General features: G+C 69.2%; 52 protein-coding genes and 6 tRNA genes (2 of these 58 running past the window's edge). 24 read left to right on the top strand and 34 right to left on the bottom strand.

Annotated features, from left to right (window positions below):
* From secF to CA951_RS05620, 7 genes are all read right to left on the bottom strand, one after another.
* Window positions 1–582 carry the 5' portion of a protein translocase subunit SecF gene (gene secF / locus CA951_RS05650; RefSeq protein ID WP_087555894.1) on the bottom strand. 645 nt of this gene lie to the left of the window's left edge, so 582 of the gene's 1227 nt are visible here — the first part of the coding sequence; its start codon is at window positions 580–582; its stop codon lies off the left edge, out of view.
* Window positions 579–2249, bottom strand: coding sequence for a protein translocase subunit SecD (gene secD / locus CA951_RS05645; protein WP_087555893.1), 1671 nt, complete (start codon window positions 2247–2249; stop codon window positions 579–581). The genes secF and secD overlap by 4 nt, the downstream gene beginning before the upstream one ends.
* Window positions 2250–2380: 131 nt before the next feature.
* Window positions 2381–2773: a preprotein translocase subunit YajC gene (gene yajC / locus CA951_RS05640; protein ID WP_087555892.1), complete on the bottom strand. Its 393-nt coding sequence runs from the start codon at window positions 2771–2773 to the stop codon at window positions 2381–2383.
* A 136-nt stretch (window positions 2774–2909) separates the two neighbouring features.
* Complete coding sequence (ruvB, locus tag CA951_RS05635; protein WP_087555891.1) at window positions 2910–4001, bottom strand: Holliday junction branch migration DNA helicase RuvB; 1092 nt, start codon at window positions 3999–4001, stop codon at window positions 2910–2912.
* A complete protein-coding gene (ruvA, locus tag CA951_RS05630) occupies window positions 3998–4600 on the bottom strand; it encodes a Holliday junction branch migration protein RuvA (RefSeq protein ID WP_087555890.1) in 603 nt (200 codons plus the stop codon). The genes ruvB and ruvA overlap by 4 nt, the downstream gene beginning before the upstream one ends.
* The gene (gene ruvC, locus CA951_RS05625; RefSeq protein WP_087555889.1) at window positions 4597–5166 is read right to left on the bottom strand and encodes a crossover junction endodeoxyribonuclease RuvC; all 570 of its coding nucleotides are present in this window, start codon (window positions 5164–5166) and stop codon (window positions 4597–4599) included. The genes ruvA and ruvC overlap by 4 nt, the downstream gene beginning before the upstream one ends.
* Before the next feature lie 134 nt (window positions 5167–5300).
* Complete coding sequence (locus CA951_RS05620) at window positions 5301–6053, bottom strand: YebC/PmpR family DNA-binding transcriptional regulator (RefSeq protein ID WP_015890547.1); 753 nt, start codon at window positions 6051–6053, stop codon at window positions 5301–5303.
* A gap of 144 nt (window positions 6054–6197) precedes the next feature.
* Here CA951_RS05620 and CA951_RS05615 point away from each other — a divergent pair, with 144 nt between their 5' ends.
* Complete coding sequence (locus CA951_RS05615) at window positions 6198–6554, top strand: GntR family transcriptional regulator (protein WP_087555888.1); 357 nt, start codon at window positions 6198–6200, stop codon at window positions 6552–6554.
* Window positions 6551–7471 (top strand): hypothetical protein, encoded by a 921-nt coding sequence (locus CA951_RS05610; RefSeq protein ID WP_087555887.1) that lies wholly within the window; start codon window positions 6551–6553, stop codon window positions 7469–7471. Before CA951_RS05615 ends, CA951_RS05610 begins: the two co-directional genes overlap by 4 nt.
* Here the strand turns inward: CA951_RS05610 and pdxT are convergent.
* On the bottom strand, window positions 7468–8076 hold the full coding sequence (pdxT, locus tag CA951_RS05605) for a pyridoxal 5'-phosphate synthase glutaminase subunit PdxT (protein WP_087555886.1): 609 nt from the start codon (window positions 8074–8076) through the stop codon (window positions 7468–7470). The genes CA951_RS05610 and pdxT overlap by 4 nt on opposite strands.
* Entirely contained in the window at window positions 8073–8927 is an 855-nt protein-coding gene (locus tag CA951_RS05600; RefSeq protein ID WP_087555885.1) for an acyl-CoA thioesterase II, read from the bottom strand. The genes pdxT and CA951_RS05600 overlap by 4 nt, the downstream gene beginning before the upstream one ends.
* A gap of 56 nt (window positions 8928–8983) precedes the next feature.
* Between CA951_RS05600 and CA951_RS05595 the strand changes: the two genes are divergently transcribed.
* Window positions 8984–9607: a hypothetical protein gene (locus CA951_RS05595; protein WP_087555884.1), complete on the top strand. Its 624-nt coding sequence runs from the start codon at window positions 8984–8986 to the stop codon at window positions 9605–9607.
* Window positions 9608–9613: 6 nt separating this feature from the next.
* Here CA951_RS05595 and CA951_RS05590 read toward each other — a convergent pair whose 3' ends face one another.
* The 11 genes from CA951_RS05590 to CA951_RS05540 form a co-directional block, all read right to left on the bottom strand.
* Window positions 9614–10435: an acyl-CoA thioesterase II gene (locus CA951_RS05590; protein WP_087555883.1), complete on the bottom strand. Its 822-nt coding sequence runs from the start codon at window positions 10433–10435 to the stop codon at window positions 9614–9616.
* Window positions 10436–10580: 145 nt separating this feature from the next.
* Window positions 10581–11483 carry a pyridoxal 5'-phosphate synthase lyase subunit PdxS gene (gene pdxS, locus CA951_RS05585; RefSeq protein WP_073360607.1) on the bottom strand — a complete coding sequence of 301 codons (903 nt, stop codon included), beginning with the start codon at window positions 11481–11483 and terminating at the stop codon, window positions 10581–10583.
* A gap of 151 nt (window positions 11484–11634) precedes the next feature.
* A complete protein-coding gene (locus CA951_RS05580) occupies window positions 11635–12657 on the bottom strand; it encodes an NUDIX domain-containing protein (RefSeq protein WP_087555882.1) in 1023 nt (340 codons plus the stop codon).
* A complete protein-coding gene (locus tag CA951_RS05575) occupies window positions 12654–13781 on the bottom strand; it encodes a glycosyltransferase family 4 protein (RefSeq protein WP_087555881.1) in 1128 nt (375 codons plus the stop codon). The genes CA951_RS05580 and CA951_RS05575 overlap by 4 nt, the downstream gene beginning before the upstream one ends.
* Window positions 13778–14683 carry a phosphatidylinositol mannoside acyltransferase gene (locus CA951_RS05570; protein WP_087555880.1) on the bottom strand — a complete coding sequence of 302 codons (906 nt, stop codon included), beginning with the start codon at window positions 14681–14683 and terminating at the stop codon, window positions 13778–13780. The genes CA951_RS05575 and CA951_RS05570 overlap by 4 nt, the downstream gene beginning before the upstream one ends.
* Window positions 14680–15345 carry a phosphatidylinositol phosphate synthase gene (pgsA, locus tag CA951_RS05565; protein WP_087555879.1) on the bottom strand — a complete coding sequence of 222 codons (666 nt, stop codon included), beginning with the start codon at window positions 15343–15345 and terminating at the stop codon, window positions 14680–14682. The genes CA951_RS05570 and pgsA overlap by 4 nt, the downstream gene beginning before the upstream one ends.
* 79 nt (window positions 15346–15424) lie before the next feature.
* Window positions 15425–16000 (bottom strand): HIT domain-containing protein, encoded by a 576-nt coding sequence (locus CA951_RS05560; RefSeq protein WP_087555878.1) that lies wholly within the window; start codon window positions 15998–16000, stop codon window positions 15425–15427.
* A gap of 5 nt (window positions 16001–16005) precedes the next feature.
* Window positions 16006–18063: a threonine--tRNA ligase gene (gene thrS, locus CA951_RS05555; protein WP_087555877.1), complete on the bottom strand. Its 2058-nt coding sequence runs from the start codon at window positions 18061–18063 to the stop codon at window positions 16006–16008.
* Window positions 18064–18158: 95 nt separating this feature from the next.
* Entirely contained in the window at window positions 18159–18584 is a 426-nt protein-coding gene (locus CA951_RS05550) for a TIGR02611 family protein (RefSeq protein ID WP_087555876.1), read from the bottom strand.
* A 77-nt stretch (window positions 18585–18661) separates the two neighbouring features.
* On the bottom strand, window positions 18662–19864 hold the full coding sequence (locus CA951_RS05545) for an RtcB family protein (protein WP_087555875.1): 1203 nt from the start codon (window positions 19862–19864) through the stop codon (window positions 18662–18664).
* 157 nt (window positions 19865–20021) lie between these two features.
* A tRNA-Val gene (locus CA951_RS05540) sits at window positions 20022–20093 on the bottom strand.
* 252 nt (window positions 20094–20345) lie between these two features.
* Here CA951_RS05540 and CA951_RS05535 point away from each other — a divergent pair.
* From CA951_RS05535 to CA951_RS05515, 5 genes are all read left to right on the top strand, one after another.
* Window positions 20346–20418: transfer RNA gene (locus tag CA951_RS05535), tRNA-Gly, on the top strand.
* Between the two features lie 24 nt (window positions 20419–20442).
* Window positions 20443–20513: transfer RNA gene (locus CA951_RS05530), tRNA-Cys, on the top strand.
* Between the two features lies 1 nt (window position 20514).
* A tRNA-Val gene (locus CA951_RS05525) sits at window positions 20515–20586 on the top strand.
* A gap of 79 nt (window positions 20587–20665) precedes the next feature.
* Window positions 20666–20738, top strand: a tRNA-Gly gene (locus tag CA951_RS05520).
* 16 nt (window positions 20739–20754) lie between these two features.
* Window positions 20755–20829, top strand: a tRNA-Val gene (locus CA951_RS05515).
* A 70-nt stretch (window positions 20830–20899) separates the two neighbouring features.
* Here CA951_RS05515 and CA951_RS05510 read toward each other — a convergent pair.
* Window positions 20900–21388, bottom strand: coding sequence for a 2-isopropylmalate synthase (locus CA951_RS05510; protein WP_087555874.1), 489 nt, complete (start codon window positions 21386–21388; stop codon window positions 20900–20902).
* Between the two features lie 936 nt (window positions 21389–22324).
* Here CA951_RS05510 and CA951_RS44040 point away from each other — a divergent pair.
* Genes CA951_RS44040 through CA951_RS05495 form a run of 3 tightly spaced genes read left to right on the top strand, consistent with a single transcriptional unit; the run spans window position 22325 to window position 23578 of the window.
* Complete coding sequence (locus tag CA951_RS44040; RefSeq protein WP_256973347.1) at window positions 22325–22687, top strand: hypothetical protein; 363 nt, start codon at window positions 22325–22327, stop codon at window positions 22685–22687.
* Between the two features lie 22 nt (window positions 22688–22709).
* The gene (locus tag CA951_RS05500) at window positions 22710–23051 is read left to right on the top strand and encodes a hypothetical protein (RefSeq protein WP_087555873.1); all 342 of its coding nucleotides are present in this window, start codon (window positions 22710–22712) and stop codon (window positions 23049–23051) included.
* On the top strand, window positions 23048–23578 hold the full coding sequence (locus CA951_RS05495; protein WP_087555872.1) for a GNAT family N-acetyltransferase: 531 nt from the start codon (window positions 23048–23050) through the stop codon (window positions 23576–23578). The genes CA951_RS05500 and CA951_RS05495 overlap by 4 nt, the downstream gene beginning before the upstream one ends.
* 9 nt (window positions 23579–23587) lie before the next feature.
* Here CA951_RS05495 and zapE read toward each other — a convergent pair whose 3' ends face one another.
* The gene (gene zapE, locus CA951_RS05490; RefSeq protein WP_087555871.1) at window positions 23588–24604 is read right to left on the bottom strand and encodes a cell division protein ZapE; all 1017 of its coding nucleotides are present in this window, start codon (window positions 24602–24604) and stop codon (window positions 23588–23590) included.
* A gap of 34 nt (window positions 24605–24638) precedes the next feature.
* On the opposite strand from zapE, the gene CA951_RS05485 reads away from it, so the two are divergent.
* The 4 genes from CA951_RS05485 to msrB are packed head-to-tail and all read left to right on the top strand — an operon-like array spanning window position 24639 to window position 28872.
* Window positions 24639–25427: a pyrimidine reductase family protein gene (locus CA951_RS05485; protein WP_087556001.1), complete on the top strand. Its 789-nt coding sequence runs from the start codon at window positions 24639–24641 to the stop codon at window positions 25425–25427.
* A 23-nt stretch (window positions 25428–25450) separates the two neighbouring features.
* Window positions 25451–27007, top strand: a complete 1557-nt coding sequence (locus CA951_RS05480; RefSeq protein ID WP_256973345.1) for an alpha/beta hydrolase — start codon at window positions 25451–25453, stop codon at window positions 27005–27007.
* 34 nt (window positions 27008–27041) lie between these two features.
* Complete coding sequence (locus CA951_RS05475) at window positions 27042–28376, top strand: glycosyltransferase family 87 protein (RefSeq protein ID WP_087555869.1); 1335 nt, start codon at window positions 27042–27044, stop codon at window positions 28374–28376.
* Window positions 28377–28434: 58 nt separating this feature from the next.
* Entirely contained in the window at window positions 28435–28872 is a 438-nt protein-coding gene (gene msrB, locus CA951_RS05470) for a peptide-methionine (R)-S-oxide reductase MsrB (RefSeq protein ID WP_087555868.1), read from the top strand.
* Here the strand turns inward: msrB and CA951_RS05465 are convergent.
* The 4 genes from CA951_RS05465 to hemE are packed head-to-tail and all read right to left on the bottom strand — an operon-like array spanning window position 28832 to window position 34321.
* Window positions 28832–31180, bottom strand: a complete 2349-nt coding sequence (locus tag CA951_RS05465) for a molybdopterin-dependent oxidoreductase (RefSeq protein ID WP_087555867.1) — start codon at window positions 31178–31180, stop codon at window positions 28832–28834. The two genes, msrB and CA951_RS05465, sit on opposite strands and share 41 nt — an antisense overlap.
* Window positions 31181–31195: 15 nt before the next feature.
* Window positions 31196–31891 (bottom strand): hydrogen peroxide-dependent heme synthase, encoded by a 696-nt coding sequence (hemQ, locus tag CA951_RS05460; RefSeq protein WP_087555866.1) that lies wholly within the window; start codon window positions 31889–31891, stop codon window positions 31196–31198.
* A gap of 4 nt (window positions 31892–31895) precedes the next feature.
* On the bottom strand, window positions 31896–33257 hold the full coding sequence (locus CA951_RS05455) for a protoporphyrinogen oxidase (protein ID WP_087555865.1): 1362 nt from the start codon (window positions 33255–33257) through the stop codon (window positions 31896–31898).
* Window positions 33254–34321: a uroporphyrinogen decarboxylase gene (gene hemE / locus CA951_RS05450; RefSeq protein ID WP_179220118.1), complete on the bottom strand. Its 1068-nt coding sequence runs from the start codon at window positions 34319–34321 to the stop codon at window positions 33254–33256. The genes CA951_RS05455 and hemE overlap by 4 nt, the downstream gene beginning before the upstream one ends.
* 161 nt (window positions 34322–34482) lie before the next feature.
* Here hemE and CA951_RS05445 point away from each other — a divergent pair, with 161 nt between their 5' ends.
* A complete protein-coding gene (locus tag CA951_RS05445; protein ID WP_072942294.1) occupies window positions 34483–35076 on the top strand; it encodes a DUF3000 domain-containing protein in 594 nt (197 codons plus the stop codon).
* Here the strand turns inward: CA951_RS05445 and CA951_RS05440 are convergent, their stop codons facing one another.
* Entirely contained in the window at window positions 35077–36327 is a 1251-nt protein-coding gene (locus CA951_RS05440) for an alpha/beta hydrolase (protein ID WP_087555863.1), read from the bottom strand.
* 168 nt (window positions 36328–36495) lie between these two features.
* Here CA951_RS05440 and CA951_RS05435 point away from each other — a divergent pair, with 168 nt between their 5' ends.
* The 4 genes from CA951_RS05435 (at window position 36496) to CA951_RS05420 (ending at window position 42691) form a co-directional block, all read left to right on the top strand.
* Window positions 36496–37890, top strand: a complete 1395-nt coding sequence (locus CA951_RS05435) for a wax ester/triacylglycerol synthase family O-acyltransferase (RefSeq protein WP_087555862.1) — start codon at window positions 36496–36498, stop codon at window positions 37888–37890.
* 49 nt (window positions 37891–37939) lie between these two features.
* Window positions 37940–39226, top strand: coding sequence for a ribonuclease D (locus tag CA951_RS05430; protein WP_087555861.1), 1287 nt, complete (start codon window positions 37940–37942; stop codon window positions 39224–39226).
* 147 nt (window positions 39227–39373) lie between these two features.
* Window positions 39374–40582, top strand: a complete 1209-nt coding sequence (locus tag CA951_RS05425; protein WP_087555860.1) for a thiolase family protein — start codon at window positions 39374–39376, stop codon at window positions 40580–40582.
* The gene (locus CA951_RS05420) at window positions 40583–42691 is read left to right on the top strand and encodes a 3-hydroxyacyl-CoA dehydrogenase NAD-binding domain-containing protein (protein ID WP_087555859.1); all 2109 of its coding nucleotides are present in this window, start codon (window positions 40583–40585) and stop codon (window positions 42689–42691) included. It begins immediately after the preceding gene.
* A 51-nt stretch (window positions 42692–42742) separates the two neighbouring features.
* Here the strand turns inward: CA951_RS05420 and CA951_RS05415 are convergent, their stop codons facing one another.
* The 6 genes from CA951_RS05415 to CA951_RS05390 are packed head-to-tail and all read right to left on the bottom strand — an operon-like array spanning window position 42743 to window position 49522.
* Window positions 42743–45442 (bottom strand): fumarate reductase/succinate dehydrogenase flavoprotein subunit, encoded by a 2700-nt coding sequence (locus CA951_RS05415; protein WP_087555858.1) that lies wholly within the window; start codon window positions 45440–45442, stop codon window positions 42743–42745.
* Window positions 45442–46221 carry an ABC transporter ATP-binding protein gene (locus CA951_RS05410; protein ID WP_087555857.1) on the bottom strand — a complete coding sequence of 260 codons (780 nt, stop codon included), beginning with the start codon at window positions 46219–46221 and terminating at the stop codon, window positions 45442–45444. Before CA951_RS05410 ends, CA951_RS05415 begins: the two co-directional genes overlap by 1 nt.
* Window positions 46218–47075: an ABC transporter permease gene (locus CA951_RS05405; RefSeq protein WP_087555856.1), complete on the bottom strand. Its 858-nt coding sequence runs from the start codon at window positions 47073–47075 to the stop codon at window positions 46218–46220. The genes CA951_RS05410 and CA951_RS05405 overlap by 4 nt, the downstream gene beginning before the upstream one ends.
* Window positions 47072–48502, bottom strand: a complete 1431-nt coding sequence (locus CA951_RS05400; protein WP_087555855.1) for an ABC transporter substrate-binding protein — start codon at window positions 48500–48502, stop codon at window positions 47072–47074. The genes CA951_RS05405 and CA951_RS05400 overlap by 4 nt, the downstream gene beginning before the upstream one ends.
* Before the next feature lie 16 nt (window positions 48503–48518).
* Window positions 48519–48746 (bottom strand): ferredoxin family protein, encoded by a 228-nt coding sequence (locus tag CA951_RS05395; protein ID WP_005240903.1) that lies wholly within the window; start codon window positions 48744–48746, stop codon window positions 48519–48521.
* Window positions 48743–49522 carry a GntR family transcriptional regulator gene (locus CA951_RS05390; protein WP_087555854.1) on the bottom strand — a complete coding sequence of 260 codons (780 nt, stop codon included), beginning with the start codon at window positions 49520–49522 and terminating at the stop codon, window positions 48743–48745. Before CA951_RS05390 ends, CA951_RS05395 begins: the two co-directional genes overlap by 4 nt.
* 294 nt (window positions 49523–49816) lie before the next feature.
* Here CA951_RS05390 and CA951_RS05385 point away from each other — a divergent pair, with 294 nt between their 5' ends.
* Both CA951_RS05385 and CA951_RS05380 read left to right on the top strand, forming a co-directional pair.
* On the top strand, window positions 49817–50833 hold the full coding sequence (locus CA951_RS05385) for an iron-siderophore ABC transporter substrate-binding protein (RefSeq protein WP_087555853.1): 1017 nt from the start codon (window positions 49817–49819) through the stop codon (window positions 50831–50833).
* A 96-nt stretch (window positions 50834–50929) separates the two neighbouring features.
* The gene (locus CA951_RS05380; RefSeq protein ID WP_087555852.1) at window positions 50930–52327 is read left to right on the top strand and encodes a sugar porter family MFS transporter; all 1398 of its coding nucleotides are present in this window, start codon (window positions 50930–50932) and stop codon (window positions 52325–52327) included.
* Window positions 52328–52408: 81 nt separating this feature from the next.
* Here CA951_RS05380 and dxs read toward each other — a convergent pair whose 3' ends face one another.
* The gene (dxs, locus tag CA951_RS05375) at window positions 52409–54358 is read right to left on the bottom strand and encodes a 1-deoxy-D-xylulose-5-phosphate synthase (protein ID WP_087556000.1); all 1950 of its coding nucleotides are present in this window, start codon (window positions 54356–54358) and stop codon (window positions 52409–52411) included.
* A gap of 251 nt (window positions 54359–54609) precedes the next feature.
* On the opposite strand from dxs, the gene glsA reads away from it, so the two are divergent.
* Both glsA and CA951_RS05365 read left to right on the top strand, forming a co-directional pair.
* Entirely contained in the window at window positions 54610–56430 is a 1821-nt protein-coding gene (glsA, locus tag CA951_RS05370; protein WP_087555851.1) for a glutaminase A, read from the top strand.
* 106 nt (window positions 56431–56536) lie between these two features.
* Window positions 56537–57347, top strand: the 5' portion of a protein-coding gene (locus tag CA951_RS05365; protein ID WP_087555850.1) for an ATP-binding cassette domain-containing protein. Its footprint extends 149 nt past the window's final position; 811 of the gene's 960 nt are visible here — the first part of the coding sequence; it begins with the start codon at window positions 56537–56539; the stop codon falls past the right edge of the window.

Here is a 57347-nt window from a genome sequence, read left to right as displayed (position 1 = left end):
GTAGATGCTGACGATCACGAGGAACACAAGCAGCGCGATCAGCGCCTTCTGGGTGATCTGCCCGCCCCACGTCTCGCTGACGTCGGCGACGCTGATCACGTTCTCGTTGACGGTGCCGTCACTGTCCTTCGGCTGGAACTCGTCGTACAACGCGTCCTGCAGCTTCACCACCTGGGCCGCGTCGAGTGCCTCCGAGCGGATCTGCACGGTCGCACTCGAACCCGAGCCCACCGTCTGCACCGAGACGGGGTCCATTCCCAGCGCCTCGGAGTAGACGTTCTCCACCTGCGCGGTGTCCACGCCGTTGCCCGCGGGGAACTGGATCCGCGACCCACCCTCGAAGTCGATACCGAGGGTGAATCCGCGCACGAGGATACTCAGCAGCGAGATCAGCACGATCGTGCCGGTCAGGATGAAGTAGAAGCGGCGGCGGCCGACCACCTCGAAGGCGCCGGTTCCGGTGTACAGCCGGGACAGCCAGCTGTGGTGGGGCATCGACGTCTGGTTGACGCCCGAATCCGACAGCGAAGACTCGGGGTCCGTCTGCGACGCAGACTTGTGCGACGTGGTCGATTCGCTCATACTCGTGACTCCTTCGCCGACGCTGCGGCAGCCTTGCGTTCCTTGGCGATCTGCTGCACGGCACCCAGTCCATTGACGCCCGGCTTGGACCAGAACGGCGACTTCGAGGCGAGGTGGACCAGCGGCCACGTCACCAGGAACACGACGACGACGTCGAGAATGGTGGTCAGGCCGAGGGTGAACGCGAAGCCGCGCACCTGGCCGATCGCGAGGATGTACAGCACCGCGGCGGCGATGAAGCTGACCGCGTTACCGGACAGGATGGTGCGGCGTGCACGGGCCCAGCCGCGTGGAACGGCGGACCGGAAGCTGCGGCCCTCTCTCATCTCGTCCTTGATTCTCTCGAAGAACACGACGAACGAGTCGGCCGTCATGCCGATACCGATGATCAGACCGGCGATGCCGGCGAGGTCGAGGGTGAAGTTGATGTACCGGCCGAGCAGCACCATGATCGCGTACACCATCACACCGGACAGGACCAGGGACAGCGCCGTGAGCACTCCGAGCATGCGGTAGTAGATCAGGCAGTAGATCAGAACCAGGACCAGACCCACCAGACCGGCGATGAGACCGGCCTGCAGCGAGGCGAGCCCCAGGGTCGCGGACACCGTCTCGGCCTCCGACGCCGCGAACGACAGCGGCAGCGAGCCGTATTTCAGGGTGTTCGCGAGTTCCTTCGCACTGTCCGCGGTGAACGAACCGGTGATCGACGTCGAACTGCCTGCGGGTGTCGCGCCCTGCACGACCGGCGCGCTCACCACCTTGGAGTCGAGCGTGAACGCGGCCTGCTTGCCGATGTTCTGCGACGTGAACGTGGCCCAGGTGTTGCTGCCCTCGGTCTTGAACGTCAGGCTCACCTCGTGCCGCGACTGCTGGGAGTTGTACCCGGACGTCGCGTCGGCGATCTCCTGACCGTCGATGATCGCCGGTTCGAGCAGGTACACGGCCTGACCGTCGGTGGAGCACGCGACCAGCGGCAGGGCCGGGTCGTCGTTGCCGCGCAACGGGTCGGGCACGCTGCAGTCGAGCGTCGCCATGGCCTGCTGCTGCACGGCTGGGTCGGTGCTCTGGCGCGTGGCCCGGGCGGCCGCGATCTCGTCGGCGGCCTGGGCGGTCTCGGTCCCGGACTCGTCGGTGGGCGCCGGTTCCGCCGTGGGGGCGGGCGCGGGTGACGTGGACGGATCCTGCGCCGGGAACGGCCGGTTCTGCGGCGCGGGGGTCTCGGTTCCGGCGGGCGCCTGGGCCGGCGTCTCACCGGCGGCGGGTGCCTGCGTGCCTGGAGCGGCCGCGGCCTGCGACGTCTGGACGGGGCGGACGTACAACCGCGCCGTCTGGCCGAGCGACCGCGCCTGGGCGCTGTCGTCGCCGGGAACGGTGATGACCAGGTTGTCGCCGTCGATGACGACCTCGGAGCCGGACACGCCGAGGCCGTTCACACGGGTCTCGATGATCTCCTGCGCCTGCCGCAGGCTGTCCGGCGTCGGCTTGCTGCCGTCCGGGGTGCGTGCGGTGAGGGTGACTCGGGTCCCACCTTGCAGGTCGATGCCCAGCTTGGGTGTCGCGGACTTGTCGCCGGTGAAGAACACCAGGGCATACAGAACCGCCACGAGCACCGCGAAAACGGTGAGGTAGCGGACGGGATGCACCGATCCTGTGGAAGGTGCCACGATCTCTATGTCTCCTCAGTACGTGCAGTTCGGGTGGGAACGCTCACAGCACACCGGACCGGCCGACGCAGGGCTGTGCCCCGGTCGCCGCGCCCGGGGCGCCTGCGACGGCTGCGCCGCGGAAGCGCCGGTCAATCCTTGTTCAGCCGCGGCGTGGTGTCGCCGCCGTTCTCACGATCCTCGCGCACGATGTCGGTGGCGGGGGCCTCGGTGCTGATCGATTCGGTGTCGATCGACTCGTGGTCGATGGCACCGTCACCCTGCAGCGGGGCGTCGACGATCTGCTCGCGGACCACGAGACGCGACCACGTGGTGACCACGCCGGGAGCGATCTCGAGGTCGATCGTGTCGTCGCCGAGTGCGACGACGGTGCCGTGCAGACCGGCAGTCGTGAGGATGCGGTCGCCCACCGAGAGCGAGTCCTGCAGAACAGTCACCTTGGCCGCCTCCTTCTTCTGCCGGCGGATCCCCAGGAACATCGGGACGAGCAGCGCCAGAATCAGGAGCGGGAAGAGAAAATCCATCTGTAAGTCAACCTCGAGGTATGTCGCACGGTCCGAAGCACTGGTCCCGGTTGGACCGATGCAATACACCAGTGTGCCATCACCGGCCCGGACACCGGTTCGGTCGGCACGGGGCGGGCGTTTCTCCCGGCGCCGATCAGGGGTCTTCGGGATCGAACAGGGAGGCCTGCGGTTCGTTGACGCGGACCTCGATTCCGCCGGTCACGGCGTCCGGCGGCGGGGTCAGGCCCAGTTGCATCCACGCGGCCGCGGTGGCGACCCGGCCGCGGGGTGTGCGGGCGATCATTCCGGCGCGGACGAGGAACGGCTCACACACCTCTTCGACGGTGGCAGGCTCCTCACCCACCGCGACGGCCAGGGTGGACACGCCGACCGGTCCGCCGCCGAAGCTGCGCACCAGGGCGCTGAGGACGGAGCGGTCGAGACGGTCGAGTCCCAGCTGGTCGACGTCGTACACGGCGAGGGCGGCGTGCGCGATCTCGCGGGTGACGACGCCGTCCGCGCGGACCTCGGCGTAGTCGCGGACGCGGCGGAGCAGGCGGTTCGCGATGCGGGGCGTGCCCCGGGACCGGCTCGCGATCTCGGCGCCGGCCTCCTCGCCGAGTTGCACCCCGAGGATGCCCGCCGACCGCATGAGGATCTGCTGCAGCTCCGCCGGTTCGTAGAAGTCCATGTGGGCGGTGAACCCGAACCGGTCGCGCAGCGGCCCGGTGAGCGCCCCCGAACGGGTGGTGGCCCCGACCAGGGTGAACGGCGCAACCTCCAGGGGAATGGACGTGGCTCCGGGGCCCTTGCCGACCACGACGTCGACCCGGAAGTCCTCCATCGCGAGGTAGAGCATCTCCTCCGCCGGGCGGGCGATGCGGTGGATCTCGTCGATGAACAGCACGTCGCCCTCGACGAGGTTGCTCAACATGGCGGCCAGGTCGCCGGCGCGCTCGAGCGCCGGACCCGACGTCAGCCTCAGTGAGGAACCCAGTTCGGCGGCGATGATCATCGCCATGCTGGTCTTACCCAGCCCGGGCGGGCCGGACAGGAGGATGTGGTCGGGGGTGCCGCCGCGCATCTTGGCGCCGGTCAGGACGAGTTGCAACTGCTCCCGGACCCGCGGTTGCCCGATGAAATCGTGCAGGTTCTTCGGCCGCAGGCTGGCCTCGATGTCGCCGTCGCCGGCAACGAGGTCGGCCGAGACCGGGGACTCGTCGTCGCCGCCGGTTTCGGGATTCATCTGGTCTTCCCGAGCAGGGAGAGGGCGGAGCGCAGCGCGGACGAGGTGGTCGACTCGGGTGCCTCGGCGAGGACGGAATCGGTGGCCTGTTCGGCCTGCTTGGCCGGGAATCCGAGCCCGACGAGCGCTTCGACGATCTGGTCGCGGACCGATCCGCCGCCGCCCGCACCGAGCGGCACCGCCCCGGACGTGGACGCGACCACGTCGACCTTGTCGCGCAGTTCGACGACCATCCGCTCGGCTCCGCGCTTGCCGATGCCCGGCACCCGGGTCAGTGCGGTGACGTTGCCCTCGGCGAGCGCGGCACGCAACGCGTCGGGTTCGAGGACGGCGAGTGTCGCCATCGCCAGGCGCGGACCGACACCCGACACCGTCTGGAGCAGCCCGAACAACTCCTTGGACTCCGAGTCGGGGAACCCGTACAGCGTCATCGAGTCCTCGCGGACGATCATCGCCGTGACCAGCCGGGCCTCGGTTCCCCGCTGCAGCCCGCCGAGAGTGGCCGGGGTCGCGTTCACGCGGTATCCCACTCCCGCGGATTCGATCACCGCATGGTCGAGGGCGATCTCGAGCACCTCGCCGCGGACGGACGCGATCATCGTGTACCTGCCTTCTTCACTTCGGCCAGCCGGGCCTGGTAGCGACGTTTCTGTTCGGCGGCCGCGGCTTCGGCGCGGGCCATGCGTTCGATCATCGGCGCCCGCCAGCAATGGCAGATCGCCAGGGCCAGCGCGTCCGCGGCGTCGGCCGGTTTGGGGGCGGCCGCCAGCTTGAGGATGCGTGTCACCATCGCCGTCACCTGAGCTTTGTCGGCCGATCCGCTTCCGGTGACGGCCGCCTTGACCTCACTGGGGGTATGGAAACACACGGGGATGCCGCGGCGTGCGGCGGCGAGCGCGACGACGCCGCCCGCCTGCGCGGTGCCCATCGCGGTGCGCACGTTGTGCTGGGAGAACACCCTCTCGATCGCCACGACCTCCGGCCGGTGCAGATCGATCCACGATTCGGCGGCCTCGGAGATCCGCAGCAGCCGGGACGACAATTCGAGGTCTGCCGGGGTCCGGACCACGTCGACGGCCACCGGGGTGACGGTGCGACCGTTGCCGCCGTCCACCACTCCGAATCCGCACCGGGTCAGACCGGGATCCACACCCAGCACACGCACGCAAAGCCACCTCTCCCACGCCGAACAGCTGTTCGATAGCTTAGCCGTGGGATCGGACGTGTCGGCGCACCAACACGCAGGACGGCGGGGCGGGCGAGCACCGCTCCCCCGCCCCGCGCCGTGCGTCCGTGCGATCAGTCGTCGAGTTCGGCGAGCACCTCGTCGGACAGGTCGACGTTGGTGTAGACGTTCTGCACGTCGTCGGACTCTTCGAGCGCGTCGACGAGCTTGAACACCTTGCGGGCCCCGTCGGCGTCGACCGGGACCTCGACGGATGCACGGAAGTCGGCCTCGGCGGAGTCGTAGTCGATGCCCGCCTCCTGCAGGGCGCTGCGCACGGCCACGAGGTCGGTGGGCTCGCTCACGATCTCGAACGTCTCGCCGAGGTCGGTGACCTCTTCGGCGCCCGCGTCGAGGACCGCCATCAGCACGTCGTCCTCGGTCTGGTCGCCCTTCTCCAGGGTGACGACGCCCTTGCGGGTGAACAGGTAGGACACCGAACCCGGGTCGGCCATGTTCCCGCCGTTGCGGGTCATCGCGGTCCGCACCTCGCCTGCCGCGCGGTTGCGGTTGTCGGTCAGGCACTCGATGAGGACGGCGACGCCGTTGGGCCCGTAGCCCTCGTACATGATGGTCTGCCAGTCGGCGCCGCCCGCTTCTTCACCGGCGCCGCGCTTGCGGGCACGCTCGATGTTGTCGTTGGGGACCGACGTCTTCTTGGCCTTCTGGATGGCGTCGTACAGGGTGGGGTTTCCCGCAGGGTCGCCACCGCCGGTACGGGCCGCCACCTCGATGTTCTTGATCAGCTTCGCGAAGGCTTTGCCACGCTTGGCGTCGATCACAGCCTTCTTGTGCTTGGTGGTGGCCCATTTGGAGTGGCCGCTCATGCGATTCAAGCCCCTTTCCTGCTGCTTTTGGCACGCCGAATGCGCGGTTTCAGCTTTGACGATGTTACCCGCAGCCCGGCCGCCCCTGCGCGATCCCGGGGTAACAACTCGCATAAGTCGCCATTGTTTGCATAGAATGCAAACATGTTGATGCGAGTCGACCACGGTTCCAGCACCCCACTGGGCGAACAGATCGCCGCCAATGTGCGCGGTGCGTTCCTGCGCGGCGAGATCGGTGCGGGCGACCGGCTCCCCTCCGCGCGGGCACTGGCCGAGTCCGTCGACGTCAACCTCCACACGGTGCTGCGCGCGTACGCCGCCCTCCGCGACGAGGGGCTGATCGACCTCCGCCGGGGCCGGGGCGCGGTCGTCCGCGCCGACACCGACCCGATTCGCACCGGATTGACCGAAGCCGCACGCACTTTCGTCGCAGAGGCCCGGCGCCTCGGACTCGACACCGAACAGATGCTCGACGTGATCAAGGAGACCACGAAACAATGACGACCTCCCGCACGCGCCTCCTCGCCGCGACCTCGGCCGTACCCCTCCTCGCCCTCGCGATCGCGAGACTCGCGTGGGGCGGCGACCTGCCGCCGGTGGTGGCCAGTCACTGGTCCGGCACCGAACCCGACGGTTTCAGCGACACGACCACCTACTTCTGGGTCGCCCTCGCGGTCTGCGCGATCGCCGCGGGCATCGCCGGCGTCGTCGCGGCCCGGATCCGCACCGACGCCGCGCTCTGGCTGCCCGCCACCGCGTGCGCCGGGTGGACGGTGGCCACGACCTGGATCGTCAGCGTCGCCGCCACCGTCCGTGCGGGCTCGCCCGAGGCGGCGACGCTGGGCTGGTGGATTCTGATTCCCCTGCTGGGAATCCTGTGGGCGGTCGCCACGTTCATCCTGCTCCCCCGGCCGTCGCACCCCACGGGGAACGGCCCGGCACCGACGCTGCCCGTCCCCCTGGCGCCCGGCGAGCGCGCGTCCTGGACCGGATACGTGCGCGGGCGCTGGGCGGGCGTGCTCGCTCTCGCCATGGCCGTCGCCGCGGTCGTGTCCGCGCTGGTCGGCGCACTCTGGCTCGCGGTGCTGTTCCTCGTCCTACTGGTCGCCGGTGGCGCCTTCGCGTCGGTGACCGTGCAGGTCGACCGCACCGGGCTGAGCCTGTCGTCGTGGAACGTCCGCTGGCGGCACATCCCACTCGACGCGGTCGACGAGGCGCAGGTGACCGAGATCCGCCCCGGCGAATGGGGTGGCTGGGGATACCGCTTCTCACCGCGCGGAACGGCGGTGGTGATCCGCGGCGGTGAGGGCATCGTGGTGACCCGCACCGGCGGCCGCCCGTTCGCGGTCACCGTCGACGGCGCCGCTCAGGGTGCGGCGCTCCTCAACTCGCTCGCCGCACCGCGCCCGGCGGGTTAGACCCCGCGGACGATGTCGACGAACAACTCGTGCACCCGCCGGTCCCCCGTGACCTCCGGGTGGAACGACGTCGCCACCACGGAACCCTGCCGCACGGCCACGATGCGTCCGGCGGCCGCGCCACCCGACTCGGGCACCCGGGCGAGGACCTGGACGTCGTCGCCGACGCGCTCCACCCACGGTGCCCGGATGAACACCGCCCGCATCGGGTCGCCGACGATGCCCTCGAATTCGAGGTCGGACTCGAAGGAATCGACCTGACGGCCGAAGGCGTTGCGGCGCACGGTCATGTCGATGGCGCCGAGGTGCTGCGCGTCGGGTCTCGTGTCGAGGATCTCGCTCGCGAGGAGGATCATCCCGGCGCAGGACCCGTAGGCCGGCAACCCGTCGCGCAGGCGGGCCTTCAGCGGCTCGAGCAGTTCGAAGATCTGCAGCAGCTTGCTCATCGTCGTCGACTCACCGCCCGGGATCACCAGGCCGTCGATCTTCTCGAGCTCCTCCGGGCGGCGGATTCCCACGGCATCGGCGCCCGAATCATTCAGTGCAGCAAGGTGTTCACGGACATCGCCCTGCAGGGCGAGTACTCCGACGAGGGGACGGGTCATGCCATGTTTCCTGTCTCGATGTCGCGCTGGTCCTGATCGCGCTGGATGCGGGTCAACCCCTCCTGCACCACGGCGGCGACCATGGTGCCGTTCCGGTCGAACATGCGGCCCTGGGTGAGGGCGCGGCCGAAGCCGGCGGAGGGTGAGGTCTGGTCGTAGAGCAGCCACTCGTCGGCGCGGAACGGGCGCAGGAACCACATGGCGTGGTCGAGCGACGCGGTCTGGGTGACCACTCCCGGGTGCGGGACCTTCGACGCGCCGAGGAGCGTCATGTCACTGAGGTAGGCGAGGGTGCAGATGTGGAAGACCTGATCGTCGGGCAGCTTGTCGCGGTAGCGCATCCACACGCGTTGCTGCGCAGCGATTCCGGGAGTTTTCCTGGTGCAGTCGGCCGGAACGATACGGACGTCCCATTCCTTCCACTCCCGGTAGAGATCGGTGGCGGCCATCTCCTCGACGGTCTGCGCGTCGACGAGGTTCTCGGGCTCGGGCACCGACGGCATCGTGTCCTGGTGCTCGATGCCCTCGTCCCCCGAGTGGAACGACGCCGACATGGTGAAGATCGCCTTGCCGTCCTGGATGCCGGTGACCCGCCGGGTGCAGAACGACCGGCCGTCCCGGATCCGGTCGACCAGGTACACGGTGGGTTCCGCCGGATTTCCGGGGCGCAGGAAGTACCCGTGCAGGGAGTGCACCTCGAATCTCTCGTCGACGGTGCGAACGGCGGACACCAGCGACTGACCGGCGACCTGCCCGCCGAACGTCCTCTTCAGCACGGACGGATGAACCGAGCCGCGGAAGATGTCCTTCTCCAGCGCTTCGAGTTCGAGAATGTCCTCGATGCTCGCCATCAGCCCTCCTTCTGTGCCTGGTCAAGGTTATCCGCCCGGTTCGGGCTCGAGGCACCATGGGTGCCATGACGATGTTCACACCGACGAGCCCGGACGGCCTCGTCGCCCTCGTCACCGAACGCTGCCTCGCCGTGGACGGCATCGCCGTCGTCGCGATCGACGCCCCCGACGGCGCCCAGCCGCTGCCCCTCGCCGGCGCGGTGTGCGCGTCGCTGCGGGAGCAGGGCAGGCCCTGTGACGTCGTGTCCCTCCACGACTACGTCCGGCCCGCCTCCCTGCGGTTCGAGCACGGCCGCGACGACGAACTCAGCTACCGCACCCTCTGGTTCGACTACGACGCCCTGAACCGGGAAGTGGTGCGCTCGGTCCGCACCGACCGCCGGTGGTTGCCGCGGTTGTGGGACGAGGACGAGGATCGCTCCGCCCGCTGTGCCAGGGTGCCCGCGGCCGCCGGGCAGGTGCTGCTCGTGACCGGCCCCATGCTGCTCGGCCGGGACCTCGACTTCGACGTCACCGTGCAACTCCACCTGGGTGAAGGGGCCCTGCTGCGCCGTACCCCGGCCGATCAACGTTGGACCGTGCCCGCACTGCTGCGCCGCGCCGCAGACGTCACCTACGAACCCGACCTGCTGGTGCGGTACGACCATCCGCCGAAACCCGCGGTCCGAGCGGGTCGCTGAACCCGCTCACGTCGTGCGCAGGAACCGGGTCAGCCCTTCCTGCACCACGGCGGCGACCAGGTTCCCCTTCCGATCGAAGATCCGTCCCTGCGCGAGACCCCGGCCGAAGCCGGCGGACGGTGACGTCTGGTCGTACAGCAGCCATTCGTCGGCCCGGAACGGACGCAGGAACCACAGGGCGTGATCGAGTGAGGCACTGTCGATCTCGACACCGGGATGCGGTGTCATCGCGGAACCGATGAGCGTCATGTCACTCATGTACGCCAGCGCGCAGACATGGAATACGGGGTCGTCGGGCAGCGTCCTGCGGGACCGGAACCACGCCTGCTGCTGCGCGGCCGCACCGCGGATGCGGTCGACCTCGCCGTGTCCGACGATCCGGATGTCCCAGTCGGACCACTCCCGGGCGAGCCAGGCGATCTCCGGGTCTTCGGACTCACTGGCGAACGGCAGCGAATCCGGCGGCGGGACCACCGGCATCTCGTCCTGGTGCTCGATGCCCACGTCCGCCACCTGGAAAGACGCCGACATCGTGAAGATGGCCTGGCCGTCCTGCACGGCGCTGACCCGCCGGGTGACGAACGAGCGGCCGTCCCGGACCCGGTCCACGAGGTACACGATCGGCATCGCGGGATTGCCGGGACGGAGGAAGTAGCCGTGCAGCGAATGCACCGCGAACCGGGGTTCGACCGTGCGGACCGCCGCCACGAGTGCCTGACCGGCCACCTGACCGCCGAAGGTGCGGGGAAGCATGGTCTCGGTCGCTATGCCCCGGAAGATGTTCTCCTCGAGGCGTTCCACTTCCAGGATCTCTTCGATCGTCGCCATCCACGGCCCCTTCCGATGCTCGTCCGCTGACACTCTCCCACGGACCCGCGCACCGGACCGCACCGCACGGGCCCGGGGTGGGGCCTCGTGCGGTGCGTGCGGAAGGGCAGTGCCGGGACGCTCGATCAGTGATCGAGCGTGGGGATCACCAGCCGCGTTCGGCGAGCCGGTGCGGGACGGGGATGTCGTCGACGTTGATGCCGACCATCGCCTCGCCCAGCCCGCGCGAGACCTTCGCAAGGACGTCCGGGTCATCGAAGAACGTGGTCGCCTTCACGATCGCCGCGGCCCGCTCGGCCGGGTTGCCCGACTTGAAGATGCCGGAGCCGACGAACACACCCTCGGCACCGAGCTGCATCATCATCGCCGCGTCCGCCGGGGTGGCGATGCCGCCGGCGGTGAACATGGTGACCGGCAACTTACCGGCCTTGGCGACCTCGACGACCAGGTCGTACGGCGCCTGCAGCTCCTTGGCCGCCACGTACAGCTCGTCCTCGCTCAGCGACGTCAGCCGGCGGATTTCCCCACCGATGGTGCGCATGTGGGTGGTCGCGTTGGACACGTCGCCGGTGCCGGCCTCACCCTTCGAGCGGATCATCGCCGCACCCTCGGTGATCCGGCGCAGCGCCTCACCGAGATTGGTGGCACCACAGACGAACGGAATGGTGAACTTCCACTTGTCGATGTGGTTGGCGTAGTCGGCCGGCGTCAGGACCTCGGACTCGTCGATGTAGTCGACACCGAGCGACTGCAGGATCTGCGCCTCGACGAAGTGCCCGATCCGGGCCTTGGCCATCACCGGGATCGAGACGGCGGAGATGATGCCGTCGATCATGTCCGGGTCGCTCATCCGGGACACGCCGCCCTGCGCGCGGATGTCGGCGGGCACCCGCTCGAGTGCCATCACCGCGACGGCACCGGCGTCCTCGGCGATCTTCGCCTGGTCGGGGGTGACGACGTCCATGATGACCCCGCCCTTCAACATCTCGGCCATGCCACGCTTGACGCGCGCCGTACCGGTGGTGGGGGTGGTGTCGGGGGTGCTCACAGCGAACTCCTGAGGTGTGGCGTGGATTGATTTCGATAGCGGCATGCGTGAGCGACGACGTTCACGCTGCAGTACCTGATTCTAGGACGAACGCCAGTCCACTTCCGTAGCCAGTCCGCGATTGCTGGCTTTCTCCGGACGTGCGGGCGGCTCAGGTGATCGCGCGCACCTCGGGGTCGTCGGCGGCGACGGCGACCGATTCGGCCTCGTCGAGGAGATCCGCGAGGTCGTGCGGGTACACGGCCTCGCCCGCCGCCGCGAGTTCACGGACCGTCTCCGCGGTGCACCACCGGTGACCGGTGATGGTGCGGCTCTCGAGTTCGGTGAAGCCGCCGTGGTGCGGCTCGAACCCGTCGGTGCGCAGCGCGAAGAACAGCTCCTCGGAGCGGATGAGCTGCCCGTTCCAGGAGAAGATCGCCACCCGGCGCCACATCGGTCCGCGTAGCGACTCGGCCGATGCGGTGTGCCCGGTCTCCTCGGCGATCTCCCGGACCGCGGCCGCCCGCAGGTTCTCGCCCTTCTCGACGGCGCCACCGATCGTGAACCAGTAGTAGATGTCGGGGACGGTGGGGTCGTGTCCCCGCAGCAGCAGCACCCGGCCATCACCGTCGAGCAGCACCACCCGGGCAGAGGTACGGACGGAGTCGAGGGACAGGCCCTCGGTGACGGCGGCCGCGGACGAGCGTTCGGTGATCTCGAAGTACGTCGGCAGGGGGGCCGTGCCGCCGAGGTGCAGCCATCGGACGGGCCGCCGGGTGCGCAGGGCGAGGGTGTCGCGGACGGCGTCGTTGTGGAAGCGGCGGGCGATCAGCACCCGCGCCTCCGCGTCGGCGAGTTCCGCCACCAACTGGGGGCGCAGGGTGTCCGGGTCGAGGGACGAAAGTGCGCTGGACAACGCGTTCTCGGCGATCTCCCGGTCGGCCCGGTCCGACCGTTCGGCCCCGGCCGCCAGCGCGGCCAATGACCTGCCCTCGGGCGGGTCCATCGCCGCGGCCGCCGCGCGGACGACCACCGCCCGGCGGGCGAGGGCCGCGTCGAGGGCCTGCCAGGACAGGTCCGAGCGGACGTGCAGGCGGTCGAGGCGGTTGGCCGTGCCGTACGCCCACAGGCCGATCGCGAGGACGACGGCCGCGACCAGCGCGAGAACCAGGATCGTGAGGGCGGAGAGCGTCACGAGCCGACCTCCCGGACGCCGTCGCGGCCGACGGTGACCGTCTCGTAGACGCGCAGGATCTGCTCGGCTACCACCGGCCAGTCGTATTCGGTGACCACCGTGCGGCCGACGTCGGTGAGCGCGGCGCTGCGCTCGGAGTCGCCGAGCACCGAGTCGATCCCGGCGGCGAGCGCTGCCGCATCCCCCACCGGCACCAGCACACCCGCCTGGCCGTCCCGCAGGACCCGGCGGAATGCGTCCAGTTCGCTCGCGACGACTGCGGCTCCGGCGGCCATCGCCTCCACCAGCACGATGCCGAAGCTCTCACCGCCGAGGTTGGGGGCGCAGTACACGTCGGCGCTCCGCAGCGCCGACGCCTTCTCTGCGTCGTCGACCTGGCCGAGCAGACGCAGGTGCCCGAAGACCGGCCCCGCCTCGCGGCGCAGCTTGTCCTCGTCACCGCGGCCGACCACCAGCACCTCGAGGTCGGGATACTTCTCCACCAGCGCGGGCAGCGCCTTCAGGAGCACGGCCATGCCCTTGCGGGGCTCGTCGTAGCGGCCGAGGAAGAGGATGGTCCTGCCGGGGCGCGGGTAGCCCGTCAGCGGTTCCGCGTTCGCGAACGCCGGGACGTCGACGCCGTTGGGGATTTCGACGGCGTCGGAGCCGAGCGATTCGACCTGCCAGCGCCGCGCGAGTTCCGACACCGCGATGCGACCGCTGATCTTCTCCAGGTACGGCTGGAGCACACCCTGAAACGTGCTCAGCACCAACGACTTCGTCGTCGACGTGTGGAACGTCGCCACGATGGGCCCCTCCGCCACGCGCATGGCGAGCATCGACAGACTCGGCGCGTTGGGCTCGTGGATGTGCAGGACGTCGAAATCGTTGTCCGAGATCCAGCGCCGGACCCGGGCGCTCGCGGCGGGGCCGAAACTCAGCCGGGCCACCGAACCGTTGTAGGGAATGGCGAGGGCGCGTCCCGCCGACACGACGAAACCGGGCAGGTCGACGTCGTCGGACGCCGGCGCCAGGACGCTCACCTTGTGCCCGCGCTCGATCAGGACCTCCGCGAGGTCGACGACGTGGGCCTGCACTCCGCCCGGGACGTCGAACGAGTACGGGCAGACCATGCCGATCTTCACGAGTTCTCCATGCGGGAGAGCCTCGCCTGCGACAGGTCGGACAGCCACAGCGGCTGAAGCATGTGCCAGTCCTCGGGATGTGCGGCGATGTTGGCCTCGAACCGGTCCGCCAGGGCCTGGGTCGCCGCGGCCACTCCCGCGGTCGTGTCGATCGGCGGGTCGATGCGGAAACCCCACCCGCCGTCGGTGAACCAGCAGTGCACCGGCAGCAGCGGCGCACCGGTGTCGATCGCCAGCTTGGCGGGGCCGGCGGGCATCCGGGTCGGTTCACCGAAGAACGTCACCGGGACTCCCTTCTTCGCCAGGTCGCGTTCACCGAGAAGGCACACGATGCCGTTGTCCCGCAGCCGCTCCGACAGTTCCACGAACGGGGGGTGCTCACCGCCGCTGAGTGGGAAGATCTCGAAGCCGAGGCCTTCGCGGTAGTCGACGAACCGCTGGTACAGCGATTCGGGTTTCAGCCGTTCGGCGACCGTGGACAGGCCACCCCAGTGCTGGGCGCACCACACGCCGGCCATGTCCCAGTTTCCGCTGTGCGGAAGGGCGAGAATGGCGCCCGTGCCTGCCTCCTTCGCGGCGTCGAGGTGCTTCTGCCCCTCGATCAGCGCGTCGAGGGCGGCTCCGGTCTTCACCAGATCCATCGACGGCAGCCGGAAGGCCTCCCGCCAGTACCGTGCGTAGGACCGCACCGACGCCCGCATCAGCGTGTCCGGCACCTCCGCGGCGGGTACACCCAGCACCCGGGCGAGGTTGCGGCGCAACTGGTCCGGGCCGCCGTTCCGGACGGCGAAGTCGGCTCCCCTGTCGAACAGGGTTACCGCGGCCTTCTCGGGCAGTGCGCGCACCAGCCGCCAGCCTGTCGCGTACCCCAGGTCGCTGAGGCGTTCGGACAGGCCGCTCACTGCGCGGTCGCCTGTCCGTCTTCCGGCGTCGGGTCGGCGGGCGGCAGGGGCAGCACGTCCCGCGCTCCCGGCGACCGGCGGACCGCCAGGACCCGCTGGAACACGGTGATCACGCTGCCCACCGACAGCAACCACATCGCGACGTGCACGGCCCACGGCACTCCGAGCCCGGTGACGCCGGCGCCGACGAGGACGATGATCAGCCGATCGGGTCGCTCGATGAGCCCGCCGTCGGCGGACAGTCCGCTCGCCTCTGCGCGCGCCTTGGCGTACGAGATCACCTGCGAGGTGACCAGGCACAGCAGCGTCGCGATCAGCAGCGGTTTGCTGTTCTCGTGGTACACCGCCCACCAGGCGAGCCCGGCGAAGATCGCGCCGTCGGCCACCCGGTCGCAGGTGGCGTCGAGGACGGCGCCGTACCGGGTTCCGCCGCCCCGCGCGCGTGCCATCGCGCCGTCCAGCATGTCGAACATCACGAACAGCCAGATGAACATCGCTCCCCAGAACAGATGTCCGCTGGGAAACAGCGTGACGGCGCCCGCCACGGTCGCGACGGTGCCGATGACGGTGACGGAATCGGGGGTGAGCCCGGTCTTGACCAGGGCCTTCCCCAGTGGAGCCGTCACCTTGGACACGGATGCCCGTCCGAAGAAGCTCAGCACCTCTCCACCCCGTTCTTCACTTCCCGACAGGAACCCCGAACGCGTGAGTCAGCGACTCGCGCGTCATTCATCTATCGCGTCATTCATTCCAGGCCTTTGCCAGCAGCCCCCGGGTCTCGCGCAGCAATTGCGGCATGACCTTGACCCCGGCGAGGACCGTGATGAAGTTCGCGTCCCCGCCCCAGCGCGGAACGATGTGCTGATGCAGGTGCTCGGCGAGCGAACCGCCCGCCGCCGCACCGAGATTGAGGCCGACGTTGAAACCGTCGGGCCGCGACACCCGCTTGATCACGCGCAGCGCCTGCTGCGTGAACGACATCAGTTCGGCGCTTTCCGCCTCCGTCAGGTCCTCCAGCGCCGCGACCTTGCGGTAGGGAACCACCATCAGGTGCCCCGGGTTGTACGGGTACAGGTTCAGCACCGCGTACACGTGCTCCCCGCGGGCGACGATCAGCCCGTCCTCGTCGTCCATCTTCGGGATGTCGATGAACGGCTCGTTCGGGACGTCCTTCGACTTCGGTGTCTCGGCGATGTACGACATGCGGTGCGGCGACCAGATCCGCTGAAGGTGATCGGGCTCGCCGGGGCCGCGGTCGACGAGGCGGCCGGGGCCGCCGAGCATCTCGTCGGCCGTCACGTCGTCACCTCCGGTCATGTGCGTCACCCTTCCTGACCGGATTGCAGCAGTTCCGCCGTCGGCGACGCGTTCTCGCGGCGGCCGATCCATTCGGTGACGATGCGCACGGCGTCGTCCACGGGCACGCCGTTGACCTGGGTGCCGTCGCGGAACCGGAAGCTGACGGCGCCGGCTTCGACGTCGCGCGCACCCGCCAGCAGCATGAACGGCACCTTCTGCGCCGTGTTGTTGAAGATCTTCTTCTGCATGCGGTCGTCGCTCGCGTCGACCTCGGCGCGGACACCGGCCGCCTTCAGGCGCTTCACCACGTCGAAGAGGTGATCGGCGAACGTCTCCGCCACCGGAATTCCGACCACCTGGACGGGCGCCAGCCAGGCCGGGAACGCGCCCGCGTAGTGCTCGGTGAGCACCCCGAAGAACCGTTCGATGGACCCGAACAGGGCCCGGTGGATCATCACCGGCCGCTGCTTGGTGCCGTCGGTGGCGGTGTACTCGAGGTCGAACCGCTCGGGCAGGTTGAAGTCGAGCTGAATCGTCGACATCTGCCAGGTGCGCCCCAGGGCGTCCTGCACCTGCACCGAGATCTTCGGGCCGTAGAACGCGGCGCCGCCCGGATCGGGAACCAGGTTCAGCCCCGACGACTCCGCGACCTCGGCCAGCGTCGCCGTCGCTTCCTCCCACACGGCGTCGTCGCCGACGAACTTGTCCGGGTTCTTGGTGGACAGCTCGAGGTAGAAGTCGTCCAGTCCGTAGTCCTTCAGCAGGCCGAGGACGAACTGCAGGGTGGACGCCAGTTCGTCGCGCATCTGCTCGCGGGTGCAGTAGATGTGCGCGTCGTCCTGCGTCATTCCCCGCACGCGGGTCAGTCCGTGGACGACACCCGACTTCTCGTACCGGTACACCGAACCGAACTCGAAGAGCCGCAACGGCAGTTCGCGGTACGACCGTCCGCGGGAGCGGAAGATCAGGTTGTGCATCGGGCAGTTCATCGGCTTGAGGTAGTAGTCCTGGCCCGGCTTGCGCACAGTGCCGTCCTCGTTCAGTTCCTCGTCGATGTGCATCGCGGGGAACATGCCGTCGCGGTACCAGTCCAGGTGCCCCGACACCTCGTAGAGGTGGCCCTTGGTGATGTGGGGTGTGTTGACGAACTCGTACCCCTCCTCGACGTGGCGTTTGCGGGAGTAGTCCTCCATCTCGGTGCGGATGATCCCGCCCCGAGGATGGAACACGGGCAGTCCCGAGCCGAGCTCGTCGGGGAAGCTGAACAGGTCGAGTTCCGACCCCAGCTTGCGGTGGTCGCGGCGCTCGGCCTCGGCGAGCAGTTCCAGGTGCTGCTCCTGCGCCTCCGCCGACTCCCACGCGGTGCCGTAGATGCGCTGCAGATCGGCGTTGTCCTGGTTACCACGCCAATACGCCGCGGAGCTGCGGGTGAGCTTGAACGCCGGGATGTGCTTGGTTGTGGGGATGTGCGGGCCCCGGCACAGGTCGCCCCACACCTTCTCGCCGGTCCGTGGGTCCAGGTTGTCGTAGATGGTGAGCTCGTTGCCGCCCACCTCCATGATCTCCGGGTCGTCGATTCCCGACTTGTCGTCGATGAGTTCGAGCTTGAAGGGCTCGTTCGCCAGTTCGGCTCGCGCCTCCTCCAGCGAGTCGACGACGCGGCGCGAGAACCGCTGCGACCCCTTGACGATCTTCTTCATCCGCTTCTCGAGGTTCGCGAGGTCCTCGGGAGTGAACGGGCGCTCGACGGCGAAGTCGTAGTAGAAGCCGTCCTTGATCGGCGGGCCGATACCGAGCTTGGCCTCGGGGAATTCCTGCTGGACGGCCTGCGCGAGGACGTGCGCCGCCGAGTGGCGGATGACGCTGCGGCCGTCGTCGGTGTTCGCCGCGACCGGTTCGACCTCGACGTCGGCGTCGGGCACCCAGGACAGGTCCTTGAGCTGGCCCTCCGCGTCACGGACCACGACGACGACGTCCGGGCCCTTGGTCGGGTAGCCGGCCTCCCGAACCGCTGTACCGGCCGTCGTCCCCGCGGGCACCCGGACGAGGGTGGCTTGGGCGGCGGATGCGGGGGTGCTCACGGCGATGTTCTCCTAGGTGAGGTGTGCGGTGCAGACATGGTGAATGTGCCAGCCCATGTTATCGGCCCAGCAGTGACACCCAATCATGCGTCCGGCTAGAGCGGGCTCTCCAGCCACGGGTAGTCGAGGCCGATCCACGTCCCGACGAGACCGAACGTCCCGAGCAACCACAGCGTGGCGAGGACGACGGCACACGTCAGCAACGCGCCCAGCCCTTTGACCACCAGCGACTGCCGCGAGAACCAGTCCATGAACTTGTCGTAACGCTGCCGCGCGTAGTGCAGCAACCGGTGGGCCCACGCGAACTCGGACGCGAGGATGCCGAGCCCCGCGAACACGATCAGCCAGCCGGGCCCGGGGTACGGGATCGCGACGATCCCGGCGGCGAGCACGAGAACGCCGATCACCCCCACCACGATGCGGTACGCCAGGTTGAGGCCCGGGCGCGCGGCGACGTGTGCCCGCCACCGGCGCCAGCGGCTCTCCGCTTCCTGGAACGGCGACAGATCCGAGTCGTCCACGTCCCCGTTCTCGGGCGCGGATCCCGGTCGAGCTTCTCTGCTGGTCACCAGTCCACCCTACCGACCGCGACCTGCGGTCACCCCTTCACACAGACGACCTGCCGCAGGTGGGCCACCACCTCGACGAGATCGGCCTGCGCTTCGATCACCTGCTCGATGTCCTTGTAGGCGCCGGGAATCTCGTCGATCACACCGGCGTCCTTGCGCGATTCGACGCCGGACGTCTGCCGCACCAGGTCGTCGACGGTGAACCGCTTCTTCGCCTTGGTGCGGCTCATCGTCCGCCCCGCCCCGTGCGACGCCGAATTGAACGACAACTCGGAGCCCAGGCCCCGCACCACGTAGGAACCGGTGCCCATCGACCCGGGGATGAGCCCGAGATCACCCCGGCCCGCCCGGATCGCGCCCTTACGCGTGACGAGCATCGGCTCGCCGTCGACGATCTCCTCCGACACATAGTTGTGGTGGCAGGAGATCGGCTCGTCGAACCGCACCGTCCTGCCGGGAAGGGACTGCCGGAAGGCCCGCATCACCAGCGTGAGCATGACGGCGCGGTTCCGGGCCGCGTACTCCTGCGCCCACGTCAGGTCGTGGCGGTATGCGTCCATCTCCTTGCTGCCTGCCAGGAACACCGCGAGATCGCGATCGACCAGCCGCTGGTTGTGCGGCAGGGCCCGCGCCACCGCGATGTGCCGCTCCGCGAGTTCCTTGCCGATGTTGCGTGACCCGGAGTGGAGCATCAGCCAGACCTCGTCGGCGTCGGACAGGCACACCTCGATGAAGTGGTTGCCGCCGCCGAGTGTGCCGATCTGCTTCATCGCCCGCGATTCCCGGGACTGCACACCGGAATGCAGGTCGCCGAACTCCTGCCAGAAGCGGTGCCACCCCTTCTTCACTCCCCCGGCATCAGTACCCAGTGCGCCGACGTTCACCGAGTGCTCGTGCATGGCGAAACCGACGGGCACCGCCCGCTCGATGTGCGACCTCATCGACCGCAGGCTGTCCGGCAGGTCGCTCGCGGTCACATCGGTCCGGACTGCCGTCATTCCGCAGCCGATGTCGACGCCGACCGCGGCGGGGGCGACCGCCGCCCGCATCGCGATGACGGAACCGACCGTGGCGCCCTTGCCCACGTGGACGTCGGGCATGACGCGCACCCCGTGCACCCACGGCAGGTCGGCCATGTTCCGCAACTGCTGCAACGCGGCCTGCTCGATGGTCTGCTCCTCAGCCCACATCAGTGTCGGCGCGGTGGTGCCTTCCAGCCTCACGGGGAACATGGGACTTCAGTCCTTCGGTAGCGGATCACCCGGGAAATTTTCGGGCCGGCTCAGTTCATTGTCCGTCGCACCGGAGAGCGGCAACAACCGATTTTCCGGGTGCGCACACGAAAAAGAAGAGGCCATTTCCGGTTTCGGAAACGACCTCTTCTTTGTGTGGTCCCGGCTGGGATCGAACCAGCGACCTTCCCGGTGTGAACGGGACGCTCTTCCACTGAGCCACGGGACCGAGGCGCGTCGAATACTCGCGCTCGAACGAGTTGGAACATTAACAGACCGAGCGGCCGAACGAAAATCACCTCGATGGGATTCGTGTGGGATTCGTGCCGGCCCCTGGCTGCGGCACGCCCACGACCCGGTCCCGTTCACGTCGAGTTCACCGTCTGATGCCTTGACCTGCAGATTTGTAACTATCGCGGATGGTCGGCTAATGTTCTCAACCGCACCACGGAGAACATTCTCCGCGAGTTACACGGTGCATGCGGACGTGGCGCAGCTGGTAGCGCACAACCTTGCCAAGGTTGGGGTCGCGGGTTCGAATCCCGTCGTCCGCTCGAGAGGTTGGACTCAACCTTCGCGGTGGAGTGGCCGAGTGGTGAGGCAACGGCCTGCAAAGCCGTGCACACGGGTTCGATTCCCGTCTCCACCTCGCGCGATTAGCTCAGCGGGAGAGCGCTTCCCTGACACGGAAGAGGTCACTGGTTCAATCCCAGTATCGCGCACCGAGATAGATGCTAGATGCTCGACTGTTAGTGTTTGACTTGCTCGACAGTGACAGCCCCGCAAGGGGCCTTCACGAATGCGGACGTGGCGCAGCTGGTAGCGCACAACCTTGCCAAGGTTGGGGTCGCGGGTTCGAATCCCGTCGTCCGCTCTCTTTTTTCCGTCCCGCGCGATTAGCTCAGCGGGAGAGCGCTTCCCTGACACGGAAGAGGTCACTGGTTCAATCCCAGTATCGCGCACCATTTCGCGTTCAACCGAAGAGTTCACGACGTGCGGCCCCGGTCATCGACCGGGGCCGCACGTCGTTGTGCGTCAGGCGGGCCGGAGCCGGTTGGCGCCGGAGATCATCGCGCGCAGAGTCGATTCCGTGCGGGACTCGCCGATTCCCATCGCCCAGAGCCGGATGCCTGCGCTCTCACAGAGCAGGAAGGTCGCCGTGCGGTGCCCGATCTCGTGCTGGTGGAAGGACAGGATCTCCATCGCACACCCCGCGTCGTACAGCATCGAGGTCATGGCGGAGACCGGGCCGGGCGCGCTCGCACCGGTCTTGCAGATCGATTCGCCGATGCCGAGGGTGGCTTCGAAATCCCACATCCCGGGCCCGGTCTTCGTTTCCGACCAGCTACCCAGGCGGAACGGTCCGTTGGACGGTGCGTAGACGGTCTCGAACGCGGTCCAGGTCATCCCGGCGGCTTCGGTGCGGAGTTCCGATGGCAGCGACTTGCCGTAGCGCGCGGCGAACGGGTCGGCGGCCGGTGTCGACGAGGGAAAGGATGGAGCGAAAGAAGTGTTGGTGCTCATTCTCGTGGTCTTCCTGGAAGGAGGGAGGACCAACGCGTAGCTCAACGACCCGCAGCGAGGGGTCGGTCCGTATCAGACCCCGCTACGGCGGAGAACTACGAGAATGCGCTGCATGGAGGACACTGTAAGCGACAACCGTCCACTGAGACAACCCCGGTGCGTGCGGTAACGCCGGCGACGGCGACGGCCGGTGACGAAATCGTTACCCCCGCTTCTGGAACGTGAGGAAATCCTCATGTATCGTCGAACTTGCCATCCACCCCCCCGATGGCAATGAGCCCCAGCCATGACCCCCCATCCAAGGCTGGGGCTCAGTCTTGTTCCGGGCACCTCGTCGACCGCGCTTTCGGACATATCACCCGCCGATCCGGAGAACGCTGCACATCCCCGCACAGTGCCGGGACGGTCGCGGCGCTGGAGGAGTATTGGACACTCGTCCAATTAGAGACCAGGATCGCCGCACTCGCGGCGGGGATGTCCACGATCGAAGGCTCGCCGAACACCTGGCCCGCCGCTTCTCCAGCAGGGCGGCACTGCAACTCGGGCTCGCGACGATCGCGGCCGCGGGCGGGGCGCTCGGTTTCAGCCCGAACACCGGCGCCTTCTTCGCCTGCCTGTCCGCGTACGGCGCCGGACTCGGCATCGTCGACGCCGCCGCCAACACGCAGGCGATGTCGATCCAGCACGCCTACGGTCGCTTCGTCCTGTCGTCGTTCCACGCGGTGTGGAGCGTCGGTGCGATTGCGGGCGCGCTCTTCGTCGCCGCGACGTCGGCCCTCGGCGTGGGTGTCGCCGCCGCCCAGCTGACGGCGGCGTTCGTCGTCGCCGCCGGATCGGCCCGGTGCGGGCCCCGGCAGGCATCGCCGCACCGGCGATTGACCCTGTGGCCGTTCCGGTTCCGATCCGGGCCCTGCTCGCACTCGGTATCGCGATGCGTTGTTCTACGCCATCGATTTCGGTGTCGCCAACTGGTCCGCGCTGTACGTCAGGAACGTGCTGCTCGCGGACGCGGGTACGGCGGCCCTGGCGCTGGCCGCGTACCAGTGCGCGGCTCTGGTGTCGCGGCTGAGTGGCGACTTCTGGATCGCGAAATACGACGAGATCGCCGTCCTCCGTGCGGGTTCGGCGGTCGGCGTCGCAGGAAGGGCGGTCGTCGTGTTCGCCGCCGCCGCGACCGACCTGCGGATCGGGTTCGTGGTCCCGCTCCTGTTCGCGGTCGGGCTCCTCCTCCTCGCGCCCGCGTTCGCCCCGGACCGGGACCGCGAAGAGCAATCCGAGTGGGCCCCGGATCGCGACTGACAGCAGATGTTCTACTTAGGTCATGCCGACTTGGGGATGGTTCGTGATCGCGGTGGGAAACGTCTACATCGCGGTTCTGGTCACGTCGCGGTCCTGTCGCGGCGGCTCGCACACCCCACCCGATCTGCATCCCGCATCGACGTGGCGGCACCTCGACGACGCCACCCGGGACGAGGTGACGTGCCTGCTGGACCGGGGCCGGACCACCGAGGCGTTCAAGCTCCTCGTCGCGCGGGACGGAATCGGCGTGCGGCACGCGAAGGCCACGGTCGAGTACGGCCGGAGCATTGCGGCGATCAGCCTGCTGCGGGACAGTACGGGGATGACTCTTCGGGAAGCGAAGGACGCGGTGGATCAGCTGTGACTGTCGAAATCGACCCGGCGGGAATCTGGGATTCCGAGGCGATCGCCGACGTCGCCGCGGCGACGTTCCCCCTTGCGTGCCCGCCCGGGGCGACGCAGGACGACATCGCCACGTTCATCGACGACGTGCTGTCCGCCGAACGGTTCTCCGAGTACCTCACCGACCCCGACCGCACCGTCCTCAAGGTGACACATGGCGGGGCGATCGTCGGCTACGCGATGCTGATCGACGGGGAACCTGCCGATCCGGACGTCGGCAGGGTCGTGACGCTGCGGCCGACCACCGAGATCAGCAAGCTGTACGTGCTGCCCGGCAATCACGGGACCGGCGTCGCGTCCGCGCTGATGGATGCGATCGTCGAACGGGCGGTCGCGGCGGGGTGCGCCGGGCTGTGGCTGGGCGTGAACCAGGAGAACGTGCGAGCCCAGCGCTTCTACGCGAAGCACGGCTTCACGCAGGTCGGAACGAAGACGTTCGTCGTCGGCACCCAGCTGCACCACGATTTCGTGATGCAGCGGGCACTGTAGCGAGCCGGGTCAGCTCGCCGCGACCTCGAAACGCGACAGCGCCAGCAGACGCGACGTGGCACGCAGGTACTTCTTCCGGTACCCGCCGGCCAGCATTTCGGGGGTGAAGATCGCGTCGAGCTTGGCTCCCGCAACGGTGACGGGGATGCTCGCGTCGTAGAGGCGGTCGGCGAGGACCACCAGCCGCAGCGCCACCGACTGGTCCTCGGCGGGGTGGACACCGTCCAGGAACACGGCCGGAATGCCCTCGACCAGCTTGTTGTAGCGGGACGGGTGCAGCGTGCTGAGGTGCTTGCACAGGGCGTCGAAGTCGTCGAGGGTCGCGCCGGGGATGCTGTCGGCGCGCTCGGCGAGCTCCTCCGAGGAGATCGGGTCCGGGGCCGGCGGCAGGTCGCGGTGGCGGTAGTCGGGTCCGTCGACGCGAATCGTCTCGAAGATGGAACCGAGCTTCTTGATCTCTCGCAGGAAGTCCTGTGCGGCGAACCGGCCCTCACCGAGCTGGCCGGGCAGCGTGTTCGACGTCGCGACGATGGACACGCCGCGTGCCGACAACTCCGACAGCAGGCGGGAGACCAGCATGGTGTCGCCCGGGTCGTCGAGTTCGAATTCGTCGATGCAGAGGACGCTGTGGTCGGACAGCTGTTCGACGGCCTTGTTGAAGCCGAGTGCGCCGACGACGTGCGTCAGCTCCACGAACGTGCCGAACGCCTTGGGCGACGGGACGCTGTGGAAGATCGAGGCCAGGAGGTGGGTCTTGCCGACGCCGAAGCCGCCGTCGAGGTAGAGACCGGCACCGGTGGCCGGCGTCTTCTTCCCGAACAGACCGCGTCGACCGCCACTGCGGATCTTCACGACCTTCTTCGCGAACTCCTCCGCCTTCTGGACCGCGGCGGCCTGGCTGGGTTCTGCGGGATCGGGGATGTACGACGCGAAGCTCACCTCGTCGAACATGGCCGGGGGCACCATCTGAGCTACCAACTGATCAGCGGGGACCACGGGGCTGCGATCGACAAGACGTGCATGCATACAAGCAGGGTATCCACGTGTTGTGATCACCAACATGCACCGTGTACATATTGCGACATTTTTCACACCGGACCGTCCGCCCGTCCGGGAGGAGTCCAGCGAATCGACCGCGAACACGCTGCGTGAGCTGTACGCCTACCCGGCGGAGACCCCGCGGCCGTGGATCCGCGTCAACTTCGTGAACAGTATCGACGGCTCCGTCTCCGTCGACGGGGTCAGCGGGGCGCTCGGCACCCCCGCGGACGCACTGGTCTTCGAGACGCTACGGGAACTGGCCGACGTCGTGCTGGTCGGGGCCGGAACCGTCCGGGCGGAGAACTACGGCGGCGCGCGCGTCGGCGCCGAGGGCAGGCGACGCCGGGCAGCCTCGGCAATGCCGGAGGTTCCACCGATCGCCGTCGTATCCGCCCGCGCCCACCTCGACCCGCAGGCCCGCCTGTTCACGGACACCGAGGTGGCGCCGATCGTCGTCACGTGCGCGGACGCCGACCCGGCGCGGATCCGCGCCCTCGCCGACGCGGGCGCCCGGATCGTCACGGCCGGCGACGGGCAGATCACCAGTGAAGGACTGATCGCGGCTCTCGACGACCTCGGACACCGGCGGGTGCTCTGCGAGGGCGGACCGAGCCTGTTCGGGCAGCTGATCGCGGACGACGCCGTCGACGAGGTCTGCCTGACCACGGCCCCGGTGCTCGCCGGGGGAACCGCCGGTCGCGTCGCCACCGCACCGAATGCCCGGATCACCGCGATGACTCCCGCGCACATCCTCACCGACACCGACGGCACCGTCCTCACCCGATGGGTGCGGCTGCCCCGCCCGTAGCGGAACCTGGCAGGGTGGTCGCCATGCGCAGATCGGTGTTGCTCGCAATGGTTCTCGTGGTGTGCACCGCGTGCGGAGCCGGACCGTCCAACCGCCCGCACGTGGCAGTCGAGCGCGAGGGCGGCGGCAGCGAACCCACCGCGACCGAGACCGAGAACCCCGACGCTGCCCCGCCCGTGCTGCAGACCCCGAAGAACGACCTGGCGTGGACCGACTGCACTCAGAGCACGCTCGACGCCCTGGGCCCGGGCACGACGGCCCCCGCCGGGATCGTCTTCGAGTGCGGCTCCTACGAGGCGGCCGTCGACGAGAGCGGCACCCTGCCCGGGACCTTCACGATGGGTGCGATGCGGGCGCGGCTCGCCGACACCCCCGAGAACGCGGCGCCACTCGTGCTCACGTCGGGATCGGACCGGTCGTCGACCGCGACGCTCGCCGCGCTGAGCACCGGTGGTCTGACGTCGCTGCTGTCGACGCGCCCGGTGGTCGCGGTGGACCGCCGCGGGATCGCCGCCTCGCAGGAGATCGAGTGCCTCACCCCGGAGCTCCGCAGCAGCCTGGCGAATCTCGGGCAGTTCGACCCGGGGACGGGTGACCAGGTCGACAAGGTGACGGCGCTGGGCCGCGACGCCACCATCGCGTGCACCGACTACCTGCAGCCGCAGGAACTCGCGTTCGACAGCACCCACGCCGCCGACGACATCGAGGAACTGCGCCGCACCTGGGACGTCGACGCGCTCGGGATCCTCGCCACCGGCAACGGCAGCGCCGTCGCGCTCAGCTACGCCGCCAAGTACCCCGGCCGGGTCGGCCGGCTCGTCCTCGACTCCCCCGCCGTCACCACGGTGGACGCCGCGACCGTCACCGAGCAGCAGGTGGCGGGCCAGGAGGCGGCGTTCGACGCGTTCGCCCGCCAGTGCACGGCCCTGAACTGCTCCCTCGGCGCCGATCCCCGCGCCGCGGTGACGGACGCCGTCACCCGCGCCGCGAACGGGCAGATCCCCCGGGTGTCCGCGAACGCCCTCCTCACCGCGGTGTCCGGGTCGCTCGCCGCGGCGGGCGGCGACCAGCAGGGCCGCGTCCGCGCCCTGTCGGATGCCGTGTCCGCCGCCCTCGCCGGGAACACGGGGCCGATCCTCGCGGCGGTCGCGCAGGCCGAGGCCGCCTACGAGAGCGACGGCCAGTTCATCACCCGCTGCACCGACGGCCAGCAGTGGCCCGCACCCGACCGGGTCCGGGAACTGCAGAAGCTGTGGGGCGAACGGTTCCCGTTGTTCGGCCCGACCGCCGCCGTCGGACTGCTCACGTGCACGTCCTGGCCCGCGACGGCGCCCCCCGCCCTGCCCGGCGAGCTGACGCTGCCGGTCCTGGTGCTCAGCGGCACCGCCGACCCGGTCGTCGGGAATGCCGGGGTGGGGACGGTGACGGGGGCCGTGTCGAGTGCAGGCGCCGCGACGGCGACGCTGACGTGGCACGGCAGCGGCCACCCCGCCACCCATTCGGACTGCGCGCAGAAGTCGATCGTCACCTACGTCACGGACGGGGTGCTGCCGCCGGACGGCAGCGCCTGCCCCGCCTAGCGGAGGTGTTCGGCCCGACACCCACAGGGGGTGCGTGACCGCACGTCAGGGCATCTCGGTGTACCGTGCCGTGGTGTTCCTTCGACAACTCGAACCGCGCACCGGGCGGACTGCCAACGAGGTAATCAACTTCGCGCTGTGGCCGATCGCCGTCATGACCGTGCTGCATCGAGTGGTCGTCAAGGCGGTCAACGGGTACATCACCGACGACTTCCGGCCGGTCTACAACGCTGCGCTGGCCTTCCTCAACGGGCGTCCCGTGTACACCGCCAACTTCAACTGGGTCGATCCGCACTACCTGTACCCGCCGTCCGGGACGCTGCTGATGGCGCCGATCGCGGTGATCGACCCCGAGAAGTCGCGCTGGCTGTTCATCGTCGCCAACGCGATCGCCATCGTGATCGCCCTGTACCTGCTGCTGCGGCTGTTCGGCCTGGGATTGAACTCCATCGCGGCCCCGATCCTGCTGCTCGCCACGTTCTCGTCCGAGACCGTTACCAACACGCTGGTCTTCACGAACATCAACGGCCTCGTCCTCCTCGGCGAGATCGCGTTCCTGGTGTTGCTCATGAAGCGCAAGGACATGTGGTCCGGTGTCGCCATCGGACTGACGTTCGCGGTCAAACCGATCCTCGCCCCGCTGCTGCTGCTGCCTCTGGTGCGCGGACAGTGGAAGGTGTTCGTCACCGCGATCGGCATCCCCCTGATTCTCACCGCCGTCGCGTGGCCGCTGTCCGCAGACCCGATGGACTTCGTGCACCACACGGTGCCGTACCTGATGGAGTCGCGCGACTACTTCAACAGCGCGATCGTCGGCAACGGCAAGTACTACGGTCTGCCCACCGGTCTGATCTGGGCGCTGCGCGGCATCTTCGCCGCCATCGTGCTCTCGTCCCTGTGGCTGCTCCACCGCTTCTACCGCCACGACGAACTGTTCTTCGTGGTCACCACGTCCGGTGTTCTGCTGACGGCGTCGTGGCTGCTCGGCTCGCTGGGCCAGATGTACTACTCGATGATGCTGTTCCCGCTCCTGATGTCCGTGGTGCTGAAGAATTCTGTGATGCGGAACTGGCCGGCGTGGCTGGCCGTGTACGGCTTCATGAGCTACGACAGCTGGCTGTCGAGCCGGTTCATCGAAGCCGGCCGGACCGCGGAGTACATGAAGACCACGCTGGGGTGGAGTCTGATGCTCCTCGTGATCTTCGGTGTGCTCACCGTCCGGTACGTCACCGCGCGACGCGAAGGTCGCCTCGACCGGGGCATCGATCCGGCGTTCCTCCTCGAACCGGGCGAGAGGGCCCCGCAGACTCCGCGGGAGCCGGAACCGGACGAGCAGCCGCAGGTCGAGTCGGCCGCCGCCAAGACATAGCTCTGTCATGCGCCGGGGCCTCACGGCCGGAATCGGCGAAACGTATTAGCGTGGAGCCATGAGTTCGCAGCAGCAGGATCCCACGCAGTCCGCCCCGAAGGTTGCTCTCTCCGACAGCGAGTGGCGCGAGAAACTGACTCCCGAGGAGTACGCGGTGCTGCGCCAGGCCGGCACCGAGCGCCCCTTCGTCGGCGAGTACACCGACACGAAGACGGAAGGCGTCTACCACTGCCGGGCCTGTGGCGCCGAACTGTTCCGCAGCACGGAGAAGTTCGAATCGCACTGCGGGTGGCCGTCGTTCTTCGACCCGGCCGACTCGGACGCCGTCATCCTCCACGAGGACACCTCGCTGGGCATGCGCCGCGTCGAGGTGGTCTGCGCGACGTGCCACAGCCACCTCGGCCACGTTTTCGAGGGCGAGGGCTACCCCACCCCCACCGATCAGCGGTACTGCATCAATTCGATCTCGCTGGTTCTGGAACCGGCCGGGGAATGATCGCGGGCGGATCGAACGCCCGGATCGGCGGCAGCTCGCCGTCGTAGCGTTCGATCTGCACGAGCACGTGCTGGCCCGTGCAGCCGTGGGCGAGTGACGACGTGCCCACGTCCGGGGTCAGCACGTTCGGGTTCCCGTGCACGCAGAGCGCATCCGGGTCGGTGGCGTCGAGGGGGTCGTACCAGGCCCCTGTCGACAGCTGCACCACTCCGCGGCGGACACCCTCGTCCACCACCACACCGGCGAGGCACGCGCCCCGGTCGTTGAACACGCGGACGACGTCGCCGCCGGTCAATCCACGGTCGGCGGCGTCGTCCGGATGGATGCGCAGCGGTTCGCGTCCCCGGATCTTCGACTTCTGGCTGGTGCCGCCGTGATCGAGTTGGCTGTGCAGGCGGGTGCGCGGCTGGTTGGCAATCAGATGCAGCGGGAACTGCCGGGCCCGCGGGCCGCCGAGCCACTCCTCCGGCTCGTACCAGCGGGGGTGTCCGGCGCAGTCGTCGTAGCCGAATCCGTCGATGTCCTCGGAGAAGATCTCGATCCGCCCGCTCGGGGTGCCGAGCGGGAACGTCACCGGATCCGCCCGGAAGTCGCCGAACAGGATCAGGTCGTCCTCGGTCCGCATCCGCACGTGGCCCTGCGTCCAGAAGTCGTCGAAACTCGGCGCCGGTCCGCCGTCCGCGCGGACGAAGTCCCGCCACTGCCCGTACAGGTGCTCGAGCCACTGCCCGGACGTGCGGCCCTCGGTGAACTTCTCGCCGACACCCAGCTTCCGGGCGACGGCGGCGAACGTGGCGTAGTCGTCCTGAGAGTCGGCGTACGGCGTCACCGCGGCGTGCATGGCGACGAGAAGCGGATCGTTGCGGGTACAGCTGATATCGGCCCGCTCGAGCGACGTGGTGGACGGGACGACGATGTCGGCGTGCCGGGCCATCGGCGTCCAGTAGGGGTCGTGGACCACGATCGTGTCGGGCCGGGCCAGTGCGCGGCGCAGACGCGGAATGTCCTGATGGTGGTGGAACGGGTTGCCGCCCGCCCAGTACAGCATCTTGATGTCCGGGTACGTCAGCCGCTGACCGTCGTAGTCGAACGGGGCGCCCGGGTTCAGCAGCATGTCCGACACCGCGGCCACGGGGATGAAGTCGCGGACCGGGTTCAGTCCCTGGGGAAGGGTGGGCAGCGGGTACGGGACCGGGGCGAGTCCGGGCTCGTTCATGGAACCGTAGCCGTGCCCGAAACCGCCACCGGGAAGACCGATCTGGCCCAGCATCGCGGCGAGGGTGACCCCCATCCACGGGGCCTGCTCGCCGTGCCGGACCCGTTGCAGCGACCAGGTGACGGTCACCATCGTCCGGCCCGCCGCCATCCGCCGGGCCAGGGCCACCAGATCCGGGGCGGCGATGCCGGAGATCCGCTCCGCCCAGGCCGGCGATTTCGGGACACCGTCGGAGCGTCCGAGGAGGTAGTCCTCGAAATGGTCGTAGCCGACGCAGTGGCTGCCGAGGAACGCAGTGTCGTGCAGGCCTTCCGACGCGAGGACGTACGCGAGGGCCAGCATGACCGCGACATCGGTGCCGGGCACCGGCGCGTGCCGTTCGGCGACGCCGTGCATGTCGTCGCTCAACGGACTGAACGACACGACGGATCCGCCGCGCCGCCGCAGGGCGTCGAGGGCGTCGCGGGTGGGGTGGTCGCTGGTGCCGCCGTGATTGACGCCGGTGTTCTTGAGGGGGACGCCGCCGAAGCACACCATGACGTCCGTGTGCTCGGCGATGAGCTTCCAGGACGTGGAGCGGGCGAACATCTTCCAGTGCGTGCCCACCACCCGGGGCATGACGACGCCCGTCGCGCCCAGCGAGTAGCTGTGCACCGAACGGGTGTAGCCGCCGAGTGTGTTCAGGAACCGGTGGACCTGGCTCTGCGCGTGATGGAAGCGGCCCGCGCTGGCCCACCCGTAGGAACCGCCGTAGATCGCGCTGTTGCCGTGGGTGTCGACCACCCGGCGCAGTTCGTTCGCCAGCCGCTGGGTCAGCTCCTCCCAGTCCACCGCCACGAACTCGTCGGAGCCGCGGGACGTGCTCGGTCCCGGGCCGTGCTCGAGCCACCCCCGGCGCACCACCGGACCGGTGATCCGCGCCCTGGTGCGGACCGACCCGGCGAGGTTGCCGAGCACCGGTGACGGGTCGGCGTCACCGGTGTACGGGTGCGCGGCCACGACGTCGCCGTCGGCGACCTCGGCCTCGAACATGCCCCAGTGCGACATGTGCTGATAGCGGGGCGCCCTGCGGGCCCCGTCGGCGTCACTCATTTCTCGTGCGTCAGATCACGGCAGAGCCGCGACGAGCTTCTCCACATCCACCCGCGGGCCGGTGAAGAACGGCACCTCCTCGCGGACGTGCAACCGGGCCTCGGTGGCGCGCAGGTCGCGCATGAGGTCGACGATGCGGTACAGCTCGGGCGCCTCGAACGCGAGGATCCACTCGTAGTCGCCGAGCGCGAACGCGGGCACCGTGTTGGCGCGCACGTCCTTGTAGGTGCGGGCCGCCATGCCGTGGTCGGCGAGCATCTTCCGGCGCTCGTCGTCGGGAAGCAGGTACCACTCGTAGGAGCGGACGAACGGGTAGACGCAGATGTAGTTGCCCGGATCCTCGCCTGCCAGGAACGCCGGGATGTGGCTCTTGTTGAATTCGGCCGGACGGTGGCACGCGACGTTGCTCCACACGGGCTTGCTCGCGCGGCCCAGGGCGGTGGTGCGGCGGAAGTCGGAGTACGTGGCCTGCAGGGCCTCGATGCTCGCCGAGTGCGTCCAGATCATGAAGTCGGCGTCGGCGCGCAGCCCTGCCACGTCGTAGAGCCCGCGCACCACGACACCCTTCTCGGCCTGACCTTCGAAGAAGATCCGTGCCTCCTTGATCACGGCTTCCCGGTCGTCCCCGAGTACACCGGGTTCCACCTGGAACACCGAGAACATGAGGTAGCGGATTTCAGAGTTCAATGCGTCGAAGTCGAGGCGTGCCATGGGTCTATCGTGCCACTCGCCCGGAGAGCCGTGCAGCCGCCGTCGTCGCAGCGGCCACACAGGCGGGTACACCCACCCCGTGCAGGAGCGCCCCGGACACCTCGATACCGCCCAGACCTGCGACTTCCTGCTCGATGGCCGCCACCCGCTCGAGGTGGCCGGGACCGTACTGCGGCAGTCCGCCGTGCCAGCGCTGGACGTGCGCGGCGACGGGTTCCGCCGACACGCCGGTGACGGTCGCGAGGTCGCGCCGGGCCGCGGCGATCAGCTCGTCGTCGGGTGCGTCGACGACGGCAGCGTCGCCGAATCGTCCGAACGATGCCCGCACGAGGGTGACCTCCCGCTCGGCGAGGTGCGGCCACTTGCGGCTCGACAGGGTGAACGCCTTCGCGCCGAGCGACGTGTCGGTGGCGACGAGGATCCCGGAATTCTGCGGGACGTCGGTGCCGGCGGGCAGGGCCAGGGCGACGACGGCCGAGGAGGCCAGCGGGATGTCCGCGGCGGCCGCCGACGCCCCGGGCGCGACGCCGGCGAGCAGGTCGGCGAGCTGGGGAGCGGGCACGGCGAGCACCACGCCGTCCACCCGGCCCACCGGGTCCGCCGACCAGCCGTCGCCGTCGCGGCCGAGCGACCGGATCCGCTCGGGCACGATCTCCGCGCCCGCGGCGTCCGTGAGGGCACGCAGCAGGACGCCGTAGCCGTCCCGCAGCGCCCCGAACACCGGACCTGATGCGGGAGGGGGAAGTGCCTCCGCCACCGCCGCGGACAGGCTCGTGGCACCGCGGTCGAGGGCCGCCGCAAGGGTGGGGAGGGCGGCGCGGACACCGATGGTGTCCGCCAGCCCCGAATAGACCCCTCCGAGAAGCGGATCCACCGATCGCCGGACCACCTGCGCACCGAACCGGTCGCCGACCAGCGCACCGACGGCGACGTCGGCGCCCGGTGTCCAGTCGAGGGGCACCCTTCGCTCCCCCGCCACCTGCGCGAGGGTCCGGTCGTCGACGAGGCCGCGGAGGCTGTTCTCGTCCGCGGGGATCCCCATGAGGGTGTCGGCGGGCAGCGGGTGCAGGGCGTTCTCGGACCAGATCAACGGACGCAGTCCCGCCGGGTGCACGAGCTGGTCGGAAAGGCCGAGTTCGCCGAGCAGGGCAGGCAGTTCCGGGCGCCGCGCGATGAAGGCTTCCGCGCCGACGTCTACGGGCTCCCCGGCCAGGTCCACCGTGCGCAGCTTGCCCCCGAGCCGCCCCGCGCCGTCGGCGACGACGATCCGGGCATCAGGGCCGAGCCGTTGCCGCAGGCGGTACGCGGCGACGAGCCCGGAGATGCCGCCGCCGACGACGAGAACGTTCGGCGACGACCCTGTCACAGGGAGTGCACCAACTCGACCAGCGCGGTCAGCGCGCCCGGGTCGGTGTCGGGCAGGACGCCGTGCCCGAGGTTGAAGATGTGTCCCGTGGCGCCTGCGGCGAGGGCGGCGTCGGCCTCCGCGGTGATGCGGTGCACCTGCTTCTCGACGGCCGCCGGTCCCGCGAACAGGACCGCGGGGTCGAGGTTGCCCTGCAGCGCCTTGCCCGGACCGACCCGGCGCGCCGCGACGTCCAGGGGGATGCGCCAGTCGACGCCGACCACGTCGGCGCCCGCCTCGCCCATCGCGCCGAGCAGTTCGCCGGTTCCGACACCGAAGTGGATCCGCGGCACCTTCGCGCTCTCCACCTCCGCGAACACCCGCTCGGAGTGCGGCAGCACGAACTCCCGGTACTCGGCCAGCGACAGCGCGCCCGCCCACGAGTCGAACAGCTGGATCGCGTCGACGCCGGCGCGCAACTGGGTCTGCAGGAACGTGATGGTGGTGTCGGCGAGCGTGCCGAGCAGCGCGTGCCACGTCTTCGGGTCGGAATGCATGAGCGCCTTCGTGCGCTCGTGGTTGCGGCTCGGTCCGCCCTCGACCAGGTACGAGGCGAGGGTGAACGGGGCACCGGCGAAGCCGATCAGCGGCGTCGAGCCGAGTTCGGCGGTGAGCAGCTGCACGGCCTGCGCGACCGCGCCGACCTCCTCGGGCACGAGGCGGGGCAGGGCGGCGACGTCCGCGATCGACCGGACCGGGTTCGCGACGACGGGGCCGGTGCCGGCCACGATGTCGAGATCGATCCCGGCCGCCTTCAGCGGCACCACGATGTCGGAGAACAGGATCGCGGCGTCGACCCCGTGCCTGCGCACGGGCTGCGTGGTGATCTCGCAGACCAGTGCCGGATCGAAGCACGACTCGAGCATCCCGATCCCCGACCGGATCTCGCGGTACTCGGGAAGCGAGCGGCCCGCCTGCCGCATGAACCACACGGGGCGCCGGCCTGGAGCGCGACCTTCCGCGGCCGCCAGGAAGGGTGCGTCGGGGAGCACCCGCCTCGCGGCGTACGTTTCCCGTTCGCTCATGCCTGCATTGGTGCTTTCCAACCCGCTCATCGGTCCTCGCGCTCTCTGCCTGCTCGAATTTCGGCAGCTCTCATGCTGCCATGCCGCGGCTCCGCCGCCGATCGGCCCTGCTCGGCGCGCCTCCGACGAGATGCGAGGGTCCGGGTCTAACGTCCCGAGCTGTGACGACTTCGGGATCGCCCGCCGAACCGGCCGAGTTCCGCGCCGCCGTCGAAGCGATGAATTCCGCGCAGGTCCGTGCGGACATCGAGCTGGGTCCCATCCGGCCCCCGCAACGGCTCGCTCCGTTCAGCTACGCCGTCGGCGCAGAGGTCGTGCACGAGGACACCGGGGTCGTCGCCGAACAGAGCGAGGGTGACGCGTTCGGCAGATTGATCCTCCTGTTCGACCCCGAGGGTGACGAGGCGTGGAACGGCACGATGCGGCTGGTCGCCTACATCCAGGCCGACCTGGACGCCGCCGTGGCGTCCGACCCGCTGCTTCCCGAGGTGGCGTGGAGCTGGCTCGTCGACGCACTCGAGTCGCGCCACGAACCTCTCAACGCGCTCGGCGGGACGGTGACCGCGACGACGTCGGTGCGGTACGGCGACATCGCCGGTCCCCCGCATGCGCATCAGCTGGAACTGCGCGCGTCGTGGACGGCGACGTCGGTCGAACTGGCCGCGCACGTCGAGGCGTTCTGCGAGGTGCTGGCGTACGCGGCCGGTCTTCCGCCCGCCGGGGTGGCGCAGCTGAAGACGCTCGGCGGCAAGTAGTCAGGCCGATTCGGTACCCGCTGCGGGGACGTCGGTGGTGGCGCTGCGCGACCATTCCAGGAACCGCCCGACAGCCTGCGTGACGGAGATGCTGCGGATCGAGGGGAACACGTCGAACGCGTGCTGCGCGCCCTTCAGTTCCGCGTAGACGACGGGGTTGCCGGACACCTGCCGCAGTTCGTCGACGAAGATCCGCGCCTCGGCGACGGGAATGAGCGAATCGCTCGTCCCGTGGATCACGAAGAACGGGGGTGCGTCCGCCCGGAGGTGCGCGAGCGGCGACGCGGCCCGGTAGTCGTCGGGGAACGTCGCGTTCTTGCCGAGCACCATCGGCATCAGCCCGGAGTGCACGCGCTGGAGGACGGCCTTGATTCCGGTGTCGCCTGCGAAGTCGTAGACGCCGTAGTACGGGACACACGCCTGGACCGATGTGTCCACGTCCTCGAACCCGGGCTGCAGCCGGCCGTCGTTCGCGGTGAGTCCGACCATGGCGGCGAGGTGGCCGCCCGCGGAACCGCCGGTGACGGCGACGAAGTCGGGGTTGCCGCCGTACTCCTCGACGTGCTCCCGGAGCCAGGCCAGGGCCTGCTTGATCGCGATCAGGTGTTCCGGCCATTTCGCCTTCGGCGACAGCGGGTAGTTGACGGCCGCGCACACCCACCCCCGCGAGGCCATCTCGAGCATGAGCGGCAGACCCTGTTGGTCCTTGTTTCCGATCACCCAGCCCCCGCCGTGGATCTGGAGGAGGACCGGGCTCTTCGACGGCAGGTCCTGCCGGTGGTAGATGTCGAGGCGGGCCCGGCGCCCGCCCGGCCCGTACGCGAGGTTGCGGACCCGGGTGACGGCCTTGTTCCGCATCCAGAACGGGTTGAGGAGTTGCCGCCACACGGGCCGCCCCGGGTGGTCGATGGCGGTGTCGCGGTCGGTGTAGTTCTCGCCGAGCGTCTCGACGAGCGCGGATTCCGCTTCGGCTCCGGCGCCCCGGCCGGTGGCGATGACGGCGGCGAGCCCGGCGGCGGAGGCGGCGGCCAGCGCGAGGCCGACGCGGTCGCTGCGGGTCCGCGTGCCGTGACGGGCGGCGTGCTGGGCGGCGTCGGCGGCGGTCACGGCGAGGAGGTGGGGTGCGAGTTCGGTGGTCAGCCACCCCGAGAAGAAGGCGACCACCGACGTGGGCGCACCGGGCAGGGGACGCAGGGCGTTGGCGGCGAGTGCGGCGCCGACGGCCTGCCGGAGAACGAAGCCTCGGGTCATATCACCAACCGTAGAACATGTTCTAATGAAGCGGTTGCGCGCCCCGCGACCGCGACCGGCGGATCGAGAACGAACCTGAGTGGCATCTCGCCGGTTCACCGTCGCGCAGACCTGGCGGTTCCGCGATTCGTTGGACCACCTTCTAGAACGTGTTCTAGTATCGGTTTCATGCAGCGACTCAGCGGTCTCGACGCGTCATTCCTCTATCTCGAAACGTCGACACAACTCCTCCACGTCTGCGGAGTCATCGTCCTCGACATCTCGACGGTTCCGGGCGGCTACACGTTCGCCGGACTCAAAGCCGAACTCGGCGCCCGCACCGAGGCGATTCCCGCGTTCCGGCGCAAGCTGCAGGACTCCCGGTTCAACCTCGACCACCCGGTGTGGGTCGAGGACACCGACTTCGACATCGACCGGCACTGCCACCGCGTCGCCCTTCCCGCCCCCGGCGGCCGCGACGAACTGGCCGAACTGTGCGGCGACATCGCGGGCATTCCCCTCGACCGCGCCCGGCCGCTGTGGGAGATGTGGGTGATCGAGGGCCTCGACGACGGTTCCGTCGCCGTGATGTCGAAGATGCACCACGCCGGCGTGGACGGGATCACCGGCGCGAACATGATGGCCCAGCTGTGCGGCCTCGAACCGGACGCCCCGCGGCCCGACCGCGACGACTCCGCCGAGAGCGCGGGACAGGCGAGCACACTCGACATCGCGGTGGGCGGGCTGCTCGCCGTCGCGTCCCGCCCCGCGAAACTGCTGCGGATCGTCCCGCAGAGCCTGACGCTGCTGCCCCGCTGGATCGGCCGGGCCCGGCGCGGCGAGGCGATGCCCGCGCCGTTCACCGCACCGCGCACGTCCCTCAACGGCACGCTGACCAGTCACCGCAATCTCGCGTTCACCCAACTCGACCTCGAGAAGGTCAAGACGGTCAAGAATGCGTTCGACGTCAAGGTCAACGATGTCGTCCTCGCCCTGTGCTCGGGCGCACTGCGGAAGTACCTGCGCAGCCGCAGGGAACTGCCCGACAAGTCGCTGGTGGCGATCGTCCCCGTGTCGGTCCACGGAAAATCGGACCGGCCCGGAACCAATCAGGTGTCCGGGATGTTCACCCAACTCGGCACCCAGATCGAGGATCCCGCCGAACGCCTGCTGGCGATCGGCGAGCACAACTCGACGTCCAAGGAACACAACGAGACCCTCGGCGCGAGCCTGCTGCAGGACTGGTCGCAGTTCGCCGGCCAGGCCGTGTTCGGCACCGCGATGCGCCTCTACTCGACCCTCGGCCTGGCGGAACGGCATCCGGTGGTCCACAACCTGGTGATCTCCAATGTGCCCGGACCGTCGGTCCCGCTGTACTTCCTGGGTGCCCTGATCCGGGCGATGTATCCGCTGGGCCCGATCTTCCACGGCGCCGGGCTCAACGTGACGGTGATGTCGCTGAACGGCCAACTCGACGTCGGCCTGATGAGCTGCCCGGAACTCGCACCCCACCTCTGGGATCTCGTCGACGCGTTTCCGGCAGCCCTGGACGAGCTCGTCGAGGCAGCGGGGAACCGGTCGTGAACCCGGCGGTGCGCTGCGGGAATCCCGAAGAGACGTAGAGTCAGCTGTCATGTCCGAAGTCACCGACGACGCCTCGTCTCCCGTCCCCGCCGAAGAACCAGGCGGGCAGGTAGTACCCCTGCTCGCACCCCGGGACGGCGTACCCGACGTGGTGACCACCGCGGAGGGTGTCGCGAAGGCCGCGGCCGCGCTGAGCGAGGGCACCGGGCCGCTGGCGGTCGACGCCGAGCGGGCGTCCGGCTTCCGCTATTCGGCGCGCGCGTATCTCGTGCAGCTGCGCCGGGAGGGCGCGGGGACGGTGCTCCTCGACCCGATCCCCACCGCCGCCGATCTCGCCCCGCTGGCGGAGGTGATCAACCCGCTGGAGTGGATCCTGCACTCCGCCGACCAGGATCTGCCGGGTCTCGCGGAAATCGGTCTGGCGCCGGCGACGCTGTTCGACACCGAACTGGCGGGGCGCCTCGCCGGTTTCGAGCGGGTCGGCCTCGCCGCGATCGTGGAGCGGACCCTGGGCCTCGAACTGAGGAAGGGTCACGGCGCGGCCGACTGGTCGAAGCGGCCGCTGCCCGACACGTGGCTGAACTACGCGGCGCTCGACGTCGAGGTCCTGGTCGAGTTGCGGAACGTGATGGCCGCGGAACTCGAGGAGCAGGGCAAGAGCGACTGGGCGGCACAGGAATTCGAGCACATCCGGCTCGCCGGGCCACCGCGGCCCAAGCCCGACCGCTGGCGCCGGACGTCGCACATCACGTCGCTGAAGACGCAGCGGCAACTCGCCGCCGCGCGCTCCCTGTGGCAGGCCCGTGAGGACCTGGCCCGCAAACGCGACGTCTCCCCCAGCCGGGTGCTTCCGGATTCGGCGATCATCGACGCCGCGACGAAAGACCCCCGCAGCATCGAGGCACTGCGGGCGCTGCCGGTATTCGGCGGTCCCCGGCAGCGGCGGCATTCCCGGATCTGGCTGCAGGCGCTCGAGGATGCCCGGGCGCTGCCGGACTCCGACCTTCCCCCGAAGACCCCGCCGTTCACGGGCCCCCCGCCCGCGAGCCGGTGGGCGCGGCACGACCCCGACGCCGCCGAACGGCTGACGGCCGCCCGCGCGGCGCTGGCCGCTCTCGGGGCGGAGGTCTCGGTACCGGTGGAGAACCTGGTGACCCCGGAACTCGTCCGCAGGCTGTGCTGGGACTGGGCGGCTCCCGAGGACGGCGACGAGGCGGCGATCGACCGGGTGCTCGAGGCGGGCGGGGCGCGAGCGTGGCAGCGGATGCTGACCGTGCCCCGGCTGGCGGCCGCGCTGCGCGCCGCCGCCGAGCAGAAGGGCTCCGGCGACGACTGACGCTGCCCCGACACGCGGGGTGAGCGCGTGAATTCCCGATGAGGTACCCATTAAGTTACCCGTGAGTAACGGTAGGGGTACGCTGGTCTGGAGGCCGGACGCCTGGCCGTGATCCGGAACCAAACTGCTCCATCAGGAGGAATTCGCGTGGCTCCATCCACCACAACTCAACGTAACGTCGTATTCGTCGACGGCATCCGCACTCCGTTCGGCAAGGCCGGCCCCAAGGGCATGTACGCGGAGACCCGCGCGGACGACCTCGTCGTCAAGACCATCCGCGAACTGCTTCGCCGAAACCCGCAGCTCGACCCCGCGCGCATCGACGAGGTCGCCATCGCCGCGACCACGCAGACGGGTGACCAGGGCCTCACCATCGGCCGCACCGCCGCGATCCTGGCCGGGCTCCCCGAGACGGTCCCCGGTTTCGCCATCGACCGCATGTGCGCCGGTGCCATGACGTCCGTCACCACCACCGCGTCGGGCATCGGCTTCGGCCAGTACGACGTGGTGATCGCCGGCGGCGTCGAGCACATGGGCCACCACCCGATGGGTGAGGGCGCCGACCCGAACCCCCGGTTCCTCGCCGATCGCCTCGTCGACCCCAGCGCACTGGTCATGGGCAACACGGCCGAGAACCTCCACGACCGGTTCCCGACCATCACCAAGGACCGCACCGACGCGTACGCCGTCGCCAGCCAGAACAAGTACGAGGCCGCACGCAAGGCCGGCTTCATCGCCGACACCCTCGTCCCCGTCGCCACCCGGTCCGCCGCGGGCTGGGGGCTGGCCACCGAGGACGAGCCGCCGCGTCCGGGCACCACGATCGAAGACCTCGCGAAGCTGAAGACGCCGTTCCGTCCCGCGGGCCGCATCACCGCAGGCAACGCGGCCGGTCTGAACGACGGCGCCACCGCCGCCCTCCTCGCCGGGGAAGACACCGCCCTCGAACTCGGGCTGCCGATCGGCATGCGCATGGTCGGATTCGCGTTCCAGGGCGTCGACCCCGCCGTCATGGGCATCGGACCGGTGCCCGCCACCGAGAAACTGCTGGGCAGAACCGGTCTCGAGATCGAGGACATCGGCCTGTTCGAGATCAACGAGGCGTTCGCCGTCCAGGTCCTCGCGTTCCTCGAGCACTACGGCATCGCCGACGACGATCCGCGAGTCAACCAGTGGGGCGGCGCCATCGCGTGCGGCCACCCCCTCGCGTCCTCCGGTGTCCGCCTGATGACCCAGCTGTCCCGCCAGTTCGCCCAGCGCCCCGACGTCCGCTACGGCCTGACCACGATGTGCATCGGTCTGGGCATGGGCGGAACCGTGATCTGGGAGAACCCGAACTTCGATGGAGCCAAGTAGATGACCGACATTGCAACGGCATTCGCCGACGAGGTCGTGACCAACGCGTACACCAGGATCGTCGCGGTACCGGGCATCGAGGGCCCGGTCGCGCTGATCACCCTCGACAACGGTTTCGACCACACCAAGCCGTCGTCGTTCGGCCCGGGCGGCCTTGCGGCCCTCGACGCCGCCCTGGACGAGGCGTTCGCCGCCCACCCCGTCGCGGTCGCGATCACCGGCAAACCGTTCATCTTCGCCGCCGGGGCGGACCTCAAGGGTGTTCCGAGCATCGCGAACCGTGACCAGGCGCTCGAACTGGGCCGCCTCGGGCACAAGGTGTTCCGCCGGCTGCGCGAATCGTCCGTCCCGACGTTCGCGTTCGTCAACGGCGTCGCGCTCGGCGGCGGGCTCGAGGTCGCGCTGCACAGCCACTACCGCACCGCCTCCGAGAGCGCGGGCGCACTGGGTCTGCCCGAGACGTTCCTCGGACTGGTGCCGGGCTGGGGCGGAACGCAGTTGCTGCCCAACCTCATCGGCCCCTCGAACGCCGTCACCGTCGTCCTCGAGAACGCGCTGAACCAGAACCGGACGCTCACCCCGAAGAAGGCCCTCGAACTCGGCGTCGTCGACGCGGTGTTCGGCTCGGCCGACTTCCTCGAGCAGTCGTTCGCCTGGGCCGCACAGGTTCTGGCCGGCGAGATCACCCCCGCGCGTCCCGAGATCGACCGGGGCAAGGGCTGGGACGACGCGATCGCTCGCGCGAAGGCAATCGTCGAAGGCAAGACCAAGAACAACGCACCCGGACCGGTCAAGGCCGTCGAACTCCTCGAGCTGGCCCGGACCACCGACCTCACCGACCCGGCTTCGCTCGACAAGGGCTTCGCCGCCGAGGACGAGGCGCTCGCCGACCTTCTGCTCGCCGACGAACTCCGCGCGGGCCTGTACGCGTTCGACCTGGTGAACAAGCGGGCCAAGCGGCCCGCGGGCGCACCCGACAAGTCGCTCGCGCGCAAGGTCACCGGCGTCGGCATCGTCGGTGCCGGCCTGATGGCCAGCCAGCTCGCGATGCTGTTCGTCCGCCAGCTGAAGGTGCCGGTCGTCCTCACCGACATCGACCAGGAGCGCATCGACAAGGGCGTCGGCTACGTCCACAGCGAGATCGACAAGCTGCAGGGCAAGGGCCGGCTGTCCCCCGACGCCGCCAACCGCCTGAAGGCACTCGTGTCCGGCTCGCTCGACAAGGCCGCATTCGCGAAGACCGACTTCGTGATCGAGGCGGTGTTCGAGAACCTCGACCTGAAGAAGAAGATCTTCGCGGAACTCGAGGAGCACATCGCCCCCGAGACGATCCTCGCCACCAACACGTCCTCGCTGTCGATCACCGAGATGGCCGCGGACCTGAAGCACCCCGAGCGGGTGGTGGGCTTCCACTTCTTCAACCCGGTCGCCGTGCTGCCGCTGCTCGAGGTCATCAAGGGCCAGAAGACCGACGACGCCACCCTGGCAACGGCATTCGCGACCGCCAGGGCGCTGAAGAAGTCGGCCGTCGGTTCCGCCGACCTGCCCGGGTTCGTCTTCAACCGGCTCCTGATCCGCACCCTCGGTGAGGTCATGAACGCGGTCGACGAGGGCACCCCGTTCGAGGTGGCCGACAACGCCATCGCCGAACTCGGCATGCCGATGACCCCGTTCACGCTGCTGGCGCTCGTCGGACCGGCGGTCGCGCTGCACACCGGCGAGACCCTCGCCGCGGCGTACCCGGAGCGGTTCCACAACTCCCCCGGGCTCGAGGCGCTGGTCGAGGCGAAGAAGCCGGCGGTGTGGAGCTACGGCGCCGACGGCAAGCAGGTTGTCGACCCCGACGTCGCGGCGCTGTGGAAGCAGGGCGATACGGCGTCCACGTCCGCGGAGGTTCTCGAGCGCACGCGGCGCGCGTTCGCCGAGGAGATCCAGATCATGCTCGACGAGGGTGTCGTCGCGGCGGCGGAGGACATCGATCTCTGTCTGATCCTCGGCGGCGGGTTCGGCTTCTGGAACGGCGGCATCACGCCGTACCTGGACCGCACCGGCACGTCCGAAGCGGTCAACGGCAAGCGGTTCCTGGCGCCGGGCGTCGCGAGCGTCTGACCCCCAGGTGAGTGGCGATGTGTGCCCTGGCACGCATCGCCACTCACCTGCTCAGGCGACGGGGACGTGGTCGGCGACGGCGAGGGCCTGGCGGGCGTAGGCCCGCACGTCGGCGTCCGTGTCCTCGAGTGCGGCCGTGAGGGCGTCGACGGCGCCGCGGTCGCCGGTCCACCGGCCGAGTGCGAGGACCGCGGCCTTGCGCACGTCGAGGTGCGCGTCCGTCAGGGCGTCCGCCAGCGCGGGCACCGCGACGTCGGGGTCCGCTCCGGCGAGTGCCCGGGCGGCGCCCTGCCGAATCTGCCAGGCCGACTCCCGCAGCGCCGCTGTCGCGAGCGCGACGTCGTCGCCGCGGCAGCCGAGACTCGCGAACGCCGTGAGCGCGGCGGCGCGCACCAGCGGATCCCGGTCTCCGGCCAGCGTGCGCACCGTCTCGACACCGCCGAGCCCGACGGTGGCCAGGCCGTGCGCAACGGTGATACGCACTTCGCGGTTCTCGTCGTGTGCTCCCTCGGCCACCGACTCCCACCGGTCGAGCGATACCAGTGCCCGCACCGCTTCGATCCGGACGTGGTGATCGGCGTCGGACAGTGCGTTCAGGAACTGCTCCGCCGAACCGGCGTGCAGGGCCCGCAGAACGTCCACCACGGCGGCTCGGACCACGGCGTCGGCCGAACCCAGGTGCTCGGCCAGTCCGTCGCCGGACGGCAGCACCTCGACGAGTTCGCGGAGTCCGTCGGCGGCGGCGCGGCGTACCGTCACCGCGCCGTCGCCGAGCGCGTCGACGAGGGCGGCACCGAATCCGTCGGGTGTTCCCTCCGTCAGCACCGACAGTGCCGTGACGCGGACCTGCGGATCGGCGTCCTCCAGATACGGTGCGAGTTCGGCGACGCTCGGGGCGTCGAGTCCCAGGACCGCGACGATGGCCGGCGAGGACGGCTCCTGCCGGACCGGCGCCGCGAGGCGGGAGCGTTCCTCCACCGGCGCCCGGCCGCCGACCAGCGGCGGCTGAGCGACGGGAATGACGGTCCGGTCCACCGGCGGAAGGGAATCGAGTCCGGGCACCGGCACGAAGTACGGTTCGACGGGGCGCTTGAGGAACTCCATGTCCCCGTTCTCGCCGCGCCGCAGATTCAGGTGGTAACCCCATTCGTCGTCCCGCTGCTCGGGAAGGTCCGCGCGTTCGTGGTACAGCCCCCAGCGGCTCTCGGTCCTGGTGAGCGAACTGCGGGACGCCATTTCGGCGCAGTCCCGGATGAACGTGACCTCCGCGCAGCGCATCAGCTCGTGCGGGGTGGCCGCGCCCATCCCGGCGATCTCCGCCGCCATTCGCTCGAACGTCTCGACGGCGATCGACAACTTCGTCGCCGTCTTCGGCGGCGCCACATAGTCGTTGACGAAGCGGCGCAGCTTGTACTCGACCTGCGGCTGGGGCGGGCCGTCCGGGTTGCGCAGCGGCCGGTAGATCAGCTCGTGCGCGGCGGCCAGTTGATCCGCGGGCAGCGCGGCCGGCGCCTCGACGCCGGGCAGGGTGCCGGTGGCGTGCGATCCGGCGAGGTCGCCGTAGACGAATGCGCCGATCATGTAGTTGTGGGGGACGCAGGCCAGGTCGCCTGCGGCGTACAACCCCGGGACCGTGGTGGCGCCGTGCTCGTCCACCCACACCCCGGACGCGGAATGTCCGCTGCACAGCCCGATCTCGGAGATGTGCATCTCGATGTCGTGGCTGCGGTAGTCGTGCCCGCGGTTCGCGTGGAACGTGCCGCGGGTGGGGCGTTCGGTGGTGTGCAGGATCGACTCGAGCGTGTCGAGGGTTTCCTCCGGCAGGTGGCTGACCTTGAGATAGATGGGGCCGCGCGCGGATTCGATCTCGCTCTTGACCTCGCTCATCATCTGCCCCGACCAGTAGTCGGAGTCGACGAACCGCTCCCCCTCGGCGTTGACCTGGTAGCCGCCGAACGGGTTCGCGACGTACGCGCAGGCCGGGCCGTTGTAGTCCTTGATCAGGGGGTTGATCTGGAAGCACTCGATGCCGCTCAGTTCGGCGCCCGCGTGGTAGGCCATCGAGTAACCGTCGCCCGCGTTGGTGGGGTTCTCGTAGGTGCCGTAAAGGTACCCCGACGCCGGGAGCCCCAGCCGGCCGCACGGGCCGGTCGCGAGGATGACCGCCTTCGCGCCGACCGCGACGAACTCGCCCGTGCGGGTGTTCAGCGCGGCGGCGCCGACGGCCCGGCCGTTCTCCGTCAGGACGCGGACGGGCATCAGCCGGTTCTCGATGCGGATCTTCTCGCGCATCTTCCGCTGCCGCAGCACCCGGTAGAGGGCCTTCTTCACGTCCTTGCCCTCGGGCATCGGCAGCACGTACGAACCGGAGCGGTGCACCCGGCGGACCGCGTATTCGCCGTACTCGTCCTTCTCGAACTTGACGCCGTACTTCTCGAGGCGCTGCACCATCGCGAAACCGCGGGTCGCCGTCTGGTACACGGTGCGCTGGTTGACGATTCCGTCGTTGGCGCGCGTGATCTCGGCGACGTAGTCCTCGGGTTCGGCCTTGCCGGGGATGACGGCGTTGTTGACCCCGTCCATTCCCATGGCGAGCGCACCGGAATGGCGCACGTGCGCCTTCTCGAGCAGCAGCACGTTCGCACCGTTCTCGGCGGCGGTCAGCGCCGCCATCGTGCCTGCCGTGCCGCCGCCGATGACGAGGACGTCGCAATCGAGTCGGACGGTGTCGGCGAGATCGGGGATGTCCATCAGGTCTCCGGAGTGTGGTTCAGCGCGCCGAGAACGTCGGCACGGGCGGCACGGGTGCCGGGATGGTCGAGGTGGTCGCGGTCACGGGGGTGCGGGATGTCGACGAGTGCCCGCAGCGGCTCACCCGCCCGGCCCAGCACCGCCACCCGGTCACCGAGCAGCACCGCCTCGTCCACGTCGTGGGTCACGAACACCACCGTCGTCGGGTGCGTGCTCCACGTGTCGACGAGCAGTCGCTGCATGACGCCGCGGGTCTGGGTGTCGAGTGCGCCGAACGGTTCGTCCATCATCACGGCCCGCGGCGCCCCGGCGAGGCCGCGCGCCAGCTGCACCCGCTGGCGCATGCCGCCGGACAGGTTCTTCGGCAGGAAGTCGCCGAACCCGGTCAGACCCACCTCCGCGATCCAGCGGTCGGCGGTCTCACGACGCCCCTTGCGGGGTTCGCCGCGCAGCGCGAGCGCCAGTTCGATGTTCGAGCGCACCGTCCGCCACGGGAGCAGCGCGTTGTCCTGGAACACGACCGCCCGGTCCCGCGACGTCGACGCCACCGCGGCGCCGTCGGCGACGACCCGTCCCGAATCGGGCGGCAGCAGGCCCGCCAGTGCCCGGAGCACGGTGGACTTGCCGCACCCCGAAGGTCCGGTGAGCACCAGGATCTCGCCGGGCACCACGGTCAGCGACAGCGAACGGATGACGGGTTTCCCGGTGTAGGACAGGGTGACGTCGTCGAGGACCAGCGACATCCCCGCGGCCACGGACGTTCCGGCGGTGGCGGTCATGCGCGCTCCCCTCGTGGCAGCCAGCGGGTGACGCGCCTGCCGAGCAGTTCGACCGCCCCGGACGTGAGAAACCCGAGGATGCCGATGGTGATCATGCCGACGAAGACGCCGGGGTAATCGACGATCGTGTACGCCTGCCAGGTGCGGTACCCGACACCGAGCCTGCCGGAGATCATTTCGGCGGAGATCACACAGATCCAGGCGACCCCGATCCCGACGGACAGTCCACCGAACACGCCGGGCAGGATCCCGGGCAGCACGACCCGGGCCAGCACGTCCCAGCGTCCGCCGCCGAGGGTGCGCACCGAGTCCTCCCACAGCGTCGGCAGTGCCCGGACGGCGTGCCGGGTGCTCACCATGATCGGGAAGAACGCGGCGACGAACGTGATGAACACGATGCCCGCCTCGTCGCTGGGAAACAGCAGGATCGCGACGGGTACGACCGCGATGGCGGGGATCGGCCGGGCGAGTTCGGTCAGCGGGCCGAGGACGTCGGCGAACAGTTCCGATCGGCCGAGCGCGATTCCGGTGGCCACCCCGACCACCGTGGCCAGTCCGAATCCGCTGAGGATGCGGATCAGCGACTGTCCGAGGTCGAGGTAGAACAGGTCGGTCTGCAGCTGGGTGCAGAACGCGGACACCACGTCGGTGACGGTAGGGAGCGTGTCGAACCGCAGCCACAGCCGGACGTCGTGGGCGGTCAGCAGTTGCCACGCGAGGATCGCGCCCAGCACGGAGGTGATCCGCACGAGCCGGGATCGCCACGGCGACGACCGCCGGCGGGTCGCCGGATCATGTTCTTCCACAACGGCTTCGGTGCCGGGCAGGACGTCCGGTTGTTCCAGCGTGGTCACGGCCGGACCTCCTCGACGGCGCGGTCGTAGGTGACCACGGCTCCCGACGGGTGCGCGCGCAGGTAGCGGTCGGCCGCGGCGCCGGTGGTGAACGGCAGGAACGTGTCGCCGTCGCGCACCCACACCGCCTTGTCCGCGAACCATCGGGTGCCCAGTTCGGCGTCGGGAACGTAGCCGGCGCGCACGGTGTGACCCTCGGCGCGGGCCTGCTTCACCGCCCGGAGCAGGCAGGTGGGGTTTGCGGCCGGCTGCGTCTCGGCGGCGCCGTCGAACCACAGCTCGCCGGCCAGTGCCGGGTCGCTCGCGGGTGCGGCGCACACGGGGTCGGTACCGGCGACGGCGGCGGGGTTGGTGATGGACGCGAGTGTGGTGTCGTAGTCCTGCCCGTCCGCCTCGAACGCGGACCGCAGCGGTGCGTCGTTCACGAAACCGTCGACGTCGAGGTCGGCGAAGTCGCCGATCGACTTCAGGTACGGCACATCGTTCTTCAGCGCACCGATCAGGCCGGGCTTGAGGGTGGTATCGAAGGAGGTGCCGCCCGGGCCGTTGTACAGGTACACGACCTCCTGCGGCAGGCCGCTCGCGTCGGCGACGATCCGCGACGCCTCGAGAGGTTCGGTCTGCACGAACCGGGTGGCGTCGAGTTGCGCCCGGAGGAACGCGTCGAGCACCTCGGGGTGCTCGTCCGCGTACGCCTCCCGGACCACCACACCGTGCAGGGTCGGGGTGTTCAGTTCGGCGCCGTCGTACAGCAGCTTGGCCTTGTCCTGGAAGACGAGAAGTCCGGGCCACGCGACGAACTGCGACAACGCGGCCACCTGACCGGATTCCAGCGCCGACGTTCCGACCTGCGGCTGCTGGTTCAGCACCTCGACGCCGGTGGCCGGGTCGATTCCGGCACGGTCGAGTGCCTGGACGAGGGTGCCGTGGCCCGCGGAGCCGACGCTGGCGGAGACCTTCCGGCCCGCCAGATCGCCGAGCGTGGTCGCCGGTGAGTTCGGCGGCACCACCACCATGTTCAGGGCGCCCTTGGGGTTGTAGCCGGTCACCGAGACGATCTCCGTCTTCGAGCGCGGGTTCGCCTGGGTGCGGGAGCCGTTGATCAGCATGGGGTAGTCGCCCATCGATCCGATGTCGATCTTCTCGGCCACCATCTGGGCGGTGATCGGCGCACCGGTGTCGTAGTCCTGCCACTCGACGGAGTATTTCGTCCCCGTCCGTTCCGTGACGTCCTGCAGACGCTGTTCGAGGTAGCCCTGCGCCCGCAGCAGCGTTCCGGCGGTGACGGTGTTGATCGTCTTGGACTGGTACCCGATCATTACCGTGACCGCGTCACCGGTGCTGGCCGACGGTTCGAGAGAACAACTCGTCGCCACGAGCGTCAGTGCCGCGGCGGCGATCGCAAAGGTGGAGAAACGTCGCTTCATCTGTGTGGTCTTTCGCTCAGCGGAGGAGGTACGGCATGTTCACGGTGACCGCGCCGGTCGGGCAGCGCGCCGCGCAGGGACCGCAGTACCAGCACTCGTCGACGTGCATGAACGCCTTGCCGTTCTCCGGGTTGATGGCGAGGGAATCGAGCGGGCAGATCTCGACGCACAGGGTGCAGCCCTCGATGCACAGCGACTCGTCGATGGTGACGGGTACATCGGCGCGTTGGTTGACCAAAGTCATGAGGTGAGCTCCCAGTTCGTGATGTCGGGTCTGCGGACGAGGTTGCTGCGCATGGTGATTCGGTCACCGCGCATGCGGATGTATTCGAGGTCGACCGGACGTCCGTCGACGAGCCGGGTGAGGCGCTCGAGCAGCAGGAGTGCCGCACCCTCGGGGGTCTGGAGGTTCGCGGCGGAGTGCGCGTCGGCGTTGACGGATTCGATCGCCAGATCGGCGGAACCCAGTGGCTGACCGCAGACCTCTTCGATCAGCGCGAACACGTCGTTGGTTTCGAGGTCGCGGCCGAGGATCTCGGCGCCGATGTCGGGGACGAGGTACGTGAGGTCCAGGCTGAGCGGCAGGTCGCCGAGGTAGCGCACCCGCTCGATGTACACGGCGGGTTCGCCCGGCTCCAGCTGCAGCCGGCGGGCGACTGCGGGCGGCGGGGCGATCTCCACGGCCGCGCGGACGTCGTTGCGGACCTCGCCGTGCCCCTTCAGCGTCTCCTTCAGCCCCAGCAGGGCGTCGAGGCCGTGGTCGTACTTGCGCTGCGCCACGTGGGTTCCCACGCGCGGGGCGCGGTCGATGAGCCCCTCCTGCTTCAGCAGTGCCAGCCCGTCGCGCACCGCGTTGCGCGACACGCCGAACTCGGCGGCCAGCTCCGATTCCGACGGCAATCCGCGCTCGGCGAAGGACTCCGCGTGGATCTGCTGACGCAGCAGGTCGGCGAATCTGCGCGCATGGTCCGCACGGGAACTGCGTGACGCCGTCGGGAGGGGAGTCGGATTCACCACCATGGTTTCCTTCGTCGATTGTGCGTGTGAGCTGGACGAAGACACACGCTAACGGCAGTCCGCGGGGCCCGGAGTCGTGGCGGACACCCGCCCCGGACGCCTCGGCGAATCGGCCGGGTCCGCTCCTGCGGCGACTCGTCTCACCAGCGCGAACACGACGGAGTACCGGTAATGCGCCAGTCGGAGGCGGGCCCGGGAGTTCCAATCACGGTGATTCGAAGTGGCTCCGTCCGCCGAACGAGGGCACAACTCTAGGTTAGGCTTACCTTCTATTTTCGTCCCGAAGGAGTCGTCACCGTGTTCGCACCCACCGCCCGACGTCAGCTCGCCGTCGCACTCGCCGTGGCCAGTTCGTCCCTCTTCCTCGCCGCGTGCTCGTCCGGCGACGGCGGAGGCAGCACGGAGACGTCCGGTGAGGGATTCCCGGTCACCATGGAGAACACGTTCGGATCGACCACCCTCGACGCGGCACCCGAACGCATCGTCACCCTCGGATGGAACGCCCAGGACGTCGTCTACGCCCTCGGCCGGACACCGGTCGGCATGCCGAAATACACGTACGGCGCCGAGACGAACGGCGTGATGCCCTGGCTGCAGGATCGTTTCGACCCGTCCGCGACCACGTTGCTCGACGCGGCCACGTCCACCCCCATCGAGGGCGTCGCCGCGCTGGCACCCGATGCAGTCCTCGCCCCGTACGAGGGATTCGACGAGGAGACGTACGAGAAACTGTCGGGAATCGCCCCCACCGTGGCGTACCCGGACAAGGCGTGGCAGACCACGTGGCAGGACCAGACCACCCTGATCGGGCAGGCACTCGGGAAGAGCGCCGAGGCCGAGCAGCTCGTGGCCGGTCTCGACGACACCCTCGCCCAGACCGCCGCCGCGCATCCCGAGTTCGCAGGCAAGACGATCTCGGTGATCAACTTCGACACCGACGCCGCGACCGTCAACGTCTACATGCCCTCCGATCCCCGCGTCCAGGTGCTGACCGAGCTCGGCTTCACCGTGTCGCCCGGTGTGCAGAAGCTGGCCGCGTCGAACGATCCCGACAAGTTCTTCGCCGACATCTCCGTGGAGAACATCTCCGATGTGGACGCCGACGTCGTCGTCGCGTTCGTCCCGGAGAACACCACCGTCGCGGCGAACCCGGCCTACGCGAATCTCGGTGCCATCGGCCGTGGTACCGCCGTCGCGCTGTCGGATACGAAGATCATCTCGGGGCTCAGCCAGACCAGCGTCCTCGCGACACCGTGGGTTCTGGACAAACTGACGCCTCAGCTCAGCGAGGCCGCGAAGAAAGCGGGTGCCTGAACGCCCGCCTGAGAGGCGGTGTCGGGCGTAGCGTATTCCGGGACACCTAGTTCGCTTGTGCCCGCATCAGGAACGCTCGTCGAAAGCAGGTATGCGATGACGCAGATGTCCGAAAGACACACCGCGAAGGTCATCGGCGTCACCGTCGCCGCCGCGGTGGGTGGGTTTCTCTTCGGTTTCGACAGCTCCGTCATCAACGGCGCCGTCGACTCCATCCAGGACCACTTCGAGCTGGGGTCGTTCTTCACCGGCTTCGCCGTGGCGATCGCGCTGCTCGGATGTGCTGTGGGCGCGTGGTTTGCGGGCCGCCTCGCGGACCGCTGGGGCCGCAAGAAAGTGATGCTGCTCGGCTCGGTGCTGTTCGTGGTCTCCTCGTTCGGATCCGGTCTCGCGTTCAGCGTCCCGGACCTGATGGTGTGGCGCGTCCTCGGCGGCCTGGGAATCGGTATCGCGTCGGTCATTGCGCCCACGTACATCTCGGAGATCGCGCCTGCCCGCTACCGCGGCGCGCTGGCGTCGCTGCAGCAACTGGCGATCACTCTCGGCATCTTCGCCGCGCTGCTGTCGGACGCGGTGCTGCAGAATGCGGCGGGCGGCGCGTCGGAAGAGCTGTGGCTCAACCTCGAGGCATGGCGCTGGATGTTCCTCGTCGGTGTGATTCCCGCGGTCGTGTACGGCGTTCTCGCCCTGATGATCCCCGAGTCGCCGCGATACCTGGTGGGCAAGCATCTCGATCAGGAGGCCGCCGACGTCCTCGCGAACATCACCGGCGAGCTCGACCCGCACGAACGCGTCTCCGAGATCCGGCTGACGCTCCGCCACGAGTCGACGGCGTCGTTCGACGATATTCGCGGCCCGAAGTTCGGGCTGCAGCCACTCGTCTGGGTCGGCATCTTCATGGCCATCTTCCAGCAGTTCGTGGGTATCAACGCGATCTTCTACTACTCCACGACGCTGTGGAAGTCGGTGGGTTTCACCGAGAACGAATCGTTCACCACGTCGGTGATCACCGCGATCATCAACGTGGGCATGACGTTCGTCGCCATCCTGTTCGTCGACCGGATCGGCCGGAAGATTCTGCTCGAGGTGGGCTCACTCGGCATGTTCGTGAGCCTGCTCCTCGCCGCTGTCGCCTTCTCCCAGGCGACCGGCAGCGGCGACGATGTCGTGCTCCCCAGCCCATGGGGAGCGCTCGCGCTGATCGGCGCCAACCTGTTCGTGATCTTCTTCGCCGCCACCTGGGGCCCGATCATGTGGGTGATGCTGGGCGAGATGTTCCCCAACAACATGCGCGCCTACGCCCTCGGCATCAGCACGGCGGCGAACTGGATCGCGAACTTCACGGTCACGCTGTCGTTCCCGCCGCTCACCCGCTCGGTGGGGCTGTGGTTCCTGTACGGGCTGTTCGCGTTCTTCGCGTTGCTGTCCTACTTCTTCGTCCGGTTGAAGGTCCGGGAGACCAAGGGCATGGAACTCGAGGAGATGCACACCTGACCCCGGCATCCTGACCCGGCACCGACGAATCCGGCCGAATCACACTGTGATTCGGCCGGATTTTCGTGCGGGGCGGTCGGTCTACTGGCCGCTGTTCTCCGCGCGCTGCGAGTCGAGGCCGGCGACGACACCGTTCTGCTGCCCGGGGCGCAGGTTGCCGAGGGCGGCGAACCACCCGGTGATCTGCCTTGCGACGTCCTGCGCGGTGAGTCCCAGCTCGGTGTGGATCTGCGCGCGGGACGCATGGTCGAGGAACCGCTGCGGAACACCGAGATCACGACAGGGCACATCGACCCCGGCCGACCGCAGCGCGGCGGACACGGTGGACCCGACACCGCCGTGCAGACCGCTGTCCTCGACGGTGACCACCATCGTGTAGTCCTCGGCGAGCTTCAGCAGCGACTCCGGGACCGGCAGCACCCACCGCGGGTCGACGACGGTCGCCGAGATGCCCTGCTGTTCCAGACGTTTTGCGGCTGCGAGCGCGAGGCCGGCGAAGGCGCCGACCGACACGATGAGCACGTCGTTGCGCCCGGAGGGGGCGTGCAGGATGTCGACGACGCCGTCGAGCCTGCTCACGGCGGGCACGTCGTCACCGACCGTGCCCTTCGGGAAGCGGAGCGCGGTCGGCCCGTCGTCGACGGCCAGCGCCTCGCCCAGTTCCTCCCGCAGGGTGGCGGTGTCGCGGGGAGCCGCGACCCGCATCCCGGGGACGATGCCCAGCAGCGACATGTCCCACATGCCGTTGTGGCTGGCGCCGTCGCTGCCGGTGATACCCGCGCGGTCGAGGACGAGGGTGACGGGCAGCTTCAGCAGGGCCACGTCCATCAGCAACTGGTCGAAGGCACGGTTGAGGAACGTCGAGTAGACGGCGACCACCGGGTGCAGGCCGCCGAGCGCCAGGCCTGCGGCCGACGTGACGGCGTGCTGCTCGGCGATCCCGACGTCGAACATGCGGTCGGGGTACTTCTCGCCGAACGCGGCGAGACCGGTGGGGCCCGCCATGGCGGCGGTGATCGCCACGATGTCCTGCCGGTGGCTCGCCTGCTCGATCAGCTCGGCGGAGAACACCGACGTCCAGTCGGCGGACGCCGATCCGGCCGACTTGCCGGTGACCGGGTCGATGACGCCGGTCGAGTGCATCTGATCGGCAACGTGGTTCTCGGCGGGCGCGTAGCCCATGCCCTTGCGGGTGACGGCGTGGACGATGACCGGTCCGCCGAACGCCTTCGCGCGGCGCAGCGCGGATTCGAGCGCGGCCTCGTCGTGGCCGTCGACCGGTCCGAGGTACTTGATGCCCAGGTCCGTGAACATCACCTGCGGGGCGACGGCGTCCTTGAGGCCCGCCTTCATGCCGTGCAGGACCGAGTAGGCGGTGCGTCCGACCCACGGCAGCTTCTTCACCATCCGCCGGCCGCTGTCGAGGATGCGCTCGTATCCCGGCTGGAGCCGGAGGGCGGCGAGGTGGTCGGCGAGACCACCGATGGTCGGCGCGTACGAGCGGCCGTTGTCGTTGACGACGATGACCACCGAGCGGTCCTTGCCTGCGGCGATGTTGTTCAGCGCCTCCCAGCACATGCCGCCGGTCAGGGCGCCGTCACCGACGACGGCGACGACGTGCCGGGCCTGTCCGGTCAGTTCGAAGGCCTTCGCGAGGCCGTCGGCGTACGACAGCGCCGCCGACGCGTGGGACGACTCGACCCAGTCGTGATCGCTCTCCGCCCGGCACGGGTACCCGGACAGGCCGCCCTGCTTGCGGAGCGAATCGAAATCGTCCTTGCGGCCGGTGAGGATCTTGTGGACGTACGCCTGGTGGCCCGTGTCGAAGACGATCGGGTCGGCAGGCGACTCGAAGATGCGGTGCAGTGCGAGGGTCAGTTCGACGACGCCCAGGTTGGGGCCGAGATGCCCGCCGGTCGCCGCGACCTTCTGCACGAGGAACTCACGAATCTCCGCGGCGAGCTGCTTCATCTCCGCCGGATTCAGCTGACGAAGATCGTCAGGCGTCTGGATACGGGCAAGAACACCCAACGAGATCGCTCCCTCCGTGATGCACGCTGCCTTGCGTGCCTCTGCCACGTGGCTTCGTGTCACGTCACAGTGGAACCAGTCTACGGAGCCGCGGAAGGGCGGGACACACGGTACCGGTCGCGGCGACCGAGTGGTGGGGCTTCGTCCTCGGGCATTCCGGCCACAGCCGTGACCGGCTTCACACAATTGCGTCGCCGGGCGGGCCCGGCGGAACACCCGACTTCGTCGTGAACAGGCTCTAGGGTTTTCTCATGAGCACCGTCGTGGACGCGCTGATCGGAAAAGTCTTCACCGAGACCCGGGAGAACCGCGGCGGACAGCTCGCCGACTACATTCCCGAACTCGCCGCGGTGGCCCCCGACTCGTTCGGCATCTGCGTCGCGACCGTGGACGGCTACGTGTACGAGGTCGGCGACACCCGCCTGCCGTTCACGATCCAGTCCACCTCGAAACCGTTCACGTACGCCCTCGCGCTCGCCGATCGCGGTTCCGCCGCCGTCGCCGAGAAGATCGACGTCGAACCGTCCGGGGAACCGTTCAACGAGATCAGCCTCGACCCGCGGACGGAGCGGCCCCGCAATCCCATGATCAACGCCGGGGCGATCACCGCGACGTCGCTGGTTGCCGGTCCGGATCTGGAGACGCGGTTCGAGCGGATCCGGTCCACGTACTCCCGGTACGCGGGGCGGGACCTGACGTTCAACCGGTCGGTGTACGAGTCCGAGTCGCGGAGCGGGCACCGCAACCGGGCGATCGGCCACATGCTCCGCTCGTTCGACATCATCACCGGCGACCCCGACGAGGCGGTCGACCTCTACTTCCGCCAGTGCTCCCTCGACGTGACGTGCCGCGATCTGAGCCTGATGGCGGCGACGATGGCGAACAACGGCGTCAATCCCGTCACCGGGGACACCGTCCTCGAGCCGGCGCTGGTCGAGCGGGTCCTGAGTGTGATGTCGACGTGCGGAATGTACGACGCCGCGGGCAAATGGGTCTACGAGGTCGGGCTTCCCGCCAAGAGCGGCGTCGGGGGCGGCGTGCTCGCCGTCCTACCCGGGCAGATCGGGATCGCGATCTACTCGCCGCGTCTCGATTCCCACGGCAACAGCGTCCGCGGAGTCGAGGCGTGCCGGGCCCTGTCGAACGAGTTGGAGCTGCACTTCCTGCACGTCACCCGCGCCGCCCGTTCCGCGGTACGCGCCCGCTACTCGGTGTCGGACGCCCCCTCGCGGATGCGGCGGTCCCCCGCCGAGCGCGCTGCCCTCGACGACGTCGGCAAGCGCAGCCGGATCTACGAACTGCACGGGGATCTGCTGTTCGCCGGCGCGGAGAGCGCCGTCCGCGAGATCGGCGGCGTCGAGGAAGACCTGGAGGCGGTGGTGATCGACGTCCGGCGCGTCGACGACGTCAGCGGGGTCGCGCGCCGGATGTTCGAGACACTGCGGGCCGACCTCGCAGAGTGCGGGTGTGCGCTGGCGTTCGTCGACCCGGCCGGTCTGCTCGGCAACACCCGCTCCGACCTGTCGGGGAGGGCGGGCCGGGTGTTCGCCGACCTGGACGCCGCCGTGCAGTGGTGTGAGGACATCCTCCTCGACCGGCACTGCAGCACGGCCCGCCAACCGTCCTCCGTCACGATCGCCGAGCACCCCATGCTGTCCACCCTCAGCGCGAAGCAACTCGAACGGTTCACCCGCGACCTGGTCACCCACTCGTATGCACGCGGTGACCTCGTCATCCATCGGGGTGACCCGGCGGCCGGGCTGTTCCTCATCCTGTCCGGCAGGGTCAGCTCCACGATCACCGACCAGTCGGGTGCGGTGCACCGATTCATGACGTTGTCGGCGGGGATGAGCTTCGGGGAGATGACGATGATGCTCGACTCCCGTTTCCTCAACGACGTCCGTGCCGACACCGAGGTGACGGTCGCGGTGCTGACCACCGAGCGCTACGCCGAAATGGCTTCGGAGGAGCCGAAACTGAAGCTGGCACTGCTCGAACGTCTCGCGTCGGGCGCGTACGAGCAACTCGACGTGATGCTGCGGGCGCTGCTGCGCCAGGGCGGTGGACTCTGACCGGCTCGCGGGAAAGCCCTCGCGGGAAAAACCGTTGCCCGAATCGGAAAAATCGGACAGGCTTGGGGCTCGGAACCGCCGACGCTCGAATCGAAAGCAGGGTGCAATGCTCACAGCGACCAAGCTGGCCATCGAGACGACGGGACTCGTCAAGACATTCGGATCCACCCACGCGGTCGACGGCCTCGACCTGGCCGTGCCCCTCGGAGGCGTCTACGGCGTCCTAGGCCCGAACGGCGCGGGCAAGACCACCGCGATCCGCATGCTGGCCACGCTGCTGCCCCTCGACGGTGGCACCGCCACGGTGCTGGGTCACGACGTCGCGACCGAACCGGACGCCGTGCGCGCCAAGGTCTCCCTTACCGGGCAGTTCGCCTCGCTCGACGAGGATCTGACGGGCAGCGAGAATCTGCTGCTGCTCGGCCGGCTGTACGGGTACTCCCGCGCGGCGGCCCGAACCCGGTCCGAACAGTTGCTGTCCGCGTTCGGGCTGGAGGAGGCGGGCAACCGGCAGGTGAAGAACTACTCCGGCGGCATGCGACGCCGACTCGACATCGCGGCCAGCATCATCGTCACCCCGGAGATGATCTTCCTCGACGAACCCACCACCGGTCTCGACCCGCGCAGCCGCAATCAGGTGTGGGAGATCGTCCGCGCACTGGTGGCCGGCGGAACGACAGTGCTGCTGACCACCCAGTACCTCGACGAGGCCGACCAACTCGCCGACCGGGTGGCCGTCATCGACCACGGCAAGGTGATCGCCGAGGGCACCACCGGCGAACTCAAGGCCTCCGTCGGATCGGGTGCGCTGCACGTGCGGGTCACCGACATCGCCACCCGCCCCGCCGCGGCGGCGCTGCTGCGGGACGTGCTCGAGGTGCCGGTCACCGAGGAAGCCGATCCGGCCGCCCTCACCG

This window comes from Rhodococcus sp. NCIMB 12038 (assembly GCF_002165735.1).
GTDB lineage: Bacteria > Actinomycetota > Actinomycetes > Mycobacteriales > Mycobacteriaceae > Rhodococcus_F.
The sequence above is the reverse complement of the archived record's forward strand: the minus strand, read 5'-3'. Positions and strand labels throughout refer to the sequence as shown.

Bases quoted from the DNA above. Each gene is read 5' to 3' on its own strand.
- CA951_RS05480 (WP_256973345.1), top strand. From the start codon at position 25,451: ATGCGCAGATCGGTGTTGCTCGCAATGGTTCTCGTGGTGTGCACCGCG.
- CA951_RS05415 (WP_087555858.1), bottom strand. From the start codon at position 45,442: ATGGACATCCCCGATCTCGCCGACACCGTCCGACTCGATTGCGACGTC.
- CA951_RS05545 (WP_087555875.1), bottom strand. From the start codon at position 19,864: ATGTTCCCCGTGAGGCTGGAAGGCACCACCGCGCCGACACTGATGTGG.
- CA951_RS05600 (WP_087555885.1), bottom strand. From the start codon at position 8,927: ATGGCGAGCATCGAGGACATTCTCGAACTCGAAGCGCTGGAGAAGGAC.
- pdxT (WP_087555886.1), bottom strand. From the start codon at position 8,076: ATGACCCGTCCCCTCGTCGGAGTACTCGCCCTGCAGGGCGATGTCCGT.
- msrB (WP_087555868.1), top strand. From the start codon at position 28,435: ATGAGTTCGCAGCAGCAGGATCCCACGCAGTCCGCCCCGAAGGTTGCT.
- CA951_RS05590 (WP_087555883.1), bottom strand. From the start codon at position 10,435: ATGGCGACGATCGAAGAGATCCTGGAAGTGGAACGCCTCGAGGAGAAC.
- CA951_RS05595 (WP_087555884.1), top strand. From the start codon at position 8,984: ATGGGTGCCATGACGATGTTCACACCGACGAGCCCGGACGGCCTCGTC.
- CA951_RS05440 (WP_087555863.1), bottom strand. From the start codon at position 36,327: ATGACCCGAGGCTTCGTTCTCCGGCAGGCCGTCGGCGCCGCACTCGCC.
- CA951_RS05465 (WP_087555867.1), bottom strand. From the start codon at position 31,180: ATGAGTGACGCCGACGGGGCCCGCAGGGCGCCCCGCTATCAGCACATG.
- CA951_RS05500 (WP_087555873.1), top strand. From the start codon at position 22,710: ATGCCGACTTGGGGATGGTTCGTGATCGCGGTGGGAAACGTCTACATC.
- glsA (WP_087555851.1), top strand. From the start codon at position 54,610: ATGAGCACCGTCGTGGACGCGCTGATCGGAAAAGTCTTCACCGAGACC.
- yajC (WP_087555892.1), bottom strand. From the start codon at position 2,773: ATGGATTTTCTCTTCCCGCTCCTGATTCTGGCGCTGCTCGTCCCGATG.
- CA951_RS05380 (WP_087555852.1), top strand. From the start codon at position 50,930: ATGACGCAGATGTCCGAAAGACACACCGCGAAGGTCATCGGCGTCACC.
- CA951_RS05485 (WP_087556001.1), top strand. From the start codon at position 24,639: ATGCACCGTGTACATATTGCGACATTTTTCACACCGGACCGTCCGCCC.
- CA951_RS05560 (WP_087555878.1), bottom strand. From the start codon at position 16,000: ATGACCGGAGGTGACGACGTGACGGCCGACGAGATGCTCGGCGGCCCC.
- CA951_RS05420 (WP_087555859.1), top strand. From the start codon at position 40,583: ATGACCGACATTGCAACGGCATTCGCCGACGAGGTCGTGACCAACGCG.
- CA951_RS05615 (WP_087555888.1), top strand. From the start codon at position 6,198: ATGTTGATGCGAGTCGACCACGGTTCCAGCACCCCACTGGGCGAACAG.
- CA951_RS05510 (WP_087555874.1), bottom strand. From the start codon at position 21,388: ATGAGCACCAACACTTCTTTCGCTCCATCCTTTCCCTCGTCGACACCG.
- ruvB (WP_087555891.1), bottom strand. From the start codon at position 4,001: ATGAATCCCGAAACCGGCGGCGACGACGAGTCCCCGGTCTCGGCCGAC.
- CA951_RS05410 (WP_087555857.1), bottom strand. From the start codon at position 46,221: ATGACCGCCACCGCCGGAACGTCCGTGGCCGCGGGGATGTCGCTGGTC.
- CA951_RS05610 (WP_087555887.1), top strand. From the start codon at position 6,551: ATGACGACCTCCCGCACGCGCCTCCTCGCCGCGACCTCGGCCGTACCC.
- CA951_RS05395 (WP_005240903.1), bottom strand. From the start codon at position 48,746: ATGACTTTGGTCAACCAACGCGCCGATGTACCCGTCACCATCGACGAG.
- hemQ (WP_087555866.1), bottom strand. From the start codon at position 31,891: ATGGCACGCCTCGACTTCGACGCATTGAACTCTGAAATCCGCTACCTC.
- CA951_RS05435 (WP_087555862.1), top strand. From the start codon at position 36,496: ATGCAGCGACTCAGCGGTCTCGACGCGTCATTCCTCTATCTCGAAACG.
- CA951_RS05430 (WP_087555861.1), top strand. From the start codon at position 37,940: ATGTCCGAAGTCACCGACGACGCCTCGTCTCCCGTCCCCGCCGAAGAA.
- CA951_RS05390 (WP_087555854.1), bottom strand. From the start codon at position 49,522: ATGGTGGTGAATCCGACTCCCCTCCCGACGGCGTCACGCAGTTCCCGT.
- CA951_RS05400 (WP_087555855.1), bottom strand. From the start codon at position 48,502: ATGAAGCGACGTTTCTCCACCTTTGCGATCGCCGCCGCGGCACTGACG.
- ruvA (WP_087555890.1), bottom strand. From the start codon at position 4,600: ATGATCGCGTCCGTCCGCGGCGAGGTGCTCGAGATCGCCCTCGACCAT.
- hemE (WP_179220118.1), bottom strand. From the start codon at position 34,321: ATGAGCGAACGGGAAACGTACGCCGCGAGGCGGGTGCTCCCCGACGCA.
- zapE (WP_087555871.1), bottom strand. From the start codon at position 24,604: ATGCATGCACGTCTTGTCGATCGCAGCCCCGTGGTCCCCGCTGATCAG.
- CA951_RS05620 (WP_015890547.1), bottom strand. From the start codon at position 6,053: ATGAGCGGCCACTCCAAATGGGCCACCACCAAGCACAAGAAGGCTGTG.